This window comes from Komarekiella delphini-convector SJRDD-AB1 (assembly GCF_014831675.1).
Taxonomy (GTDB): domain Bacteria; phylum Cyanobacteriota; class Cyanobacteriia; order Cyanobacteriales; family Nostocaceae; genus Komarekiella.
In genome coordinates, this window is the sequence record NZ_VJXY01000018.1 from 1 (window position 1) to 57,671 (window position 57,671).

At 42.6% G+C, this 57,671-nt stretch carries 53 protein-coding genes (1 of these 53 running past the window's edge); 28 read left to right on the forward strand and 25 right to left on the reverse strand.

Features of this window, described 5'->3' with window-relative positions; genetic code table 11:
• Positions 1 to 1,023 precede the first annotated feature (1,023 nt).
• The gene (locus FNW02_RS17240; RefSeq protein ID WP_191758745.1) at positions 1,024 to 1,434 is read left to right on the forward strand and encodes an amino acid-binding protein; all 411 of its coding nucleotides are present in this window, start codon (positions 1,024 to 1,026) and stop codon (positions 1,432 to 1,434) included.
• A gap of 3 nt (positions 1,435 to 1,437) precedes the next feature.
• Positions 1,438 to 2,601 (forward strand): hypothetical protein, encoded by a 1,164-nt coding sequence (locus tag FNW02_RS17245; protein ID WP_191758746.1) that lies wholly within the window; start codon positions 1,438 to 1,440, stop codon positions 2,599 to 2,601.
• A gap of 107 nt (positions 2,602 to 2,708) precedes the next feature.
• Here FNW02_RS17245 and FNW02_RS17250 read toward each other — a convergent pair whose 3' ends face one another.
• The 3 genes from FNW02_RS17250 to FNW02_RS17260 form a co-directional block, all read right to left on the reverse strand.
• On the reverse strand, positions 2,709 to 4,295 hold the full coding sequence (locus FNW02_RS17250) for a glucose-6-phosphate isomerase (protein ID WP_191758747.1): 1,587 nt from the start codon (positions 4,293 to 4,295) through the stop codon (positions 2,709 to 2,711).
• Positions 4,296 to 4,407: 112 nt separating this feature from the next.
• On the reverse strand, positions 4,408 to 4,665 hold the full coding sequence (locus FNW02_RS17255) for a cytotoxic translational repressor of toxin-antitoxin stability system (protein ID WP_191758748.1): 258 nt from the start codon (positions 4,663 to 4,665) through the stop codon (positions 4,408 to 4,410).
• A gap of 45 nt (positions 4,666 to 4,710) precedes the next feature.
• The gene (locus FNW02_RS17260; RefSeq protein WP_162396960.1) at positions 4,711 to 4,908 is read right to left on the reverse strand and encodes a hypothetical protein; all 198 of its coding nucleotides are present in this window, start codon (positions 4,906 to 4,908) and stop codon (positions 4,711 to 4,713) included.
• Between the two features lie 227 nt (positions 4,909 to 5,135).
• On the opposite strand from FNW02_RS17260, the gene FNW02_RS17265 reads away from it, so the two are divergent.
• From FNW02_RS17265 to FNW02_RS17280, 4 genes are all read left to right on the forward strand, one after another.
• A complete protein-coding gene (locus tag FNW02_RS17265; RefSeq protein WP_191758749.1) occupies positions 5,136 to 6,269 on the forward strand; it encodes a branched-chain amino acid ABC transporter permease in 1,134 nt (377 codons plus the stop codon).
• Entirely contained in the window at positions 6,259 to 7,041 is a 783-nt protein-coding gene (locus FNW02_RS17270; protein ID WP_191758750.1) for an ABC transporter ATP-binding protein, read from the forward strand. The genes FNW02_RS17265 and FNW02_RS17270 overlap by 11 nt, the downstream gene beginning before the upstream one ends.
• 163 nt (positions 7,042 to 7,204) lie before the next feature.
• A complete protein-coding gene (locus tag FNW02_RS17275) occupies positions 7,205 to 8,074 on the forward strand; it encodes a substrate-binding domain-containing protein (protein WP_191758751.1) in 870 nt (289 codons plus the stop codon).
• Positions 8,075 to 8,086: 12 nt separating this feature from the next.
• On the forward strand, positions 8,087 to 10,123 hold the full coding sequence (locus tag FNW02_RS17280; RefSeq protein WP_191758752.1) for a sensor histidine kinase: 2,037 nt from the start codon (positions 8,087 to 8,089) through the stop codon (positions 10,121 to 10,123).
• A 34-nt stretch (positions 10,124 to 10,157) separates the two neighbouring features.
• On the opposite strand, the gene FNW02_RS17285 is transcribed toward FNW02_RS17280, so the two are convergent.
• Positions 10,158 to 10,748: a DUF2087 domain-containing protein gene (locus tag FNW02_RS17285; protein ID WP_191758753.1), complete on the reverse strand. Its 591-nt coding sequence runs from the start codon at positions 10,746 to 10,748 to the stop codon at positions 10,158 to 10,160.
• Positions 10,749 to 10,920: 172 nt separating this feature from the next.
• Here FNW02_RS17285 and FNW02_RS17290 point away from each other — a divergent pair, with 172 nt between their 5' ends.
• Positions 10,921 to 11,136: a helix-turn-helix domain-containing protein gene (locus FNW02_RS17290; protein ID WP_191758754.1), complete on the forward strand. Its 216-nt coding sequence runs from the start codon at positions 10,921 to 10,923 to the stop codon at positions 11,134 to 11,136.
• A 556-nt stretch (positions 11,137 to 11,692) separates the two neighbouring features.
• On the opposite strand, the gene FNW02_RS17295 is transcribed toward FNW02_RS17290, so the two are convergent.
• Entirely contained in the window at positions 11,693 to 12,979 is a 1,287-nt protein-coding gene (locus FNW02_RS17295; protein ID WP_191758755.1) for a glutamyl-tRNA reductase, read from the reverse strand.
• A gap of 253 nt (positions 12,980 to 13,232) precedes the next feature.
• On the reverse strand, positions 13,233 to 14,270 hold the full coding sequence (gene glpX / locus FNW02_RS17300) for a class II fructose-bisphosphatase (protein ID WP_191758756.1): 1,038 nt from the start codon (positions 14,268 to 14,270) through the stop codon (positions 13,233 to 13,235).
• Positions 14,271 to 14,620: 350 nt separating this feature from the next.
• Here glpX and FNW02_RS17305 point away from each other — a divergent pair, with 350 nt between their 5' ends.
• The 4 genes from FNW02_RS17305 (at position 14,621) to FNW02_RS17320 (ending at position 17,172) form a co-directional block, all read left to right on the forward strand.
• Complete coding sequence (locus FNW02_RS17305) at positions 14,621 to 15,193, forward strand: DUF981 family protein (RefSeq protein WP_191758757.1); 573 nt, start codon at positions 14,621 to 14,623, stop codon at positions 15,191 to 15,193.
• Positions 15,194 to 15,248: 55 nt separating this feature from the next.
• Positions 15,249 to 15,563, forward strand: a complete 315-nt coding sequence (gene grxC / locus FNW02_RS17310) for a glutaredoxin 3 (RefSeq protein ID WP_191758758.1) — start codon at positions 15,249 to 15,251, stop codon at positions 15,561 to 15,563.
• A 244-nt stretch (positions 15,564 to 15,807) separates the two neighbouring features.
• Positions 15,808 to 16,293, forward strand: a complete 486-nt coding sequence (tadA, locus tag FNW02_RS17315) for a tRNA adenosine(34) deaminase TadA (protein ID WP_191758759.1) — start codon at positions 15,808 to 15,810, stop codon at positions 16,291 to 16,293.
• 114 nt (positions 16,294 to 16,407) lie between these two features.
• Positions 16,408 to 17,172 carry a lysophospholipid acyltransferase family protein gene (locus FNW02_RS17320; protein ID WP_191758760.1) on the forward strand — a complete coding sequence of 255 codons (765 nt, stop codon included), beginning with the start codon at positions 16,408 to 16,410 and terminating at the stop codon, positions 17,170 to 17,172.
• 155 nt (positions 17,173 to 17,327) lie between these two features.
• Here the strand turns inward: FNW02_RS17320 and FNW02_RS17325 are convergent, their stop codons facing one another.
• Positions 17,328 to 19,430: a S8 family serine peptidase gene (locus FNW02_RS17325; RefSeq protein ID WP_191758761.1), complete on the reverse strand. Its 2,103-nt coding sequence runs from the start codon at positions 19,428 to 19,430 to the stop codon at positions 17,328 to 17,330.
• A 173-nt stretch (positions 19,431 to 19,603) separates the two neighbouring features.
• Between FNW02_RS17325 and FNW02_RS17330 the strand changes: the two genes are divergently transcribed.
• From FNW02_RS17330 to FNW02_RS17345, 4 genes are all read left to right on the forward strand, one after another.
• Positions 19,604 to 20,218 carry a hypothetical protein gene (locus FNW02_RS17330; RefSeq protein ID WP_191758858.1) on the forward strand — a complete coding sequence of 205 codons (615 nt, stop codon included), beginning with the start codon at positions 19,604 to 19,606 and terminating at the stop codon, positions 20,216 to 20,218.
• A 220-nt stretch (positions 20,219 to 20,438) separates the two neighbouring features.
• Complete coding sequence (locus FNW02_RS17335; protein ID WP_162396946.1) at positions 20,439 to 20,696, forward strand: BolA family protein; 258 nt, start codon at positions 20,439 to 20,441, stop codon at positions 20,694 to 20,696.
• Between the two features lie 96 nt (positions 20,697 to 20,792).
• The gene (gene grxD / locus FNW02_RS17340) at positions 20,793 to 21,116 is read left to right on the forward strand and encodes a Grx4 family monothiol glutaredoxin (protein ID WP_191758762.1); all 324 of its coding nucleotides are present in this window, start codon (positions 20,793 to 20,795) and stop codon (positions 21,114 to 21,116) included.
• Between the two features lie 732 nt (positions 21,117 to 21,848).
• Positions 21,849 to 22,502 (forward strand): PEP-CTERM sorting domain-containing protein, encoded by a 654-nt coding sequence (locus FNW02_RS17345; RefSeq protein WP_191758763.1) that lies wholly within the window; start codon positions 21,849 to 21,851, stop codon positions 22,500 to 22,502.
• Positions 22,503 to 22,918: 416 nt separating this feature from the next.
• On the opposite strand, the gene FNW02_RS17350 is transcribed toward FNW02_RS17345, so the two are convergent.
• Positions 22,919 to 23,167 carry a DUF6761 family protein gene (locus FNW02_RS17350; protein WP_191758764.1) on the reverse strand — a complete coding sequence of 83 codons (249 nt, stop codon included), beginning with the start codon at positions 23,165 to 23,167 and terminating at the stop codon, positions 22,919 to 22,921.
• A gap of 555 nt (positions 23,168 to 23,722) precedes the next feature.
• Between FNW02_RS17350 and FNW02_RS17355 the strand changes: the two genes are divergently transcribed.
• Positions 23,723 to 24,499: a response regulator gene (locus FNW02_RS17355; RefSeq protein WP_191758765.1), complete on the forward strand. Its 777-nt coding sequence runs from the start codon at positions 23,723 to 23,725 to the stop codon at positions 24,497 to 24,499.
• Positions 24,500 to 24,893: 394 nt separating this feature from the next.
• Here the strand turns inward: FNW02_RS17355 and FNW02_RS17360 are convergent, their stop codons facing one another.
• The 4 genes from FNW02_RS17360 to FNW02_RS17375 form a co-directional block, all read right to left on the reverse strand.
• A complete protein-coding gene (locus tag FNW02_RS17360; protein WP_191758859.1) occupies positions 24,894 to 25,670 on the reverse strand; it encodes an ABC transporter ATP-binding protein in 777 nt (258 codons plus the stop codon).
• Between the two features lie 90 nt (positions 25,671 to 25,760).
• Positions 25,761 to 26,327, reverse strand: coding sequence for a hypothetical protein (locus FNW02_RS17365; RefSeq protein WP_191758766.1), 567 nt, complete (start codon positions 26,325 to 26,327; stop codon positions 25,761 to 25,763).
• 157 nt (positions 26,328 to 26,484) lie between these two features.
• On the reverse strand, positions 26,485 to 26,946 hold the full coding sequence (locus FNW02_RS17370) for a DUF4079 domain-containing protein (RefSeq protein WP_191758860.1): 462 nt from the start codon (positions 26,944 to 26,946) through the stop codon (positions 26,485 to 26,487).
• A gap of 196 nt (positions 26,947 to 27,142) precedes the next feature.
• Positions 27,143 to 27,535 (reverse strand): DUF1830 domain-containing protein, encoded by a 393-nt coding sequence (locus FNW02_RS17375; RefSeq protein ID WP_191758767.1) that lies wholly within the window; start codon positions 27,533 to 27,535, stop codon positions 27,143 to 27,145.
• A gap of 562 nt (positions 27,536 to 28,097) precedes the next feature.
• Here FNW02_RS17375 and FNW02_RS17380 point away from each other — a divergent pair.
• The 4 genes from FNW02_RS17380 (at position 28,098) to FNW02_RS17400 (ending at position 32,372) form a co-directional block, all read left to right on the forward strand.
• Positions 28,098 to 29,687 (forward strand): photosystem II high light acclimation radical SAM protein, encoded by a 1,590-nt coding sequence (locus FNW02_RS17380; protein WP_191758768.1) that lies wholly within the window; start codon positions 28,098 to 28,100, stop codon positions 29,685 to 29,687.
• A gap of 91 nt (positions 29,688 to 29,778) precedes the next feature.
• Complete coding sequence (locus tag FNW02_RS17385; protein WP_191758769.1) at positions 29,779 to 31,176, forward strand: DICT sensory domain-containing protein; 1,398 nt, start codon at positions 29,779 to 29,781, stop codon at positions 31,174 to 31,176.
• Positions 31,173 to 31,811, forward strand: a complete 639-nt coding sequence (locus FNW02_RS17390; RefSeq protein ID WP_191758770.1) for a pentapeptide repeat-containing protein — start codon at positions 31,173 to 31,175, stop codon at positions 31,809 to 31,811. Before FNW02_RS17385 ends, FNW02_RS17390 begins: the two co-directional genes overlap by 4 nt.
• Positions 31,812 to 32,129: 318 nt before the next feature.
• The gene (locus FNW02_RS17400; protein WP_191758771.1) at positions 32,130 to 32,372 is read left to right on the forward strand and encodes a hypothetical protein; all 243 of its coding nucleotides are present in this window, start codon (positions 32,130 to 32,132) and stop codon (positions 32,370 to 32,372) included.
• A gap of 167 nt (positions 32,373 to 32,539) precedes the next feature.
• On the opposite strand, the gene FNW02_RS17405 is transcribed toward FNW02_RS17400, so the two are convergent.
• Together FNW02_RS17405 and clpS are read right to left on the reverse strand one after the other, a co-directional pair.
• Entirely contained in the window at positions 32,540 to 33,364 is an 825-nt protein-coding gene (locus FNW02_RS17405) for a CPBP family intramembrane glutamic endopeptidase (RefSeq protein ID WP_191758772.1), read from the reverse strand.
• 64 nt (positions 33,365 to 33,428) lie between these two features.
• Positions 33,429 to 33,710 (reverse strand): ATP-dependent Clp protease adapter ClpS, encoded by a 282-nt coding sequence (gene clpS, locus FNW02_RS17410; protein WP_162396933.1) that lies wholly within the window; start codon positions 33,708 to 33,710, stop codon positions 33,429 to 33,431.
• Between the two features lie 294 nt (positions 33,711 to 34,004).
• Here clpS and FNW02_RS17415 point away from each other — a divergent pair, with 294 nt between their 5' ends.
• Positions 34,005 to 34,361 carry a hypothetical protein gene (locus tag FNW02_RS17415; RefSeq protein ID WP_191758861.1) on the forward strand — a complete coding sequence of 119 codons (357 nt, stop codon included), beginning with the start codon at positions 34,005 to 34,007 and terminating at the stop codon, positions 34,359 to 34,361.
• Positions 34,362 to 34,959: 598 nt separating this feature from the next.
• Here the strand turns inward: FNW02_RS17415 and FNW02_RS17420 are convergent.
• A complete protein-coding gene (locus FNW02_RS17420; protein WP_162396932.1) occupies positions 34,960 to 35,157 on the reverse strand; it encodes a hypothetical protein in 198 nt (65 codons plus the stop codon).
• Positions 35,158 to 35,625: 468 nt separating this feature from the next.
• On the opposite strand from FNW02_RS17420, the gene FNW02_RS17425 reads away from it, so the two are divergent.
• The 4 genes from FNW02_RS17425 to FNW02_RS17440 all read left to right on the forward strand — a co-directional run bounded on the left by FNW02_RS17425 (position 35,626) and on the right by FNW02_RS17440 (position 42,671).
• Positions 35,626 to 35,961: an STAS domain-containing protein gene (locus FNW02_RS17425; protein WP_191758773.1), complete on the forward strand. Its 336-nt coding sequence runs from the start codon at positions 35,626 to 35,628 to the stop codon at positions 35,959 to 35,961.
• 322 nt (positions 35,962 to 36,283) lie between these two features.
• Positions 36,284 to 39,049: a TIGR03960 family B12-binding radical SAM protein gene (locus tag FNW02_RS17430; protein WP_191758774.1), complete on the forward strand. Its 2,766-nt coding sequence runs from the start codon at positions 36,284 to 36,286 to the stop codon at positions 39,047 to 39,049.
• Between the two features lie 802 nt (positions 39,050 to 39,851).
• Entirely contained in the window at positions 39,852 to 41,984 is a 2,133-nt protein-coding gene (gene rne / locus FNW02_RS17435) for a ribonuclease E (RefSeq protein WP_191758775.1), read from the forward strand.
• Between the two features lie 9 nt (positions 41,985 to 41,993).
• The gene (locus tag FNW02_RS17440) at positions 41,994 to 42,671 is read left to right on the forward strand and encodes a ribonuclease HII (RefSeq protein WP_191758776.1); all 678 of its coding nucleotides are present in this window, start codon (positions 41,994 to 41,996) and stop codon (positions 42,669 to 42,671) included.
• A gap of 4 nt (positions 42,672 to 42,675) precedes the next feature.
• Here the strand turns inward: FNW02_RS17440 and FNW02_RS17445 are convergent, their stop codons facing one another.
• Positions 42,676 to 43,263, reverse strand: a complete 588-nt coding sequence (locus FNW02_RS17445; protein WP_191758777.1) for a DUF1997 domain-containing protein — start codon at positions 43,261 to 43,263, stop codon at positions 42,676 to 42,678.
• Between the two features lie 203 nt (positions 43,264 to 43,466).
• Here FNW02_RS17445 and FNW02_RS17450 point away from each other — a divergent pair, with 203 nt between their 5' ends.
• Both FNW02_RS17450 and pheA read left to right on the forward strand, forming a co-directional pair.
• Entirely contained in the window at positions 43,467 to 45,182 is a 1,716-nt protein-coding gene (locus tag FNW02_RS17450; RefSeq protein WP_191758778.1) for a glycosyltransferase family 39 protein, read from the forward strand.
• A gap of 242 nt (positions 45,183 to 45,424) precedes the next feature.
• Entirely contained in the window at positions 45,425 to 46,303 is an 879-nt protein-coding gene (gene pheA / locus FNW02_RS17455; RefSeq protein WP_191758779.1) for a prephenate dehydratase, read from the forward strand.
• A gap of 7 nt (positions 46,304 to 46,310) precedes the next feature.
• Here the strand turns inward: pheA and FNW02_RS17460 are convergent, their stop codons facing one another.
• The 9 genes from FNW02_RS17460 to FNW02_RS17500 form a co-directional block, all read right to left on the reverse strand.
• Positions 46,311 to 46,958: an LON peptidase substrate-binding domain-containing protein gene (locus FNW02_RS17460; protein WP_191758780.1), complete on the reverse strand. Its 648-nt coding sequence runs from the start codon at positions 46,956 to 46,958 to the stop codon at positions 46,311 to 46,313.
• A 213-nt stretch (positions 46,959 to 47,171) separates the two neighbouring features.
• The gene (gene rpsJ, locus FNW02_RS17465; RefSeq protein WP_008232935.1) at positions 47,172 to 47,489 is read right to left on the reverse strand and encodes a 30S ribosomal protein S10; all 318 of its coding nucleotides are present in this window, start codon (positions 47,487 to 47,489) and stop codon (positions 47,172 to 47,174) included.
• A 174-nt stretch (positions 47,490 to 47,663) separates the two neighbouring features.
• Positions 47,664 to 48,893 carry an elongation factor Tu gene (tuf, locus tag FNW02_RS17470; protein ID WP_191758781.1) on the reverse strand — a complete coding sequence of 410 codons (1,230 nt, stop codon included), beginning with the start codon at positions 48,891 to 48,893 and terminating at the stop codon, positions 47,664 to 47,666.
• A 23-nt stretch (positions 48,894 to 48,916) separates the two neighbouring features.
• Entirely contained in the window at positions 48,917 to 50,995 is a 2,079-nt protein-coding gene (fusA, locus tag FNW02_RS17475) for an elongation factor G (protein ID WP_191758782.1), read from the reverse strand.
• A gap of 138 nt (positions 50,996 to 51,133) precedes the next feature.
• Positions 51,134 to 51,604: a 30S ribosomal protein S7 gene (gene rpsG, locus FNW02_RS17480; RefSeq protein ID WP_191758783.1), complete on the reverse strand. Its 471-nt coding sequence runs from the start codon at positions 51,602 to 51,604 to the stop codon at positions 51,134 to 51,136.
• A gap of 398 nt (positions 51,605 to 52,002) precedes the next feature.
• Positions 52,003 to 52,386 carry a 30S ribosomal protein S12 gene (gene rpsL, locus FNW02_RS17485; RefSeq protein ID WP_086687982.1) on the reverse strand — a complete coding sequence of 128 codons (384 nt, stop codon included), beginning with the start codon at positions 52,384 to 52,386 and terminating at the stop codon, positions 52,003 to 52,005.
• A gap of 327 nt (positions 52,387 to 52,713) precedes the next feature.
• Positions 52,714 to 53,040, reverse strand: a complete 327-nt coding sequence (locus tag FNW02_RS17490; RefSeq protein WP_191758784.1) for a HesB/IscA family protein — start codon at positions 53,038 to 53,040, stop codon at positions 52,714 to 52,716.
• Positions 53,041 to 53,423: 383 nt separating this feature from the next.
• Positions 53,424 to 53,843 carry a phosphomannose isomerase type II C-terminal cupin domain gene (locus FNW02_RS17495; protein WP_191758785.1) on the reverse strand — a complete coding sequence of 140 codons (420 nt, stop codon included), beginning with the start codon at positions 53,841 to 53,843 and terminating at the stop codon, positions 53,424 to 53,426.
• Positions 53,844 to 54,082: 239 nt separating this feature from the next.
• On the reverse strand, positions 54,083 to 56,131 hold the full coding sequence (locus tag FNW02_RS17500; protein WP_225225720.1) for a phosphodiester glycosidase family protein: 2,049 nt from the start codon (positions 56,129 to 56,131) through the stop codon (positions 54,083 to 54,085).
• 788 nt (positions 56,132 to 56,919) lie between these two features.
• Here FNW02_RS17500 and gltB point away from each other — a divergent pair.
• Positions 56,920 to 57,671, forward strand: the start of a protein-coding gene (gltB, locus tag FNW02_RS17505; RefSeq protein WP_191758787.1) for a glutamate synthase large subunit. 4,036 nt of this gene lie beyond the right edge of the window; 752 of the gene's 4,788 nt are visible here — the first part of the coding sequence; it begins with the start codon at positions 56,920 to 56,922; its stop codon lies beyond the right edge, outside the window.

A 57,671-nucleotide genomic window follows, 5' to 3' on the forward strand; every position in this document is an offset into this window, starting at 1 on the left:
CAGCCTCAAAGTAGAGAAGCCATGCCGTAAAGCCTGCGGCATGGCTTCGCTTAAGGCGAAGCCTCTCGTTCACGAAGTGTCTCCGATAGGAGAAGAGAAGGCTTTACGCTGCGCTATCCGTTGTGGGCAGTGGCGTGGAAACCCCCTTGGCGCTAGCCTCTCCCTTTGGGAGAAGACCGCGCTGGTTCCCCTTCAAAAGGGGGGAATTTATAAAGCCCCCTTTTGAAGGGGGTTGGGGGATCTGAGTGCGTAAGTTCTGGATTTTTATCGCTGTTAACACTCAATATCCAGAAAACTTGGTTTCCAATAATAGAAAACTGGTTAATTGAAAATTTTCTGGATAATCAAAGAATTTATTTGGTAATTGACAGGACTAAATGGCAGCGAAAAAATTTGATGATTAGTTTAATTTATGAGCAAAGAGCTATACCAGTATATTGGGAATTTATATCCAGATTGGGAAATAGTAATTTTGAGGAGCAATCAAAATTATTTTCTCAAGTACTAGCCATTATTCAATAAATATCAGACTGTTGTATTAGGAGATAGAGAATTTTGCTCTGTGATGTGAAATTGGCTAATTGCCTCAAGGAGCAAAAAGTACAGTTTTGTTTGAGATTAAAAAAAATGAATTTATTCAAAATAAAGACGAAATTTGGCACTCGCTTGATAGTTTAGGTTTAAAATCGGGTGTCTCTTGATTTTTACAAAACAATCTGGGCGAATGACGAGAAGACATAGTAGTTTTTATATTGGTTTATATAGTCAAACTTGGGTAAGTTTTATGGATAACTGTTGGTGTATTGTTCAAAAAATCATGAAATTAAATCGCAATAAGTTAGAGTATTATTTACGAGGTATAAGGGCTACGGAGCTTATTTTGTCTACGTTTTAGCTTTCATGTCGCCCCCGCAGTCTTTAGCCTTATTTTACAGGAAGGTAAAGGCGATCGCTGCCTCTAACTAAGATCACAGCAAAATGAGATAATTAAACAAGACCATAGGTCAAAGCCTTCTTTTATGTATGCACTTTAAAATTCAACGTCAACTGACAGTAGCACTGGAAAACTACCCTGGTCGCCTAGCTGCCGTCAGCACTACGATTGCCAAAGAGCGAATTAATATTGAAGCAATTTCTCTACTCGACAGCATAGACCAGGGTGTTATTCGCTTGGTAGCTAGCGATCCTACTAACTGTAAAGCCCTTTTGGTAAAAGAGGGATTCTACGTAATTGAGGCAGATGTTTTAGCCATTGAATTAACAGATAATCCAGGTCAACTAGCTTTATTGAGTCATGCTCTTGCGGCTGCCAAAATTAATATTGAATACATTTACGGGAGTAATGTCCAACCTGGTGAAAATATGCGCCTAATAATCAAAGTTTCCGATTTAAGCAAGGCTTGTCAAGTGCTTGCCGATCTAGCAGAGAATTGAGGTATGAGTTCCTTAATTTCAAATAGTATAGGAATTTTACCAACTGGAGCGTTAGGAGTTAGTTTTTTCTATCATTTAACAAAACAGCTAACGCAATTAGATGATCACGTCTATTTTATAGAGCGGCGAGGGTCTGTTAGTGCTGACTCATTAAAGCAGAGTGGTAAAATTGCGATCGCCACACCTCAAGGAATCCAATCTATCCCCACAGATACAATCCTCAAACCAGACTTGCTCACCTGCTATCGGTCTGGTTTTTTACCAGAAGTGGTTCTTGTCTGTCCCAACCCTGACCAACTCTTAAACGTAATTACCACCCTTGTAGAATTATTAGTGCTGATTGAAGAACAAGAAAAGCTATTGCAGCCAGCCACATCGTTTCCCTTATTTGTTTTCTGTTCTAATGGCATTTATTTTCAGCGGTTCCGACAAATTTTTATTGAAAAAATCGAAGAAGCAACACTTTTTGGACGTCTTCCAGACCTTTGGCCCTCTACAATGCCTCAAATAGTCTGTCGATTTCTGCGTGGGGTAACAATTCAAACTGGACTACGGGAAGGAAGCGGGTCTGAAACCATTTATCGACCAGGAGTGTCGAGAGGACGAACTCAAATTGCTGGGGGAGATGCTAGCACTAGGGAACGCTGCTGTCAGGTTTTGGCTGGAAGAGGAGGCTGGTTTGAAGAGGCTTCCTCTAGTTCCGCTACTCGCCTAGAATTTGATAAGGCATTGGTAAATCTCGTCTGCAATTTGCTGGGACAGATTTGGGCAATTGATTCTGGAGGGAATTTTAAAGCCTTAACAGTCAAAGACATTCTGGAATCTTCTCATGAAATCCGAATGCGCGAATTAGTCTATCAAGTATTTCGGGTTGGGCAAATGGTAAAAGTCTATGATTTGCAAGAAGATTTTGAGGTAATTTTCACTCAAGTTATAGAAACCTGTCGAGAACATGCTGACCATATTCCTTCTAGTTTGCAATGGCTGGATTTGAATTTGCGCCTCGGTACACTAAAACCTCAAATGACTCCTACAGAAGCTTGGTTAATAGAACCTTTGATTCGCTATGCCAAAGCTTCAGGTCTGAAAGATGCTGCCAATTACTTTCAAAAACTCAAGGCTGAACTGGTTGAGAAATTAACCTTGGCGACAGACCGAAACAGTTAAGCATCCCGATACCAAAGTTCGCACTTCAATACAAGGATGCTTAACCATACAAAATTGTTGCATTAACAACAATACTAAAACTCACTGCAATGTAAAATTTATGCCTATCAGCTAGCCGAAACTGTCAAGTTACTGGGTTGTCCCAAATGGCCTTGCAAAACTACACCCCGTTGATTGGCGTGCAGATGACGCAAAATCTTGTAAATTGCCTCAACTTGGTCAGATGCGCCAGCTTTGTCTGCGAGGTCGGCGATAGAAAGAGCAGTTTTTTCTTTTTGCAGCACTTTCACCACTCGTGTTTGCAAGTCAAGAATAGTGGCGGCAGCTTTTTTGCCAGCTTCTACCCCTGGTTGATGGTAGGCGTTGACGTTGACTAAGCTAGCATAGAAACCTACAGCACGCTCATACAAAGCAATTAGTGCCCCTACAGTTCGGGGGTTAACTTGGGGAATGGTGACTGTAATTGAATCACGATGATTTTCAAAAAGTGCTTGTCGGGTTCCTTGAAGAAAACCGGAAAGATAATCGCCTGACGTAACTCCCGGATCTATTTCAGGGGATGGGCCTTTATGATCTTCTAAAACTTCAACAAAGGTAGCAAAGAAATTCGCCACACCCTCACGCAACTGCTGCACGTAAGCGTGTTGATCTGTTGAGCCTTTGTTACCATAAACGGCGATGCCTTGATGGACTACGTTACCGTCTAAGTCTTTTTCTTTACCCAAGGATTCCATCACCAGCTGTTGCAAATAGCGACTGAATAAAAATAAGCTGTCCTTGTAAGGTAGGACAACCATATCTTTTTCACCTTTTCCATTGCCGGCAAAATACCAAGATAAAGCTAACAAGGCCGCTGGGTTATTTTTCACATCTGGGATGCGGGTAGCATCATCCATTTCTTTTGCGCCATCTAGCATGGCACGAACATCAATTCCCTGTAGTGCCGCTGGTACTAACCCTACAGCAGACATTTCTGAGGTGCGTCCTCCTACCCAGTCATACATGGGAAACCTGGCTAGCCAACCTTCAGCTTTGGCTATCTTATCTAGGTTGCTATCAACGCTGGTAATAGCTACCGCATAGTGAGAAAAGTCCAAATTTTGTCCCGCGTAGGCTTTTTTAACTTCAATCATGCCGATGCGGGGTTCCGGCGTCCCTCCAGATTTGGAAATTACCAATACCAAAGTGCTGGAGAGGTTATTTCGCAAATGAGTCAGAACGCGATCAATACCTGCGGGATCAGCATTGTCGATAAAGTGAATTTTCAGGGGCGGGAAATCAGGGGCGAGGGCTTCAGCGACGAATTGGGGGCCAAGAGCAGAACCACCAATGCCAATAGAAATAATATCGGTGAAGCGGCTTGCCCTGGGAGGATGAATAGCACCTGTTTGAACTTTTTCAGCAAAGGCTTCGATTTGTTCTAAGGTTTGGACAATTTCTTGTGTAAGCTCTGGAGTTGGCGCTAAATCAGGGTTTCGCAGCCAATAATGTCCAACCATGCGGTTCTCGTCGGGATTTGCGATCGCACCCTTCTCAAGTTCCGCCATATCCGCAAACGCCTTGTCAAACTTCGGCCGCAACGACTCCACGAAGGTATCATCGAACCGCATCCGACTTACATCTAAATACAGTCCCAATCCCTCGTGGAAATATAACCAATTTTGGTATCGTTGCCAAAGTGCCCTAGCATCCATAGGGAAATCTCAAGTAAAGTGTTTTCCAAAAACCAGTTTAATGTAAGGTTATAGCGATCCCTGCCTAGCCTTATACAGTTTACAGTTTTAAGTGTTCGCTTAACTCTCTAACCTAAACATCTGGCATAGGGATGACACGCAGAAATTTCACAATTTCGCCTCTAATTTCTATACCAATCAAATAATTATCTAGAGTAAAGCGGTGAAAAATCCGCTCACTATCAAGCTGTCGCAGTTCTTTGAGGCAATGCAGTTGACAGTTTTGAGCAAACTCGACAAATACAAAATCATACACCCGCTCGTAGGCAGCAGGTTCTAAATTTTTTAGGTCTAGCAAAAAAGACCTGGCATAGCGCACTTCCAGACTCACTAGGCGTTACCTTAAAAAATAGTGCTGACTAAAAGCGCTTCTTATTTAGAAAAACATTAACAGTCGGATCGCTTCATCATGGGTTAAGATGTCCCACGGTTGCTGCGATCGCTTGACTTGTTGTATGGCTTTCAGCATATAAAAGTCACAATGTAAAGCTTCGAGAACACTCCAAATGGTTTGCAAATCCTCATCGGCTAACTGCTCGATTAAATGATGCATCCTAAGTCGCAGCAAATTCATATGCAAATTATTACTTACAACCCAACACCAACAATAAATAGTATTCCCATAAAATCAGCAAGGTTTAACGGCGATACAGTACTATCCTGAAGCTAAGCTAAAATTTATTCGCCCAGGAGTGAGCAGGGGAGCAGGGGAGCAGAGGAGCAGGGGGGCAATAAATACTGACTCTTGACCCTTGACCAATAACAAATGACTAATGACTAATGACAAATAACTAAATTTATATGGTTGAATATCTCATTTTCTTAGCAATTTCTACAGCAATTTTTGCTTTATTCGGTCTGGGACTTAACTTGCAGTGGGGCTTTACAGGGTTAATTAACTTTGGTCATATCGCTTTTATGACGCTCGGTGCATATACAACCGTGTTATTAAGCTTAAAGGGCGTACCCCTACTAATATCGGCTGTGGTGGGGGCAATTGTCGCAGCTTTGTTGGGCTTGATAATTGGCTTCGCTACTCTGCGTTTACGAGAAGATTATCTAGCAATTGTCACTATTGGTGTTGGGGAACTAATTCGTTTGGTGGTGAATAATCAGGATTTACCTGTAGGTGACACCTGGACATCTGGGGCATTTGGCGTGCAAAGTTATCCCATACCGTTATCCACAGAACCAAATTTGTTTTTCAGATTTGTGATGATTGGACTTTTGACGCTACTAACTGGTGTAACTTTCTTTACCTTGTGGCGGTGGATTCGGACTGCTCAAATATCCAGAGTTGCTGATTCAACCAAAAAGACAGCTAGCAGGCAAGAATTATTATCACGCTTGGTAGTAGGAATTTTGTTCGCGCTTTTGGTAGCAGCGATTTATATTTCTGGGGTAATCTCACTATATAATTACACCCCAAAAGCGGGTTTAATGCTACTGTTGCTGTTAGTTTTAGCATTTGTATTTTGGCGATTAGAAATTTTGGTACGATCGCCTTGGGGTCGAGTTCTCAAAGCTATCCGCGAAGATGAAGAAATTCCCAAAGCATTGGGCAAAAACGTCTTTTGGTATAAATTACAATCTCTCATGCTTGGGGGTGCGATCGCAGGTATCGCTGGTGCTTTCTTTGCTTGGCAACTCAGCGCTATCTACCCGGATAATTTTCAACCGCAGCTCACCTTTGATACTTGGATTATGGTGATTTTAGGCGGTTCTGGTAATAATGTCGGCACTATCTTAGGCGCGGTGATTTACTTTGCTTACGATGCCATCACACGGGAAGTCTTGCCAAGATTTATTCCCCTTGATGAAGCACGTTTGGGTGCATTTCGCATCATGGTTATCGGTTTAATTTTGATGGTACTGATGATTTGGCGTCCTCAAGGTATCTTAGGGAAAAAGGAGGAACTTACCCTTGGTAAATAACCAGTCATCTCAACTTCCCCTGTTGGTAGCCACTGGACTTTGTAAAAGCTTTGGTGGTATCAAAGCAGTTAATGACGCAAAGATTGAAGTTACGAAAGGCAGTATCACGGGTTTGATTGGCCCTAATGGTGCTGGCAAAACTACTTTATTTAACTTACTCTCGAACTTCATTCGCCCAGATAAGGGACGAGTAATTTTTGACGGCGAACCTATTCACAACTTGCAAACATACCAAATCGCTCAGCAGGGTGTAGTACGTACCTTTCAGGTAGCCCGGACGCTCTCGCGGTTGTCGGTGTTAGAAAATATGCTGCTGGCGGCGCAAAAACAAACAGGTGAAAACTTTTGGCAAATGCAGTTGCAACCGCACATTGTTGCTAGAGAAGAAAAGCAGCTACAAGAGCGGGCTATGTTTTTGTTGGAATCAGTAGGATTGGCAAAAAAGGCACAGGACTATGCTGGTAGTTTGTCTGGCGGACAACGCAAGCTACTGGAAATAGGACGGGCGTTGATGACTAATCCTAAGTTAATTTTGTTGGATGAACCAGCAGCCGGCGTGAATCCAAGATTAATTGATGATATATGCGATCGCATTATCGCTTGGAACCGGATTGACGGTATGACTTTTCTGATTATTGAACACAATATGGATGTAATTATGTCTTTGTGCGATCGCGTTTGGGTACTTGCGGAAGGGCAAAATTTGGCTGACGGAACGCCAGCAGAAATTCAGACAAATCCGAAAGTTCTAGAGGCATATTTGGGAAAATAATTTGTGAGCTAAAAATATCTTTAAGAATAAAAACCATAGATACCCGACTTCTTTGAAAAGTCGGGTATCTTGTTTTTCATAGTTACATTTTATGATTATTCGGGAATATTAAGCTATGAAAGCTTAGACCGATTTCGGGTTTTAGATATTTGGAGATTTATTTATGAAGAAGATTCCTGAGTCAATGATCATTGGCATCATCATCTTTGGGCTTTGTAGTTGTAACTCAGTTAAATCGACTGAACTGAAAGATTCTAGTTCAGTTACCAGCCAAGCTGATTCTCAAGCCCAAACGATCATCAAAATTGGTGGTTCTAGTTCAACAGTAACAGTTTTAAAACTTTTAGCACAAGCGTATCAATCCCAACACAAAACTGTCACAATTGAGTTTATCTCCACTAGTCAATCTGAAGGAGCGATCGCAGCCCTGAAAAACGATATTATTGATATCGCTAGCAGCAGCCACAAACTCAAATCAGAAGAAGAGAACGTTAAAATTCAATATCGTGAACTGGCACAAGATTTATTACTTGTCGCCACCCACAACAGTGTTAAAGGTGTTACCAACTTATCAACCAAGCAATTAAAATCAATTTACAAAGGTGACATCACAAATTGGCGAGAATTAGGCGGTGCTAATGCAGACATTATAGTCTTGGATAGACCCGAAGACGAGTCTGCGAAAAAGTTATTGCGAAAATATTATTTGGGAGAAGAAAAGACTACAACTAAAGCTGTGATTTTGAACAAAGAGGGAGAATTGATCGAAACCTTACAAAGTACTCCTAATTCTATCGGCGCTTTTTCTTTGGCATCTTCCATCATCAATCAATCAACTGTTAATCGTCTTAGTCTCAATGGTGTTGCTCCTAAAGTGCAAAACTTTACCAATGGTCAATACAAAATGGTGCGTCATATAGGTATCCTCTGGGACAAAGCACCTTCAGCAGCTACTCAGGGTTTTATTGATTTTATCTTTGGCTCTGAAGGTGAAAAACTACTACAAAAATATAGCTTTGTTCCTGCTAAATAAATTGAGTCTGTCATGAAAAAATTTTTCAGGGGGCTGAGACTTAGCCAAAAGATTGTTCTACCGATGCTTGCAGTTTGTCTGAGCGTCTTCATGCTGGGCTTAATAGTGCTAGGAAATTGGTTTACCGATAGTTTGCAGCAGAATTTTCGTCAAGAAATTGGAAGTTTTGCTGAACGAGTTTATCAGGATTTTCAATATGAACAGCAAACCTTAGAAACTGAAATCGAACTTATTGCTAATCGAGATCTGCTGAATCAGGCTGTTAAACAACGTGATCAAGGTTTGCTTTTGCAAATATTGCTACCACTCAAATCTATTTTGAAATTGGATTGGATTAAGGTAATTGATACTCAGGGTAATATTCTCGTAGATTTACGAAACAACTCTTTGAGTCAAGCCAAGTTCTTAGACGCAGTAATTACCACCACTGCTAGTAGAGGAGCGCATTTAGTTGATTTAGTAGATGTAGAAGGTGGGGAACAGGTTCTCGAAGTAGTAACAAATGGGATTAAATCATCAGCAGGACTCTTAGGAGGAATCATCATCGGTCGTTTAATAGACGATACTCTACTGCAAAAAATTGCTGCTGGTTCCTCCAAATACTTGATTGTCCACAGACAAAATCGTGTAGTTGCAACAACCTTTTTGGCAGCAATCAAGGGGAAAAATTGGCAATTTCCTCCTCCTAATCTATCAGCTACACGAATCACTATTGACAACAAAAACTATTTAGCCAAAAGTATTGTTTTTACAGGGGCAAGTCAGTCTTTAACAACCACAGTTCTGTATCCTATCTCGCTGTTAGAGATTGCTCAATCTAATTTATGGAAGCATTTAGGACTGTTGTTTTTATTGGGAAGCAGTATTGTGGTAATTATTGGGTTTTTAATTGCACAAAATATTACTTGTTATTTACAAGCTGTTACACAAGTGGCACAACGAGTCACCCAAGAATCTAATTTTGATCTCCAAGCTCCGGTAACAACTGAAGACGAGATTGGAATTTTAGCCATTTCTTTTAACCAGTTAATTCAACAGGTAAAGCAACTGTTAGCAGAACAATATGAAGCGAATCAAAAGCTAGAGATTTACAGCCAAACTTTAGAAGAAAAAATAGAAGAACGCACGCAAGCACTGCGACAAAAAAATCTTGATCTCAAGTACACTTTACAAGAACTTAGGCGTACTCAGTCCCAATTAATCCAGAACGAAAAAATGTCTTCTTTGGGACAGTTGGTTGCTGGTATTGCTCATGAAATTAACAATCCAGTTAATTTCATCTACGGCAATCTCAAGCATACTGACGATTACACTCAACAGTTATTGTGGCTACTTCAACTTTATCAAAAGTATTACCCCTACCCAGAACCAGAAATTCAAAATGCTAAACAAGAAGCTGATATTGAATATTTAACAGAAGATTTGCCTAAAATTTTGAGTTCCATGAAGATTGGAGCCAATCGTATCCGGGAAATTGTCCTCAGTTTACGAATCTTCTCTCGTTTGGATGAAGCCGAATTTAAAACAGCTGATTTGCATGAAGGGATTGACAGTACTTTGTTAATTTTACAACACCGTCTCAAATCAGAAGGCAACCGCCCTAAAATTACCGTGATTAAAGAATATGGTGAAATCCCTAAAATCCAGTGCTTTGCAGGACAATTGAATCAGGTATTTATGAACATCTTGGCAAATGCCATCGATGCTTTGGAAGAGGCTTTTCAAAAGGGGCTATGTCCAGAACCTATAATTCGTATTTCTTCAGCCCAGGTAAATGAAAATGCCGTTATTCATATTGCTGATAATGGAATAGGGATTCCAGAAGCAATCCAGTCACATCTATTTGACCCCTTTTTCACGACTAAACCTGTTGGAAAAGGTACTGGTATGGGATTATCAATTAGCTACCAAATTATTACTGAAAAACATGGTGGCTCATTACGGTGCATTTCATCACCTGGACAGGGTACAGAGTTTGTAATTGCAATCCCGATTCGAGAAGTCGGAACTGCCGCTTTTGAAAACTCTCAGCGGAGACTTCCGACCTAAACGTTTGCCAAAAGGCTTGCGTTCGCCCTTGGCGTCACACCTCTGTCATCCGCCAATAAACCCCATTCTCTCGCTGGATTAACTGATAGCCAATCAACTCCCGTCGTAGGGTAGCGTAGTCAGGATGATAGCGCTTGAGAATGTCATTCACCGTACGTTCTGGATACTGAATCCCAATTTCAAATTTATTTGCTAACCACCTGAGAATTACTAAGCGTTTTTTGCGACTAGCGGGAATTTCTTTGAGGCGTTGGATGGAGTCCTTGTCGGAAACATCGCCCTCGAAATAGTTTTTCAAGACTTTGCTTTCCCAGGCTTCAGTATCTACATCTTCAATCAAAGATGCAATTTGCTCTGGCGTGAAAATTTCTTTGCTGATGCTTTGTAAAGCATCACTGTCTAATTGGTAGAGGCGGCTATTACCTTCAGGGCGCATAGTTACTAAATTCAGCTCTTTGAGTCTCGCCAGATGATGAGATACCGTCGGTTCCTTGAGTTGTAGTAGCACCGCCAATTCTTCGACGCTGCATTCCTGATTTGCCAGGATACCTACAATCTTCAATCTGCTCTCGTCTGCCAAAGCTTTGAAAAATCGCAGCAGGGTCTGAAATTGTTCCTTCTTCATAATTTGTTATAATTAGATTTGATCCCAATCTAATTAGAAAGAAATCAAATTAGTGCTGCTGTCCTCCTCTGACACAGCATTAAGTTATCTTAGACAAATTTGAGTTAATGATAATTTTTAGGTTTTTTTCGTAAAAGATTGAGATTTCTTAAGTTGTTCTTTACATTTCGCCATGATATATCCCTCATCAGTTAGTAGAAGAAGAGGGAGTACCCTCAGACAGGGGACTTCACTTGTAGAAGCAGCCAGATTCTTGGGTGTAGACCAAAGCACCTTGTACATGGCTGTACAAAAAGGACAAATTCCCACTAGTAGAAGTAATGGACGGACTGTAATTAGTCAAGGCGCTTTAATGGACTATCAAGCTAGAACAAGACCATTGTTATAAGCGATTGAAATTTCACTGATTAAAAATTCAAAATTTCATCATTGCTGAGTAGATAAGATGTGGGATGTCTATCTTGAAAAGTGACGCCCCTTTCTTACAAAGTTCAGATGTCTCTGACAAGCTGCCCTCCGGGCGTATACGGCAGAAACCGCTGCTCTGCTTTTGCACAGCGTCGCTCTAAGCGTACCCGTACGGGGAACTGAGCTACCGCGCAGCCTCTCGTAGAGAAGGCTTTACGTTTCGCTAACAGATGCCTACGGCGGAAAACGACGTGATACACTTTTCGCTAAGACGGGCTACGCCTACGTACTCACTACTGTTATCTTTAACTTGAAGATATCAGCAAAATTTGTCCTCCTCTATTACTTTGTATTCGACCACTGAGGAGGTTTCAGTAGTGCTGAGCAATGATTGCTCAGCACTTTTCAGTAAATATCTAACTTTCGCAAACTACAAAATTTCTACTGTTAGGTGCAAAGTTAAATTAAAAACACACACTTATAACAGCAGCAAAACTCAATTTTAAATTTTGAATTTATCCGAATCTCAAATTGATTTAACTAAACTGTTCCCCTGCATCTAAGTTAAATAACATTTGCAAGGTTTGCATACAGCGCCGTCTTGCCTCTACATCTTGCTGCGATCGCAACTGTACCATCGGATCATGTAAAATTTTATTCACAATTCCCCTGGTTAATGCTTCGATCACCTCTTGATGTTTGTCAGCAAATTCTGAACCCAATCTTGACAAAGCTTTTTCTAATTCTTGTTCGCGGATAGTTTCAATTTTGTTCCGCAGACAGCTGATAGTAGTGACCGTTTCTAGACTGCGCCACCAAATATCAAAGGCTTCCACCTCTTCATCTAAAAGTCTTTCTGCTTCTTGAGCCATTTTCCGGCGGCTTTCGTAGTTTTGCGCCACTACCGCCTTCAAATCATCCACATTGAACGCCTGTACATTTACCAGTTCATTCACATCTCCATGAACATTACGAGGTACAGAAATATCAAATAACATTAGAGAACGCTGAGGTTCTAATACCATTTCCAACTTGGCACGGTCAAGTATTGGTTCTGTAGCAGAAGTACTTGTAAATACTAAGTCACTATCGGCAATCACTGTCATCATTTCCGATAGCAAATGAGTTTGGATAGGTTGTTCGGGGAAATGCTTTGTTAACTCCTGGGCACGTTCACGAGAGCGATTTACAATACTAATTTGCACAGCACCTTTAGAAAGCAAGTGTTGCACTAACAAGCGTGACATTTTACCAGCACCCAGGATTGCCACTCGACAAGCTGCTAAATTTGCTACTTTTATCTGCGCCAACTCTACAGCTGCCGAACTAATAGAGACTGCGCCAGTGCCAATACTGGTTTCGGTACGAACCCGCTTGCCAGCTGTCAGCGCTTGTTTAAATAATCGATTCAAAATGGTTTTTATACCGTTATATTGCTGTCCCAGTTTGTGAGTATTTTTTACCTGAGCCAGAATTTGACCTTCTCCGAGTACCAAACTATCTAAGCCAGCTGCTACCCGCATGATATGCATCACTGCATCATCATGTAGCAACATAAACAAATGTTGTCGTAGAGCAAGCACAGGTAATTTGCTGTGTTCTGAAAGAAACTGGGTAACTTCTCTGATACCTTGATCTGTTTCACTAGTAACAATGTAAATTTCCAGCCGATTACAAGTACTAAGGATTGCGACTTCTTCAATATGAGGATAGCTGGTTAGATGAGCGATCGCGCTTTCAGTTTGTGGTTCTGGAATGCTCAGCTTTTCCCGGACTTCAACTGGGGCTGTTTTATGGCTTAACCCCACCACTGCTATATTCATTTGCTAAATCGTAGTTACTAATTGGTAGTTGGGAATAAAGAATGGGGAACTCAGGGGGCCCCTCTAGGGATAAGGGGTAATGGGGAAATTATTGTTTGTTGCTTGTAACAACCAACAAACAACAATTAATTACTAACTAATAACTACTAACTACTGTAGGGGTGAAGTATTTGGGTGACTATTTTTCGGTTTGATCGAAAGAATTTTTTCCAAATGCTTCGTCCCTACTTTTACCATTCCCCATCCCCAAAAATTAGTTCAGTTGGAGAGTCTTTGGTTCGTTAAACATATGGATTGTATCGACAAAGCGAGCAGTTTTAGATTGGTTGGAAATTACCAAGCTTTCAGTTCTTGCTCCGCCCTTGAAGAAACGCACACCTTGCATTAGATTACCAGTAGTAATTCCGCTAGCAGCGAACAAAATAGTTTCGCCAGATGCCAATTCATGAGCATCATAGACCTTATCGGGGTCATTGATATTCATAGACTTTAAACGGTCAATGTTAGCTTGTTTGCTTTCTCCAATCAGACCTGTTTTTACGACTTCTGGATCGTAAATCAGTTGACCTTGGAAGTGTCCACCCAAAGCACGCATTGCTGCTGCGGAGATTACACCTTCAGGAGCAGCACCGATACCCATCAACCCGTGGATATTAGTTCCGGCAAAACCGCAGGATATAGCTGCACCCACATCACCATCGGAAATCAGTTGTACTCTTGCTCCAGCCTCACGGATTTCTTTAATTAAATCATTATGGCGATCGCGCTTCATTACCACGATCACAAGTTCTTCAATAGAGCGCTCTAGACACTCGGAAAGAATCTTGAGGTTTTCGGTAGCTGACTTGTTGATGTCTACCTTGCCTTTAGCTGCTGGAGGTGCTGCTAACTTCTTCATGTAAAAGTCTGGAGCAGCAAATAATCCACCCTTTTCAGAAATTGCTAAGACAGCCATCGAACCAGGTTGTCCATAAGCTACTAAGTTAGTACCTTCACAGGGGTCAACAGCAATGTCAATCTCGATTAATTCATCGGGATTACAATAGTTTTTGGCATCTGGTTGAGTACATATACCGACTTCTTCCCCAATGTAAAGCATAGGGGCGTCATCGCGTTCGCCTTCTCCAATGACAATGCGACCGCGCATATAGATTTTATTCATCCGCTCCCGCATGGCTTCCACTGCTACTTGGTCAGCAGTGTTTTTTTCGCCTTTACCCATCCACTTTGCGGATGCGATCGCTGCTTGCTCTACGACTTCAATAATCTCTAACCCAAGTGTATTTTCCACAGAGTCTGCCCCCTTAACTGCTTGTCTTCGCGTCTTTTTATCTGGCTATTTCAGTTTTCAAGTCTACCAAAGGGCGGATACACGTGGAGGAAAGTTAAGTTTTACTGCTAACTGGTTAAAAAAGTGCCAGTTGCAACTTCATTATTTCCGCTCATCTTATTCCAGCATATAGCATGGTCAGTGCTGAGTGCTGAGTGCTGAATATATTTAGCGCTTAGTGCTGTTTCGGTTAAAAATATCACTTTGTTTTAGCATTAAGTTTATTTGTGGTTCTAAATAATAGAGCCAAGAAAGCTGGTAAGTTCAGTCAAAACATTAGACCAACTTAGAAAAATATCAAGAAGTTAATCATGTTTATTGACTACATCACACTAATGTTGATCAATATGGTAGCCGGGTTAGTTTTATTGGCTGACTATGTGAATCGTGGAATAGATAGCCCTAATCAAAAACAATGGATTCCTGGATTTGGGATAACAGGCGCGCTCGCATTGACAACTGGTTTACACATGATCTTCACCTGGCCAGTTACCGGTAGCTTTAATATTACTTTTGGGGAAACGAGTGTTCTCTTTGGGATTTTATTTGTTGCAGCGGCGATCGCTCTCTCCCAAAGTTGGGATTTGCTGACAATAGCAATTTACGCCTTCTTTGCTGGTTTAGTTGCGATCGTGCTAGGTATACGTATCATCAACTTGAACTTAACAAGGCAACCACTTTTGTCAGGAATCGGGTTTATTCTCACTGGGTTAGGTGGTGTCTGTGCTGCACCAACTCTCTATTGGAAAACGAACCGAACTTGGCGACTAATTGGTGCAGCCGTGCTGATAGTAGCCGCTCTCATTTGGGCATTCACTGGATATTTGGCTTACTGGAATCATCTAGAGAGTTTTGGGAAGTGGGTTCCAGCCCCAATGCGTTAACCAATGCCAGCAATGATCTAGGCTAGAGATAGTTAAAATCTCTTTTAAGATAAATATGCTGGACTTTCTTAATCCCCTCTTAAATCGCCATCCAGAGCGCGTTAAAGCCAATGTCGAAATTTATACTTGGCAAACTTGCCCTTACTGTATCCGCGCTAAACTACTGCTGTGGTGGAAAGGTGCAAACTTCACCGAATACAAAATTGACGGCGACGAAGCAGCCAGAGCTAAAATGGCAGAACGTGCTAACGGACGCCGTACTGTACCACAAATTTTCATCAATCAGCAGCATATTGGTGGCTGTGATGATCTCTATCAGCTAGATACACAAGGACAACTCGATTTCATGTTAGCCCAAGCCATTATTTAGACAATTAGCTCACTTTTACAGGCTTGGTAATATTAGCCCCAGACTTTCAGTCTGCGGGCTATTTGGTTGCAAAAATTCAGTTTTACCCAAAATTTATCGTAGTTCTTAATTTATTGCGATACACTCTCGCAAGGTAAATTGAAAATTCGGATACAACTCAGATATTTAGAATATCTTTGTCTCCTATCTCCTGTCTCCTATCTTCTTTGCCAGTGTATTTTACTCATCTAATAGCTATAAAAATATGTTAACAAAATACACAGAATATCTTATACATAAAAAATGGATGAGTCGTGCCCTAGAATTGGCACAAGCAGCAGGTAATGCAGGTGAAGTTCCTGTTGGTGCTGTTATTATTGATTCAACTGGATATTTGCTAGCTGAAGGAGAAAACAGAAAAGAACGTGACAAAGACCCTACAGCTCATGCTGAAATTCTTGCTATTAAGACAGCTGCTACAACTTTACAAAATTGGCGTCTTAATGAATGCACCCTCTATGTAACTCTAGAACCTTGTCCAATGTGTGCAGGCGCTATCGTACAGGCGCGTCTAGGATTGCTTGTATATGGAGTGGACGATCCAAAAACTGGTTCAATTCGTACAGTTACTAATATTCCTGACAGCGCCGCTTCTAATCACCGCCTACAGGTAATTGGAGGCATTCTAGAGTCAGCTTGTCGTCGGCAATTGCAAGCCTGGTTTGCTACTAGGAGACATAAAAGAAGTTAAGGACAGCAGTAAAACTGTCCAGCTGGTACGACACAATTCATGCAAGAAAATCTACGGTGTAACTAATCAGGCTTTTCGTTAAATCTTACCCGTCAATCAGCTGCCACCGTCATCATGGATCACTCTTCATCCGATATTTGTCAGTACACACCAGCGAAGACTCCAGAAAATTCTCAGGTGGCTCCTACTACCTCAAGGGTTTCTCCTTGGTTAAGTCCTCTGGCGTATTTACTGGGGCGTCACTGCCTACTACCATTATTCTTTGGCCGAATTAGCATAACCGGACAAAAAAATATTCCCACGACTGGCCCTGTTATTCTCGCTCCTACACATCGGGCGCGTTGGGATGCATTGCTCGTACCTTATGCTGCTACTGATTGTGTGAGAGGAAAAGACTTGCGGTTCATGGTAACTATTACTGAATGCCAAGGATTGCAAGGCTGGTTTGTCCGACGTTTGGGGGGGTTTCCTGTAGATATTCAACATCCGTCAATCCGCACCCTGCGACACGGAGTTGAGCTACTTCAGCAGAAAAAAGCCTTAGTGATTTTTCCAGAAGGCGGGATTTATCGTGATGGTAAAGTTCACCCTTTGAAGTCGGGAATTGCTCGTCTTGCTTTAAGTGCTGAGTCTAGTCACTCAGGATTAGGAGTAAAAATTATACCCATTAGCATCAACTACAGCCAGCCATATCCTAGTTGGGGTACAAGTGTGAACATTCATATTGGCTCGGCAATAGAAGTAGGAGATTACATCAATGGCTCCATCAAACAAAATGCTAAACATCTCACGGCTGATTTAGCAAAGGCGCTGCAACAATTAAGTCATCAAGAATCAGAAATTACCAGTCATCAAACAGTGCTGAGTAATGAGTGCTGAGTACTGAGTAATCAGCAACTAAAGGAAAACGGCTTTTTACTATGAAGCTATCGAATTTATTTGTGGATAAAAAAAGTATTTGTAGAAATGCTTAATTCTTGACTTGTCCTTTGCTAATAACAAAGGACAAATGACCAATGACCAATGACCATTGACTAAATACCCAAAGTTAATTCCCAAGTATTTAGTTTCCCGACATCTTGTGGTACGTAGTCAATTACCCACAATTGCCAGTTTCCTTGAGATGATAAGGATAACATCTGCTTGAGGGCTGGGTGCGATCGCACTGTATAAGTTGTTTGTAAACTAGTACGGCGTCCTAAAATACGACTTTGCAACAAGACTCGTCCATTATTGGGGGCAATTAAATAAATTTCTAAATCACCTAAAAAATCGTGAGTAAGGTTAATTTTTACCTGAATATCCCTAACTGAACCAGTATCAGAAATTGCGATCGCACTTTTTACCCCTTGTCGGTCATTATCTGGAATCGCTACTTGGTTATAATTAGCTCCCTGTACTTGTTTAGTAGCATTTGATGTGGCTGCACGCTGCTGCTGCGCTGCTTGTACTGCTCTAGCTGCATTCGCTTTGCCATAACCAAACCACTGGCAATGACCATTACCATCGTAAGTACCTTCACGCAAACCCAGTTGCGGGTCAGGGTCAGGATCAACAATTTTATCAGCGGTGTCTTGGAGGATACGTTTAACTTGTTGGGCAGTTAAGTCAGAGTTTACTGACAAAACCAGGGCTGCTACGCCCGCAACTACAGGAGTAGCACTGGAAGTACCGCCGAAGTTGTCGGTAAAGTTGCTTGGGTCGTAGCCAGCGGCTCCTAGTTGGTCAGTAGTGAACACACCTAGCCCAGAAAGGAAAGTGGCGATCGCGGGTTGTGTATAAACAAAACCTGTTTCCTGAAACGATATACCTGGTGGAGCATTGTTACTAGGAGCACATACCGAAATATTAGTTCCCCAATTGCTGTAAGCAGCTTTCTTATTCAAGCTGGTTGAGGCAGCAATAGCAATCACATCAGGATGTACCGTAAAACCACTTAACCAATTCGTATTACCTTGTAAAATATTTTTTGGCCAATTCCGTTCATTCACAGTACCGTTAACTGGGCGGTTGGCATTTCCCGCAGCAAATAAAATCACACAACCTTTGCCATTGCGCCCTTTGGTGGCGGCGCGGGTGATAGCAGCGCGTTGACGCAAAGACAGGGGAAAATAAACAGCAGATGCTCCCCAACTGCAAGAAATGACACTGGCTCCCTTTTCGATTGCCCAGTTGAATATATCCTCAACTGACTGATCATCCAAAAACCCCGTGCTGCGAATCGGCATCAACGCACAACCAGGAGCAACTCCTACAATTCCCGTACCATTTTCTTCAGCAAGTGCTATTCCCGCACAGGCTGTACCGTGACTAGCTTCCTCTTCATCAGGTAAGGGTAAAAAGTCATTTTCCTTCAAGTCTCTAGGGGCGACTATTTTCCCATTACCTTGAAAATCTGGATGATTCAAATCAAAAGAATCATCTACCACAGCCACAATGACAGAACGTATACCGCGAGTGATATCCCAAGCTTTTTCTATAGAAATATGGGAACCCGTGGCTAACTGTTTCCCGCCGTTGTGGTTGAGATACCATTGCTGAGGATAGAGTGAATCGCGGGGTTGGTAATGGGTTTCACTTTGCACCAAAATATTAGGCTCAGCAGCTAAAACCTCTGGGAGTCCTTGCAACTGGTTGGTGATTTTGATCGGGTTTTCTGTCGCTTGTTTGCTGACGAGAAACACGAAAGCATTAGGAAGGCCTAGAATTGGTCTTTCTTGGACTAAGCTAAATGTGCTAGCTATGGCATTAATGCTGTCAGCATCCACTGATGAGGCAAATTGAATTGTAATTTGGTCATTTAGATAAACGAAAGTCCCAGGATTATCCTTGATTTTGTAAACATGACTAGCAAAGGCAACATTTTCGGCAGCGCGTGCTTGAGACATCGCCACCTCTAACTGGTTTGGTGCAACTGTGAATAGTTCTAGCCGTGCTTGGGGAATACTGCGCTGCCAAATACCCCAACTAACCTGAGATAATTGTTGGGGAGGAAAATCGGTAGCCGGACGGACGGTGAAGCGGTCTAAGACCTTTTCTAAAATCAACTCTTCACCACCACGTTGTAAAACTACACCCAAGCTGCTTGCTGGTATACCTATGGTTGGAAAATCGGAGGAATTAATGCGATCGCTCATAGGGACGATTTTAGTTAATTAGTATACACAGGCAATGGGAACTCTATAAAACCGATTTTCAGTCTAAATCAAAGAAACTTAGGATGTGGCTTTGCTTTGTTCAAGACGAAAACAAAGGTAAGATACCCGAAGTTTCCATACCTTTCTATATAGTTGTCACACTAATTGACCCCATGAACTTTGCTGCCATTCCCTTGATGCGCTCCACTGCCTTATCAGTCATCGCAATCCTCAGCCTACTATCATCTGTCAGTGCTCAGGTAACACAGCTACCAGGTACTACCGGACAACCACAACCCATTGACCCCAACGCTCCCAATAATCTGCGTCCCGTAACCCAAAATAACAGCCTTTTGAGCATTGAAGGAGGCGATCGCCTGATGAAAGATGCCGAACAAGCTGTTTCTACCCAAAACTATCCTCTAGCGGCCAAGAAACTTCAAGAAGCACGTCAGGTTTATAATCAGCTATCTAATTTTTATCAAGAGCTAAACTCCAGTTTTTCTGGAATTGACAATAGAGTTTCCGATTCCCAACGTCAAAAAGCGCTGTCAACTGCCCAAAAGCGAGATGAAGCCACTTATCAGCTAGCATTGGTACATCGGGCGCAAAATCAACCGGAATTAGCCGTACCGTTACTGATTCAAATTGTTAAGAGTCAAAACCCAACGCGGGATTTAGGCAAGAAAGCCTACCAGCAATTATTAGAGTTAGGTTTTGTAGATGCTCCCTACCCCAGACAAGGCGGTAGTTCATCTTCCTCAACCCCAACAAAAAAAGCAAATTAAATTTCTGTTGGTTCTTTCTCCTCTCCCCCATCTTCCTAAACGTAGCTTTGGACTAACCCAATGCTAGGATGAGATTATCTCCTACAAGGTCAACCCAGCGTTCTCAAAATATACGCGTTAAAAGCGCGTTTCTCCTCAGCCTTGCCAAAACCTGAAGTTGGCAAAGGCATCTGCTCTATATCTGTTAATAATAGAAAAGTAAGTTTTTTCAGGAATTGCGATGATTAGTCCGCAACAGGTTGAAGCAATGATCAAGGCGGAACTGCCAGACGCGCAAGTTCAGGTACAAGACTTGACTGGTGGTGGTGATCACTATCAGGTGACAGTAGTTTCATCGCACTTTGCAGGTAAAGGGCTAGTGCAACAGCACCAATTAGTTTATGGTGCGTTGGGGCAAGCTATGTCAACCGAAGCGATACATGCTTTGGCCGTAAAAACATATACACCTGAAGCTTGGCAGGCAACAGCCGCTTCGTAAAATTAAGAGTTAAGAGTTATGAATTGTTAACTCCTCACTCCGCAACGCAGTGGCTCCACCTCACTCTATTAATGCAGAACAGGAAACAGAAAAATCATGACACCAGAACTCAAAGAAAAAATTGACAACTTATTAGAACAAAATAAGATCATGGTCTTCATGAAGGGAAATAAGTTGATGCCCCAGTGTGGATTCTCCAACAATGTTGTGCAGATTCTCAATACTTTGGGAGTCCCCTTCGAGACGGTTGACGTTCTATCTGACTCTGAAATTCGTCAGGGGATTAAAGAGTATTCCAACTGGCCGACAATTCCCCAAGTGTATATTGATGGTCAATTCGTTGGCGGTTCAGATATCCTGATTGAACTATATCAAAAAGGCGAATTGCAGCAATTAGTAGAAGTAGCACTAGCTTCGTAACCCTCTTTTTTGTAGCAAACTAGAGCTTATACTACCGATTTTGTTCTAGTTCCAGTTGCGTAAAATATAGTTTTTTCGTAGGGGCGCAACAATGTTCCCCACTGCATATTATTGTCGTTCCCAGTCTTCGACTGGGAATGCTCATTTAAAGGCTCCCGCCTTTAGCTCAAATGCCTGTTATGATGTGTATCTAGCATTTCCAGGTTTTTCTCCGAAAACGATATTTAGCTTAAATGATGTGGCTTTAAATTGGGATGTGAGCATACGCTTACTTAGAAAATAATGGCATTGTTTATGTAAGAAACAAAGAAATGAATGCTACGCCAGTATTATATAGAAAACTTTGCTCCATACACGCTTTGACTTCGCAACTATGATGAGCGATCGCAACATTAACCAATATCTCGCTTGAAGCCGACGTTAAAACAATCTAAAAGACTCATCAAACTTCATATAAATTTTTATTTTTATATATTTATTTATAAATTAAATTAAACCTAATCAAGCCAGCAGTAATTATAAAATTTATCCTATTATTTTGTCATTAAAAATATTTATGATTTTACTAATAAATTTAGTAAAAAATCTTGATATAGCTGTTTTTGCAAATATATTCTTCAACAATTACCTACAAAGCAACAATATAATTTTTTCATAAATAACACCTTTTTTTATTGCCTTTTGTTGTAGATACTGACAGTATTTATCTTGAAAAAGTACTTTCGTAATCTAATGTTAACCAAACAATTCTGGCGCAAGTTATCTCATGCTACTGCCATCGCAGCATTAAGTGTTACTATGCTTAGTGCTTTAGAAACTGCCCCTGTTAGAGCTGTTCAACTAAGAACATTCAATGTTTCTGGCAAATTTGTTTCTCAAGCTTCACCAGAAGCAACAGGATTGCCTGTAAATCTAGCTAATGGTTCTTTTGATGGAACATACGTATTGGATTTAGATCAAACGCGAGAAGATCTTGCAATTCCCTTGCTTGTTAATAAATGGAATATAAATTTACGTAATTCTTCTAATACTATTTTAGAGACTTTATCTAATTCTGTACCTAACTCTACCGCTTGGTGGGGGCCGCTCTATGATCAAATTGATTATTCTTTCTCACAAGAAGGAATTGACTTCTCTTTAACATATTTATTGACCATAGGATTTCCTAATGGAGAGAGAGAACTTGTACAAACAGACCAGTTTGCAGTACTCAACTACGTTGGAGAAGACGGTTCTGGAAGCATCGCTGCTCAACCGCAAAGCTTTTACCCATACCCATATCCCGACGCAGTTCCCGAACCTTTTACCCTTGGTGGTACAGTAGTCGCTAGTGCTATGGGTTTGTGGCTGAAGCGTAAAAAGCAAACAAGTTCCCAATCAATTTAGTTTTGTTTTTGTACACTGTTCTAGAATGTTCTAAAACCATTTCTCTATGAAGATGTACTAAATCTGACCTCCCTTTAGTCCCTTTAATTGCGAGGAGCGGCAATAGTCGTTACAAAGAATTGGTATAACTCATAAAAATATTGCAATGCCATTAACTAAAAAGTGATGGCATTATTTTATGTACAGACAAGAATAGCCTTGGCATTAGTGCAAGTGCATATTAGCCGTCACGCCCTAACATTTAGATCAAAAATCCCCTCAGTCACCTTGGCAAGACCAAGATGTGGCTGAGGGAAAGCGTTTTATCAATACAACTCCAAAAATTTCACACCATTAAGTCTGTTGCTTACTACAGATAATATGTTATGATCATCTGCGGCAATCTACGGTTAGTATAAACTACAGAAGCAAGGGCATTAGTAGTAATCAGGTTGTGGCTGTGGTTGCGGCACTGCAAAATTTGAGCCATCGTACAAGTAGCGGCTTGCCTCCTCTTCTAGACGATGAATCAAAAAAGGTTCAATAGTGTTACCATGTCGCAGTGCGGCTAAATACCCATCCAAATACATCCGCATGTCATCCGTGCGATAACCGCGATTCCATAACTCGGCGAAGGCGTCGGTGAGTCTTTGGTAATAGCGGATGGTTTGTGTGTCTTGGAGCATAACTGCTGTATTAATCTCTCTGGAATGAGAATTGTAAATGATTCACGCCAAAATGTGAAGTCTCACTTTTAGTTTGGCATTAATTCAAAGTTAAGAAATCTACTTTGGGCAATACCCCCAGCAGCTACAATCTAACTAGATCCTATTCCAGAAAAAATCGGAATATGATTATTTAGTAAGCTATTTTTATGATTTTCTCTATTAACAGCCAGATTAGATTGGTAAGCATGGGGATCAATCTTGGTTAAGATAGAATCCGATTTTACCATAAGGCTGAAAGATGGTTTTGGTAATTTTTAGCTAGTTTGATTACAGTTTTTCTGGACATTACAACCTGCTATTTAACACGCTATTTAGCCAAAAGAACTTTCGATAAGTCTAACAAAAATTTAAGAATATTACTAATCGGCTCTCGGCAAGGCACAAATTAAAGATATTGCTACTCTTCCTATGAGGAAATGTAAAGATAATAGCAATTGAAGTAACAAAGGCTACAAAACCTTGGGCATGGGCTTGTTACTTTGAAAGTCATCGACGCTAAGGGGTCTTGCCGCCGTGGGTTCGGTTTGTATTGAAATCGTTGAGGGAAATCCCCATCTGAGGTCGTTGCTGGGTTGGCACTTGCAACAACTAGAATACCGCGTGCATCAAGCCGCCAGTATTTATCAAGCAAGGGAAGTATTTTTAAGCCATCAACCAACATTGGTTATTCTAGATGCTGACCTGCCTGATGGCGATGGAATTGAGTTTTGTCGTTGGTTGCATCGCCAGCAGCAGCCTCTCATTCTCATGCTATCTGCTCGGAGTAATGAAGCTGATATCGTGGCAGGTTTAAAGGCGGGTGCAGATGACTACTTGAGCAAACCTTTTGGAATGCAAGAGTTTCTGGCAAGGGTAGAGGCATTAATTCGCCGCAAGCGCACACCCACTGCACCAGCTTATTTGGATTATGGCACTTTGCAAATCGATTTAGTACAGCGCCGCGTTCGCTTCCAAGGGGAATTTATCGACTTAACACCCCAAGAATTCAGTTTGCTATATGTTTTGGCGCAAGCTGGGGGTGTGCCTTTAAGTAGGTCGGAATTGCTGCGTCGTGCGTGGCCTGACGCCATCGATAACCCGCGTACTATTGATACTCATGTTTTATCGCTGCGGAAAAAGGTTGAACTTGATCCTCGCCAACCCAGTTTGATTCAAACTATCCGCAATGTAGGATACCGTTTTAACATGGAAATTTTAAATGCTAATGTTTCACAATCACAAACAAAGTTAGCTAAAGAAAGATTTAGCAATCAACGTTCAACGCTTAGTGGTCAATTAACACAGTCCTGAGTCCTGAGTAATGATTTTTAAGTTAGTAAGTTATTAATTTTGAGAGAAGTCTGAGGGTCGGTTTCCTGAATCAGAACCTCGGTAATTTTGAACTCCTCACTTTTGAGTTCTCACACTCACTCAGTGACAACTCTGTAGATGCTTCTGCGGTGAGATAGCGCGGCGTTCGCCTTGGTCTCCGGCAGGAGAAGAGAAGTTGGAGCGGAGGCTTCCTCCGTTGGTGTAGCCCGCCGCAGGCATCCAAACTTCGGGGAGGGTTAGCCCGACCTAGGCGACTGCGAACCCGTTGGCGCAGCCTCTCGTAGAGAAAGGCCACTCTTGCGAGAACGCCTAAAGGCGAACCCGCAGGTTGCAGTGGAAGCCACCGCTCAGAAGTTCGGTGACTCAGGACTATTTAACTCCATTCCTCAGCTGCTTGGGCTTCTGCTTGCATCAAGTCTCGTAAGTTAACCCAATTTATTTCAGAGGCACTTTGATTTGCCAATAAATGGCCTTGTTTTAGGTGTAATAACCGTGTACAAAACATCTGGGCTAGCTCTAGTTGATGATTTACCATCAAGATTGTAGTTAGATGAGTTTGACTTAGCTGGATTAAGACTTGCATCACATGAGAAGCTGTACCAGCATCTAGAGCAGAGGTTGGCTCATCTAATAGTAAAATTTTCGGTTGGGTGACTAAGGCACGAGCAAGAGCTACTAGCTGTCGCTCTCCAGCAGAAAGTTGTACCTCAGTCCGCCCTAACCATTCACTGGGAATGTGTAGTTGTTCTATCCAGTCAGTGACTCGTTGCTGAATTATCTGTTTGGGTAAACCACGCAAAACCAGCGGATAAGCCAAGGCTTGCTGAACCGTCATCCCCAACAGCTTCGATTCTTGTAATACGAGTGTCACCTCTTGGCGTAACTGGATAACAGGAATTTGGCGGTACTCTTGATTTTCCAGATAGATTTTGCCGTTTGTGGGTTCAATCAAGCGGTTCAGGAGGCGTAATAACGAAGTTTTACCAGCACCAGATGAACCTACAATCGCTAGGCGATCGCCCGGAAATACCTCTAAGGAAATATCCTGCAATATGGGGTATCCTTGCTGATTGCCTGGAAGTTGGGTTTTTAGTTTCGCAAACAGATTAACTTGCTCTAGCCTGAGTGTGGTTGCTGTCACATTATCCAAGCTCAATGGGGGATTGGGGAACTCGGGGCCCCCTCTGGGGATAAGGGGCAATGGGGACTGGAGATAATTACCAATACCCCGTGCCTAACTCTAAGTTAATTGTCGAGTGGCTAAGGCTGTGGCGATCGCCCAGCCATCGACTAATAGTAGCAGTAGAGTAAATCCAAGTAAAATCAGGTACATCCACGGCTGTGCCAAAGGGCGAACATCTGTAGTATCAATGCCCGTTTTTGCTTGCACAATTTGCACCAAACGGGCAAATCCGGCTACACGCATCGGGAGTAAATAAGCTTTCTCCTCCTGACTGAGAAAATAATAAACCAGTCCTCCTTGACCAGTTGTGCGGGGCTTTAACTCTTTCACCTGCGACCAAGGTAAAATCCAGCCTTTACGAAAGAAACGGGGAACCCAGGCGGGGTAAGTAACTTGAATTCCCTGGTCATCTACTATTACTTGTTCAGTCAATACGGCATATAGGGCAATTAAACCGACGCTAATCCCTGCCCATAATAATGCTGGTGATACAGGTGCAGCCGTTACCTGTGATAAGAAAGGCAATGGTACTGTGAGCGCTATATATAGACTCAACAGCGTAATCCGAATCAACGGAGACAGACGAAAAATTGAAGCTGAGGTATTGGCTGAGTTTACTGTCACGGCTCAATCACGATTATTGGCTTTAAGTTCATACTAACTGGGAACCTGGCAACCATTCAGGCAAACAAACACGAAACTTGTTGATGATGCTTTTATTTTCTTCATGCTAGTAGAGCTTCCAGAGACACACTTTCTGAAAATTTTCTTGACGGTTTAATTAAGGTAAATACTTTTGCACTACACTCCAACCAGTCAAAGACACCCAAGCAAATCCTATAAATAGGATAATATTCACGCCAACGTGTAAAGGTCTAGCCCAAGCTCGCCTAGCATGAATTTGCGTAGCACTGAAAGCAGACAGTAAAACTAACACTACTACTATCAGCCCAGCCACCAAGTGTGATGAGTGTCCCAAGGAACCGAAATGTCCCAAAGTTCCAACAATACCAATTACCAGCAGTAGCATTACTAAACCTACCATGCTGATACCGATTATGTAGTGGAGCGATCGCACTCCCCGATTTCCGCCCATAAATGGGTTAATAAAAGGGAACTCCCGCAAAGTTCTCGCCCGAAACATCAAAATGCCGGTGACAGCTAACATCAAATATGCTAATAGAGACAACCCCATCGACCAAGCGGCTATTTTCCACAGCCAAATAAAAGAAGGCAGATTCATCAGTTCATGCGCTACAAAAAAGCACATTTTCTCGTGAGTGCAGTCAACAGTCAACAGTCCAAAGTCACAGTATCTAATTATTCTTAACAACACTCAGTGATCTTCATCTTTCACTTTTAACCCTTGACCAATAAACAAAAAGGGCTACTGAATTCAGTAACCCTCAAATTGAGCAAACTTGAGCAAAATTTTTTTCTTAATCAACAGATGCTAAACCAGCGACTTGTAAAGGTTTTATAGTATCTCCGGTTTTTGTTTTAAGTTGCACTATTTGTTTGGTATTAAGAGGGTCTTTTTCTTCTGACGAGTTTGTATCAAATTCATAACTGCTTGGTTCGTTGAGCATCAAGCGATCGCACGGAATCTTATCGGATAAAATTGCACTTGCCATCATACCCGTATGAATCTCCATTTGAGCTTTCCGTGGAGCTTCAAACACGAGGCGTTGTCCAGGAAAAACAACCCGTTCAAAGTACCAGTTAGGAATATTGGAGATGCGAGCCACTTGTATTTTGCTCGTGGCATTAACGTAGCAGCAGAGAATTTTTACTGATTGCTCAGGTGGTAGAGGATCTAATATTTGAGCCATAACTGCTGAGGAGCTTTACGCCACAATTTTACATTACACTAGCCCAGCCTAGCATCCGCTGATCCCCACTGCTGTAACTCCGAATACCAACTGAATCTTTGGAGATTATTTCTATCTAAAGAAATACCTATAAGTTATGAAATTTTTGTAAATATCTATTGCTTTTTGAAAATTATACAATATGCGTAAAAGTTTTTAATATTTTTTTCTTAGCAAAAAACTTGAACTCGTCTCAATAGATAATTAGAGTACAGGCATAACGACGATTCCGTTGCTTCTTGCCTAAGTAACAAGTAAGTTTTTCTGTTTCATCTGTCCCAAGACTAATAAGCTACGATCATCGCTTAATGAATAAGCTCAATGTTATCGTAAAGCTATATGAAAAATATATTCATAAAGTCTGTCGCTAAATGTCATGCATTTGGCACAACAATTTTATTGATTCTGACAATTGGCAACGCAAAGTTTGCGAATATCAAAAATCAGCTTAGATGTCAAGCAAGATTTTGATAGATACAGTTAAAACCAAATTTTCTCTCATTTTCCCCGAAAGATTGGCAAGATGGAAGCTAAAACACCCATGACGGAAAATCGAATTCTCTACGTTCGCCTTCCCTGTAACCCCATCTTTCCTATTGGGGTTATCTACCTTGGCGATCACGTCCATAAGCAGTTTCCCAATATCGCACAGCGTATCTTTGATTTAGGAACAGTACCACCTTTAGATTATCCTGCTGCTTTGGATCGCTGTATCGATGAATTCAAACCGACACTACTAGTCTTTTCTTGGCGAGATATCCAAATATATGCTCCAGTAGGAGGACGCGGTGGCAATCCTCTACAAAATGCCTTTGAATTTTACTACGCCAAGAATCCTCTATTGAAACTACGCGGGGGATTAGGCGGTTTACGAATCTTCATCGCTTACTACGTGGAATTGTGGCGCAACCTGGGATTAATCAAACGCGGTTTAAAACGTGCCCAGAAGTATAATCTTAATGCCCGTGCAGTTGTGGGCGGTGGTGCAGTCAGCGTATTTTACGAACAGTTGGGTAAAAGTTTACCCAAGGGGACAATTATTTCTGTGGGTGAAGGGGAAACCTTGTTAGAAAAACTTTTAAGTGGTAGAGAGTTTCAAGATGAACGTTGTTATGTAGTAGGAGAAACTCAACCTCGGGAACGGCTAATTCACGAACAACCCACCCCACTAGAGAAGACTGCCTGTAACTACGATTATATTGAAAGCATTTGGCCTGAATTTAACTATTACCTACAAGAACAAGATTTTTACATCGGTGTTCAAACTAAGCGTGGTTGTCCCCATAACTGTTGCTATTGCGTCTACACCGTAGTCGAAGGTAAACAAGTACGCATCAACCCAGCTGATGAGGTAGTTGCCGAGATGCAGCAATTATATGATCGCGGCATTCGCAATTTCTGGTTTACCGACGCCCAATTTATCCCAGCGCGGAAATTTATCGACGATGCTGTAGAACTATTACAAAAAATCGTCGATTCTGGTATGACAGACATCCACTGGGCAGCATACATCAGAGCCGACAACCTAACACCAGAGTTGTGTGAGTTGATGGCAAAAACCGGGATGAACTACTTTGAAATTGGTATTACCAGTGGTTCTCAAGAACTCGTGCGGAAAATGCGGATGGGGTACAATCTGCGAACCGTCTTGCAAAACTGCCGTGATTTAAAAGCAGCTGGATTTAATGACTTAGTTTCCGTCAATTATTCCTTTAACGTCATTGACGAACGCCCCGAAACCATTCGCCAAACCATCGCCTACCACCGCGAACTAGAACGGATTTTTGGCGCGGATAAAGTCGAACCTGCTATCTTTTTTATTGGACTGCAACCCCATACCCATTTAGAAGAATATGCCTTCAAAGAGGGCATCCTTAAACCAGGATATGATCCAATGAGCTTAATGCCTTGGACAGCTAAAAAACTCCTTTGGAATCCTGAACCCCTTGGTTCATTCTTTGGCGAAGTCTGCTTGCAAGCTTGGCAACAAAACCCCAATGACTTCGGACGCGAAGTCATGAAAATCTTAGAAGAAAAGCTTGGTTGCGCTGACTTAGAAACAGCACTTTCCGCACCAATGGAGACGAAAGAAAAACAGTTAGTAACTCTTTAATAGAAGACGCAGAATCAAAGCTCAGGCAAAATCCCGTCTCTCACTCTCCCACTCTTACACTCCCACTCTGCGATTATTTTCACCAAATCCCATGTTAGAAGGTTCAATCCTACAACAGCTGGAAACAGCTCATCGTCAAAGTACCAGACCAATTCGATTCGGGGTGTACTACAAAAATACCTTAGTCTCCCTTTGCCATGCCCTAGAAGACCAAATCTTAGCCGAAGAAGGTACACCCTTAGTCATCACAGCCTTCCAACAGGGGAAATGGTATCTGCAAGAAGCCCAACGATATGCAGACATCGCCCAGCGCAGCCGCGAAATTGCCATCATGGCTGCTCCTGATACTGGTTTTGCTGAACATCCCACAAGTCAATTATCCAATGTAGACTTAGTAGAATTAGATCCAGTCGATCCAGTAGCGCAAGAATGGCACTTGATTATTCTGTCGCCTGGATACACGGCAATGGTAATTTGTCAAGAATTATCAGAGGCAGATTATGGTAATGCTGGAGTACCTACATCAGACTTAGAGCGCAAATTCTATGGCTTGTGGACATTTGAGCCAGAGTTAGTCCAAGAGACAGCAGAAATAGCGATCGCTCACATCCAACAATACAACTCAGCACTGGCGGAAAAACTTACAGATCACAAACAGGCAATCATACCATTAATTGCCAGATCCCAAAATTTGGGTGCAGTTGTCTCCCGTGTAGTCGATTACCTCCAGACTGGACAAGATAATTTATCCATCCCCACAGCACTTCGGCAACAAGCACTAGATCGCAACTTGGTTTCTAACGAAATCCAGGCATTTTTGCGGATGGCGCAACTAATGGACATGGCAGATGTTAACAATCCAATGGCAGCGGCAGAAGTAGTAGTACTTGCCGAAGCCATGGGACAACTTTTAGATCTCCCCGCATGGCAGATTAAGAGATTGCGACTAGCGAGTTTGCTGCACCGCATAGATCCACTACAGAAAGCTGAAAGTGTTCTCACTGGTGGGATATCCACACGTTACCAGGAAGATGCCCCCAGTTCTCCCTTAACTTGTCCCTTAGTACCAGGAGCGCAAGTACTGCGAACAATGCCACGATTGCGTGCAGTTGCCCAAATTATCACTCACCAAACCGAGTGGTGGAATGGTACAGGAGAACCAGCAGGCTTAGCTGGGGATGAGATTCCTCTAGAGTCGAGAATTTTGACATTATTGGCAGACTTTCAGTGGCGAGTCAATCAGCGAAAATTGTCAAATCAGAGTCGCCAAGAGATATTTACTCAAGCTTTAGATGAGTGCAGACAGCAACAATCCACCCGTTTTGACCCTAAACTTGTAGATACCCTAGCTTTGTTAGTCATGGGTTTACAACAGGGACTCGACTTACCTATGATGACACCTAAAGTCAGTGCCGGCATCTGGATACTTGATTCCCACTGGGATAGTCACAGCAAGACTAATGAGGAAATTGGTAGTTACCCTAAATGAATATTGAAGCCATTAAATCAGGAAAACTCAAACAGCTACCAGGGGCAAATTTAGAAGACGAGGAACTCTCCCAACTCGATTTAAGCCGCATTAATCTTGCTGGCGCTACCCTTGTTGGCACCAATTTCGCTGCTTCTAAACTTGAAGGTGGGCATTTGGAAGGGGCGAATTTGATGGGGGCGAATCTTCAAGAAACTGACTTGCGGGCGAACCTGATGGGAGCAAACTTGATGCAAGCAGATTTAACGGGGGCTGACTTGCGAGGTAGCAATTTGCGTGGTGCTAACTTGATGGGAGCGAGACTTAGTGATGTATCTTTAGCGGGTGCTTTCGTAAGTGGTGCTAATTTGATGAACGTGAACTTGCAAGGCGTTGACTTGCGGGGTGCTGACTTGCGAGGTGCAAACCTGACTGGGGCGAATCTCAAAGGTGCAGATTTGAGTCGTGCCGATTTGCAAGGGGCGTTATTGAGTGAGGCAAACCTCGAAGAAGCTGACTTGCGAGGGGCGAATTTGGCAGGGGCGAATTTAACAGGGGCGAATTTGCTCTGTGCCGAATTAGAAAGTGCAAATTTGAGCGGCGTTAATTTGGATAAAGCGTGTTTAGTGGGTACAGTGGTTGAGACGCTAGCGTAAATGATTGCACCAAAAAGCCCAGTATCCTTAGCTATTGTTAAAGTTTTGGCAAGTGAAGCAGGTGAAAATTTGTGAGCCTAACTACTACACCCAGTAGCAGTCATTATTAATGAATCAAAGCATGACCGATGAAAGCCAATCAAATAACTCAGATGAAGAGAAGTTTGACCCGGTAACAGTTCTAAGGGATTGGTCAGCAGCAGAAACATAGTTAGCCTGTTTTGCACTTGCTAGAAGCAAAGGTAAACGGTTGGTTAAAACCATCAACACCAAAAAACCATTTATGCCGATTATTTGTATTTTTGAGGACTACCCAGAATGATACCCGTCGCCGCACAAGTTTCAATCACCGCAATCATTCCCATATTGACCGCTATCGAAAATCGGCAATGGGAACAGTTCAAAGAACTAGAGGCAGATTTTGTATCTCAGTATGGAGTAGAGGTCTGGCAAGAGGTTTTTAATTTTCGTCTCAAGCCAGCACTGGATAAAGATTCTGACAGATGGCTACTGACCCAGTGGTGTAGTGAAGGAATTAGCTCAATCAAAAATGTGGCGTAGATACGACCGCGCAAGATGAATTATGGCGATCATTTAACTAAAGACTTTTCCTAAGTGCGCTCTTAATGCATCGATACTGTCCTACTGAGACATCAACTTTGGACTAGACAACAATTTAGCTTCTTTTTAGCCGATATTTTATTTTTCCACAAGTTTATTACTCATTTTTAATTTTTAAGACTCCGCCCTCGTATCCACAAAGCCAGTACACTCATCAACAGCACCCCCATCAATCCTTGTAGGGGATTATTATTCACACCAGTCACCCAATCAGGAACTTTACCAGAATATTTCGTTAATTCCCCAACATTAATAATGTAGTAACCCCAAACGAAACCACCATGTAAACCGATTGGTAAACCCAAGCGTCCCCGACGCCAGCGCTTTCCCCATACCTGCGTTAACCCCAGCACTACTAAAGCTGGAAATTGTGGCAGTGTATTAATAATTGCCTCTAGCGGCTTAATAAAGTGCAACGCAGCAAATGCAAGGGCATCTGTCCATAACGCCACAGGCGGACTGTAGTCTTGCTCTAACTCATTTAGCAACCAGCCTCGGAATAATAATTCCTCAGCAAACCCGATACCTAAGCCGACAATTAAACCTTCTAAAATCACTTTTAGCAAAAAAACTTTTGGTTGTTGCCACACTAGCCAACCTAAAAAACCTTGTATCCCAAAGAGTATCAGAATATTAATTAACCCCATAGCCAAACCACGCAGCAAATCCACACCATTTATCCGTGTGAATTCTAAGCCGTAATGTCGCAGTATTTGCGGTTGCTTATAGATATATCTGCTCCATAGCTTGAGGAGAACAATAAACTGTACATATAGCAAGACTATTGTCAATATACTTACTAAGTTAGAATCACGCACTAGTAAGTAAATTGGTGCAGCTAAGGGCAACCATAGTAGCAATAAAATAACAATAAAACAACCCAGCCTAATAGGGGCAGGGCTTTGGGTTAAACGGACAAGGTTTATTTTCATACAAAATAAGTCAATAATCACCAGTCAAAACTTCAGATTTCGACAAATGACGAATGACTAATGACTATTCATCAGGTTCAATTGTGCTACTTAAACCATGACTTTTCAATGTTTCGCAATAGAACTCAGCATGTTCTTGAGCGCAAGTAATAACCAAAGCTAGCCCGTTTGTATGGGCTTCCATCATGATGCTAACAGCTTGGGGTTGGGTGAGGCTCGGCACAGTGGTTATTAGTGCCTGCACCACGTACTCCATAGAGTTGTGATCGTCGTTATGAAGCAAAACGCGATATCGAGGCGCGAGCTTGCGGGATGTGGAACGCTTTTCAATGGTTTCAACTGACACGGCTCTTTGCTCTTTTCTCGTTGATTCACTACAACAAATTCTCTGTCGGGCGATCGCTTAACAGTTATTTACCTATTCTATAGTATTTCTGTTTAGATACTATGCCAGCAAGATCTTTTCATCCCAGGGGTAATCACGACAGTATTTCGTGACTACCTATCAGACCTATGTTTAAGGCTGCCGTGAGGGCGCTATCCTAATGTTTCAGGACTTTCACCTAAGCATAGCGCATTGTGGCTCTTAAAATGAAGGAAGCGATAAAACAATCCTTGCCACTGCCCAAATTACGTAATGATGGACATGAGCCTAGACTTTCAACCGGGACAAATTGTGGCTTTAGAGCATGGCAACAGAAATCTGTATGCAGAAGTCATTCAAGTCGTAGTTTCCCGCCAGTTGTGTTGGGTGCGTCCTTTGCTGCTTGTCACTTTCATCGAAAAATCATCTGTAATTATTGACTTACGAGATGCATCGGACTTACTTTGGCATCTTAATTTATTTCGACCAGCTCTAGACACAGAAGTAATTACCTTGTTGAGTCAGGTTTTAGCAAAAGAGCCAAAAACTGAGCCTGATTTTGTTGCTAAGCAGCAACTCCATGAGTTTATTCATCAACTTTGGCAAGCATACCAAAATAGTGCTGAGTCATGAGTGAGTGTTCGGTTGCACCATAATCGCTCTCTAGAATACAAAAATGCCAGATTTGTCAAGTACGTAATGACACAAATTCTGCTGAGGAATATCCTGGAGAAACAATTGTTCAGACGTAAAGGGTAGCTTTAGCAGACTGAATCGGCCAACTAGCCCTTTCAAAGTGGGTCAAAAGCCAAAAAAAATTTCCCGTTTTTTGGGCTTTTCATCTTTAGTGTCTTTACACCTTAAAAGGTCTAATTGGCCAACCTAAAGATTGCAATCTATTGATGATTATGTCGCAGCGATTTGTTTGGGTAAACTGACATCACAATTTGGAGATCTGTTTCAATGGCAATGGAGTAAGCAGCGATCGCACATGCTTAAATTGCCTTAAATACCCCAAAATCTATATGGATGCTCATTAGCACAGTTTATGCCACGTTAGGTATTTAAATAGTCATCCTTGTAGAAAAGTACAACTGATGATATTACACCTATTATCTGCGCTGCTTGTACTAAAAATTGTTTTACCTATTTTAAAATTTGATTGCTTTAGTCTTTTTCAAATTAACTTGATATTAAGAAATAAGCATTAATAACAAATCAATTAGGATTACTATCCCAAGTTGGGAACCAACTGAATTCGACCTGCATCCATCTCTGCCATTAATAATTCCAAAGCTTCGTAGTCAACGTCAGATATATAACCTAATTCCGTCAGTTCTGAGTTGATTTCATTTTCTATTTCTGGAGTTAATTTTTTAATGTCAAGAGCTTTTTCTACTAATCGACGAATAGCGTACTTAGTTCTCATAAATCATAAACCAACTGTATATAATACAAAATTATCCAAGATAAACTTAAGTATAAATTGTGATCTTAAACCTTGCTTTTTGTGATCTATATCACAATTTAATTAGATAGATAATTGTCAGCAACCCTATAATATGCCATTAGTAATCATGAAAGTGAAAGTATTTAACCTACTACTGAGCCTTGACTAAATTGGCTTTAGTTATATACCAAGCAAGCTTTATCAGCATCGTTACGGATGACTTGTTTGGTCTACGGCTGTCTATGTTGATTGTTTTTGAACTGAGATAAAAAAAAAGTATATATAAATACATTTTACTATGCATTTATGACAATCTTTAAACAGAGATACTAAAGCAATAAAGATTCAGCAAAGAGACTTAAGACGTATGGTCGATGCAACAGAAAAGAGTTTATGTTCAAATAAACCTCAGCTTGACGCTTCAATAACTCTTAATAGGATGTAATTATGCAAGCAGTACTTAAATATCCCAAGATTGCAGTTATTCGTCCCCAAGGCTGCCTGAATGCTGCAAACGCTTTAGAATTTGAACGAGATCTGACCACAGCGTTAGCACAAGATGGTATATCCATCTTGGTAGTGGATCTAGCAGCAGTAGAATCTTTAGACAGTGCAGGCTTGATGGCATTGGTATCTGCACTCAAGCTGGCTGGAACTTTAGGAAAGAGTTTCCGGCTTTGTTCTGTTTCTCCATCCATTAGAATTATTTTTGAAATGACACAACTCGATAGAGTTTTTGAGATATGGAGAAGCGAAGCCGAGTTGGCACAAATAACTCTGTAAACGCTTTTATGGGGAGAGGTTGGAGTAGAGAGTTTCGCTACGGACACACGTGTCATCAGACATCTGAACTTCAAAGAGGGTTCTCTTTCCTCCACTGGCGACTGCTTTAGTGCCAGATTTCGCTAGATACAGCGGTTTTGCTGATCAGAAAGTTCAGTTACATAACTTTATGTCATCAGAGCAATGCTGGAGCAAAGCTTGGGTTGAGAGCATGGTTTATGTAAAGGAATTGTAAGTTGTAATATTCAAGTTTGTAGAAAACTCAATCAATGCTAAAGTTAAAAATGAGTAGCTGTAATTAAGGTAGCTAGAAGATAGCACAGTGGCTGTTGCAGTTGAACAATTAATAACATCGGATATTTTAAAACCAGCGCGTTACTTAGGTAATGAGCGCCTAGCAGTACACAAGCCTTGGGATACGTCAGCAATACGTTGGGTTTTAACCTACCCAGAAGTGTATGAAGTTGGTGCATCCAATTTAGGGCACATCATCCTCTATAACGTCTTGAATGCCCAGCCGCGCCAATTATGCGATCGCGCTTATCTGCCAGGCCCAGATCTGGCAGCTAAACTACGCCAAACCAATACACCCTTATTTGCGGTAGAGTCAAAGCGATCGCTCACAGAATTCGATATTTTAGGCTTTAGCCTCAGTTACGAACTGGGAGCAACCAACATTCTAGAAATGTTGGATTTGGCTGGAATTCCCCTGACGTGGCGCGAGAGACAAAAAAGGAGAGTAACAGGGGAAGCAGGGAGAGAATCTTTTAATTCCCAGTCTCCATTTCCGTTGATTTTTGCAGGAGGACAGACGGCAACATCAAATCCTGAACCATACGCCGACTTCTTCGACTTTTTTGCTCTCGGCGATGGAGAGGAATTGTTACCAGAAATTGGCTTGGTCTTGGAAGAAGGCAAACAAGTAGGATTGAACCGAGAACAACTACTATTGGATTTGGCACAGATACCAGGTGTATATGTTCCCCAATTTTACAACATGGCAAAGGATGGCTCAGTTCATCCCAATCGCCCAAATGTTCCAAAACGAATTCTGCGACGGGTTGCAACTCCAATACCAGCTTATTCTATTGGGTTAGTTCCCTATGTAGAGACGGTACATGACCGTTTAACAATTGAAATTCGACGCGGATGTACTCGTGGTTGTCGCTTTTGTCAACCAGGAATGCTTACGCGACCAGCACGGGATGTAGAACCAGATCAAGTAGTAGAAGCAATTGAACAGGGAATGCGAGCGACTGGTTACAATGAGTTTTCACTGCTATCCCTGAGTTGTTCTGATTATTTATCCCTGCCGGCGGTGGGGATGGAGATTAAAAATAGGTTAAAAAATGAAAATATTTCTCTGTCTTTACCTAGCCAACGGGTAGATAGATTTGATGAAAATATTGCTAATATTCTGGGTGGTACGCGGCAAGGTGGACTGACTTTTGCTCCTGAAGCTGGAACCCAACGGATGCGGGACATAGTCAATAAAGGTTTGACGAATGAAGAACTGTTACGGGGTGTGAAAACCGCTTGCGAGAAAGGCTGGGATAAAATCAAGTTGTATTTCATGATTGGCTTGCCGGGTGAGACGGATGACGATGTTTTGGGGATTTCAGAAACAGTAAGCTGGTTACAAAGAGAATGTTGGGTTAAAAACAGAAAACGGCTCAACTTTAACTTGACGATTTCTAACTTTACGCCCAAGCCGCATACGCCGTTTCAGTGGCACTCTGTTTCTACGGTTGAGTTTAAACGTAAGCAAAATCTGCTGCGGCAAGAATTTCGCCGAATGAAGGGAGTAAAAGTGAATTTCACCGATGTTCGCATTTCGGCAATGGAGGACTTCATTGGACGAGGCGATCGCACTCTTGGTAAAGTATTACATCGTGCCTGGGAATTGGGCGCGGGTATGGATTCCTGGTATGACAACGTAGATCAAGCATTCACAGCTTGGGGGTCGGCGATCGCACAAGCCGATTTAGACTGGAAATACCGTCAAGTGGAAAACGGTGAATGGAATTTGTTTCATCAAGAGGAGTACAGAAGTACGGAAGTAAAAGAAATTACCCAAGAACCTGATCATAACTTTGCACGGGCTAAAGGCCTCGCTACCGCTCTAAGCGCAGCCATGTCCGCAGAGCTTTACAGCGCTCCTCTGCCCTGGGAACACATTGATACGGGTATTGACAAAAAATGGCTCAAAGAAGATTTACAACGTGCTCTAGAAGCTGCAACTGTTCCTGATTGCTCGTTTGAAGGTTGTTCACACTGTGGCGTTTGCGGCACTGACTTCGGACACAATGTCGTCATCAACCCGCCTGCTATCCCAGAATTCGCTGGTGATTTTGTCCCCAATACCACCAAGGCACAACGACTACGCGTTTGGTTTGGCAAACAAGGTGATATGGCTTTGGTGAGTCACTTAGATTTGATGCGTCTGTTTGACCGAGTAATGCGGCGAGCAAGTTTACCAGTTGCTTTCACGGGTGGGTTTCATCCAAATCCGCGAATTTCTTTAGCAACTGCTTTGGCACTGGGAGCTACTAGTAGTGGTGAGATTGTCGATTTTGAGTTAACTATGCCAGTGGAAGTTGATACTTTTTGGGAAAAACTAGCTAGCGAACTACCCACAGGCATACCCATATATCATGTGGCACAGCTAGATTTAAAAGCTAGTGCAGCTACCCAACTGCTGGAAGCAGCAGAGTATTTGATTACTGTAGCAGCAGATAAACAAACAACACCTGCACAATGGCAAGACTGGATTGATACAATTAAAGCCAAAGCTCCTCTTTGGTACGAGCAAACGACTAAATCAGGTAAGAGCCAGTTAATAAATCTGCGCGATCGCTTATTTGAACTAGAATTAGTCGAAACCTACCAAAGTATTGCAGAGTCCATATGTGTTATGCGTTATGTGGGTAGTTATCGCCAAGATGGTGTGCTGTTGCGTCCAGAACAAATTCTGTCTATGCTTGAAATAGTGGCTGGTGAAATTCAAAGCCCTGGCTTGAGAGCCTCGAACTTCGCAGAATTTCAACTCTTACACATCCATCGCAATCGGCTAGTTTTAGGGGTATAATCCCTGAAGGGCAACTTGCTAGTAGTTGTCTTGATAGGGCATATCATGAGAATTGATTTTTAGCAAGGTTGCGTTAGAATGTGATGAAGAGAAATTTTCTGGCGCTGCATTGAATTAACTGGTTCACTACCCTCGTAATTAGAGGGCGAAAGCAAAGATATTTAGAGTGCAACTTCTAGGATTTTATCCCAGACAAACTGAGGCAGATTAAAGAACACTCTCTGTATAGCTAACTTGTGAATCAGTAACTAACAGCAGGCTCCGTCGGCAACTCTTTCTCTATGCTTTTAAAACAACTGCTGAATGCCTAGTCTACAGTAGTGCTGAGTAGTGAGGAGCCAGCCGTGTGCGAGGGTTCTCTCCGTTGAGCGGACTGGCGTTGCTGAGTGTAACCCTAAAGATGACTATGGGGAATAGAAAACAGAAATAGTTTCTTTTTCTTAAGAACTCAGTCGGATGCTTTCAAATCAAGCGTCCTGACTCAAAAGCTCACTCAGCAAAAACTCTGAGCGGCGGCTTCCGCTCCTCAGAACGGGGACTCAGAACTTTCAGCTCAGGACTTCCTTTGGTGAAGGTATTGCATCAAAAATCAACCACGGACGGTTGATTTAATTACTTAAACAATATGCAGCCGTTCTGGATTAATCAGGCGTGTAAACGCAATTACAGCGTCAACAAATCTTTGACTTTGAGCCGAGATTCGCAATTTTTATTATCAGTAGCGCTTTTGGGGCTGGCAGGGGCGAAAGGCGTAACAAACCTCCAGAGCTACATTGGTGCTGCCAATTTTTGAGGAAATTGAATGCCAAAACAAATTATTATCGCAGAGCAGCATCAAATTGCTGCCGTCTTTTCTGAAGACCAAATACAAGAACTTGTTGTTGCCACAGGTCATCACCAAATAGGTGATATTTACTTAGGCGTCGTGGAAAATGTATTACCTGGGATAGATGCCGCTTTTGTTAATATCGGAGATCCAGAGCGCAACGGTTTTATTCATGTAACTGACTTGGGCCCATTGAAGCTAAAGCGTACCGCTGCGGCAATTACAGAATTATTAGCACCACAGCAAAAAGTTTTGGTGCAAGTAATGAAAGAGCCAACAGGGACAAAAGGGCCGCGGCTCACTGGTAACATCACCTTGCCCGGACGCTATGTAGTACTGATGCCCTACGGCAGAGGTGTAAATTTATCCCGGCGGATTAAGAGTGAAAGCGAGCGCAACCGCTTACGGGCACTGGCGATTTTGATCAAGCCTGCGGGCATGGGTTTGCTAGTGCGTACGGAAGCAGAAGGCAAACCCGAAGAAGCAATTATGGAAGATTTGGAAGTGCTGCAAAAGCAATGGGAGTCTATCCAGCAAGAAGCACACTCAACCCGTGCCCCAGCGCTACTCAACCGAGACGATGACTTTATCCAGCGTGTATTGCGAGATATGTACGGCGCCGATGTGAATCGGATTGTAGTGGATTCCAGTACTGGCTTGAAGCGGGTGAAGCAGTATTTGCAGAACTGGAGTGGAGGTCAGACACCGCAAGGATTGTTGATAGACCATCACCGCGATCGCTCTCCAATTTTAGAGTACTTCCGCATCAGCGCTGCAATTCGAGAAGCCTTAAAACCCAGAGTAGACCTACCTTCTGGAGGCTACATCATCATTGAGCCGACTGAAGCATTAACAGTAATTGATGTCAACTCCGGTTCCTTCACGCGATCAGCGACAGCCAGAGAAACAGTTCTGTGGACAAACTGCGAAGCTGCAACAGAAATTGCTCGCCAGCTGCGTCTGCGGAATATTGCTGGGGTGATCGTCGTTGACTTCATTGATATGGAATCGCGGCGCGACCAACTGCAAGTTCTAGAACATTTTAACAAATCACTCAAAGCAGACAAAGCTCGTCCCCAAATTGCTCAACTAACTGAGCTAGGTTTGGTAGAACTGACCCGCAAGCGTCAGGGTCAAAATATTTACGAATTGTTTGGTGAAACTTGCCCCACTTGTGGCGGTTTAGGGCATACTGTGCGTTTGCCTGGAGAAGGCGAAAATCGAATGCCAACGCCAGTAGAAATACCAGAACGTTTTGTATCACCACCTCATAGAGAACCACGTCAGCCAGTTGCCCGCCTCACAGAACCACGAGAAACCTACGATGGGTTTGGGGAAGCATTCGATGCTGACTCGGAATTGGGTGCTCTGAATCTGATTAATCATCCTAGCTATCAAGAATTAGGCGATAACAACAAGCGTCGTACCCGTACCCGCCGTCATCGGATAGGTATCAATGGGGTAAATGGAAAAGATGAAACGCGGGTTGTTGCCAACCCACTGTCTTTTGTTAATGAGCCAGACTTAGACCTGGATGCTGATGAAGAACTAGGAGCAACATCTGAGATACCTGCGCCTAGCCTCGGTAAACCCGGTTGGAGTGAAAGAACAGAAAGGACTAAAGTTACAGTTACCAAGGCAGAACCAGTTAAACCAGTTGTAGAACCGCCAGAGATTGTTTCTGTGGAAATGACACGAGACGAACAAGATGTCTTCGCCTTGATGGGAGTCTCTCCATTGGTGCGTTTGAATCGGGAGGTTAAAAATCCTAAATCTGTAATTATTAACGTTACCCTTCCTGGACAACTTCCAACTACACCAACAGAATCAACCTCAGACTCAACTGTTGCCCAAAGAACAACTTCTGAAGTAAGCGCACCTATCTTGCCTACACCACGAGTTGAGTTAGAACAGAAATCTTTGCCACAAGAGACAATTACAATAGAGGAATCAGGGTTTACCGCGAATCCTTCGGGACGCTTTTCTGCCAGAGGCTCCGCTGCCAACGCAGATGAAAGTGAAGCTAATAGCGCCTCCACTGCCAACCGTCGCCGTCGTCGTCGTTCTTCTGCGGTAGATGAAGGCACATCCACCCTTGATGAAAGTTAACTTAACTCTATGGTAAAAACAGAGCAAACTGCCACTGCTCTTTGTACGTCAGCACCCTTGGGCGAATCAAGTTGGCTGGAGTTTTCCACCTTTTCAGGTATTCAAGGGTTGCTTGCAGGGGTGGATGAAGTAGGCCGAGGCTCTCTATTTGGGCCTGTGGTTGCGGCAGCAGTCATATTACCAGATCACGCTTTGCCAGAACTGATAGCAGCTGGAATTAAAGACAGTAAAAAGTTGTCTAGTTCTCGTAGAACTCAGTTAGCGCAGCAAATTTGTGGGCTGGCCATAGATTGGAAAATCGGCTTTGCTTCAACTGCTGAAATTGACCAAATGAATATTTTGCAGGCAACATTGCTAGCCATGAAGCGGGCTGTGCTGAAGCTGAAGGCACAGCCTGTACTCTGCTTAATTGATGGCAATCAGTCAGTGAAAAACTTGCTAATACCACAACAAACAATAGTCAAAGGGGATGAGCGATCGCTGACTATTGCTTCTGCTAGCATTGTTGCTAAAGTTTGGCGCGACAATTTGGTGCTGCGTCTGGCAGCAAAATACCCCATGTACGACTTAGCGCGTAACAAAGGTTATGGCAGCCAGCGCCATTTGCTGGCTCTGCAACAATACGGTTCCTCACCCCTGCATCGTAAGTCTTTTCGCCCTTGCCAAATAAAAGTACTGAGTAATTAAATAACTATTCAGGATTCAGCATTGGTAATTCAGTACTGTCATCGTCAAGCCCTTTGTCTTTAGTTTGTGATATCATCCAGTGGCGATAATCGGCTAGAAGTTGATGTAACAAACGTTGCTTAACGCTCAACAGCACACTCTTGAGCAAACCATTGCCGGTTGCTTCTAAAATCGGCTTGGGAGTGAAGGAAAATGGCGGTGGCAGATCTACCTGCACTTCTAAATCGGCTCTCCCTTGTAGGCGAGTGCCAGTGTTTAGCTCTTTGGGACATAAATATCCGTCTAAATTTAGAGTAAAGCGCTGATTAACATACTCGAAACCAACAATTTCACAACCTACCGATCGCAAATAAATTATTCCATTTGATTCTGCCCAGACCCTCATGTCTACGGTGGGTTGAATACTCAATGACATAAAAGTCATAGGACGCATTTTCAAGCGAAATACTTCTTCGGAAAGCTGCTGAATACGACTGTTATCAACTAAAGCTCTAACCAAACGTGGAGGCTGACGCAAGTAGTGCTGAATAGGAATAGGCTGCTGTGGAACAGCAATTTCCACCGATTGCGAAGCAGTAAACTTGGTAGCCATGAGTTGAAGGAAGTAATTGTTTGATACTTCTATTATTAATTAATTTATTATGTTTATTTTTTTAATTCAATCAAAGAAATATTTATTAGGACTGATTTTTTTTAAACCTATATTTGCTTATGGTTATCCTTCATTAATTTAGATACTTTGAGAAATTATGATTAGTCTCTTCAGAGAGATAAACTTAAGTCCACATAGCGTTAATGAAAAACCGCTCTCACTTACTATTACTGCTGCTATGGTTAGCCATTGGTACTGGTCTACGCTTTTTGCGTCTAGCATCTCTACCACCTTGGACTGATGAGTGTGCAACATTAGTTTTTAGCTTAGGCAATAGTTTCCACACTGTTCCACTCAATCAGATTATCAGTTCAGATGTTTTGTTGCAGCCATTGCAACCTATCCCTGTGGCTGGAATCAGCGCAGTTATTGAGCATTTGTTTAATGAGAGTAATCATCCACCGATCTATTTTGTGCTGGCACATTTCTGGATGAAAATGTTTTCGCCCACAGGGGAACTAGCCTCAATTTGGGTGGCGCGATCGCTCAGTGCTTTGTTTGGTGTTGCATCAATTCCTGCCATGTTTGGCTTTGGCTATTTAGCTTTTCGCTCCAAGTTGGTAGGTCAGATGGCAGCAGCGATGATGGCAGTTTCACCCTACACTGTTTTCCTGGCTAGAGAAGCACGACATTATACTTTAGCGATTTTGCTAGTGATTGCTTCTCTGTGTTGCTTTGTTAAAGCAATTCAGACTATCCATCGACGACAATCTTTGTCTATCTGGATAGTTTTAGCCTGGGTAGCTATCAACAGTTTAGGGGTAGCAACTCACTTTTTTTTCACCCTGACTCTTTGCGCTGAAGGCTTTGTATTGCTGAGGCAAATTTGGTTAAAAATGCAGCAAAGTAACCCGATGCAACCTAATTGGTGGCGTATTTGGATAGTTGCTATGGGTACTTTCATCGGATGCTTGGTCTGGGTTCCTACCCTGCAAAATATTCCTGGTAGTGATCTAACAAACTGGGTTGCAGGTAGCAATGCTCAGGTTAGATGGTTGGAACCGATAGGGAGACTACTACTTTGGATTATTAGTATGCTGTTGCTGTTGCCTTCCGCACTCACAAACTTGTCGGTAGTAATTGTGGTTGTTTCTGGTGTAGTAACTTTGCTGTTTTTGTTTTGGAGCCTGCCTAATCTCACTCATGGGTTTAAAATCCAGCAGCAACATCCTGATACTCATTTAGCCATTCAAATATTGAGTGAGTATGTCCTTGGGGCGATCGCCTTGTGCTTGTGTTTCACATACGGTTTAGGGATGGACTTAACTTTGGCAGCTCGGTTCCAATTTTTCTATGCTCCAGCAGTAATTTTACTTTTGAGTGCTGCATTGGCAGGCTGTTGGAACCGAGTACAAAATTTAAACCACCACAGTCAGAGATTCTGGCTTTTGGTGAATGGGAAAGTTGCGGTGAGCATAATTTGGCTGATGGCAGTACTTGGGGGAGCGACAGCAAACTGGAATCTGGGCTACCTGCAAAACCAACGCCCTGATGTTCTTGCCTCGGTAATCCAAAAAGCCTCTCAAGGTAATGTATTAATTGCTACGACTCACTTACACCACGGGCAGACTGGCAGAATGATGGGATTAGCTTGGGAATTTCAACATCAACCCAATCAAAATTTGCAGTTTTACCTGGCTAGCAAAGATCCACAGACTAAAACTTATACCCACGCCCTGCAAATATTTCAGGAAAAACTAATTGAAATCCCACGACCTCTAGATCTGTGGTTAGTTGAATTCCGTACTCAAGTTGATTTGGAATCTCAAAACTGTGTCCCTGACAACCAATACGGGAAATCTGCTGGTGAATACAGCTATAAACTTTATCATTGTGCTACCCAAAAGAGCAGCACATAGTTATCGCTTTTAGAGCCTTGGAATTTTATTTTTGTGATAATGGAACTGATTGCCAAATATTTAAGCACAGTTTGATAGATAATTGGCATAAAACATTATAAATATTTCTTTTTTAACTCAGTATCAGCCTTTTCTTGCTTTTTCAACGAATTGAAGTCAAGGTTAAACCAATATTTCAAGTTAATAAAGGCCGGGTTTGCCCACATATAGTCTATAAATTTAACAGATAACTAACAAACACGATGACTATATCTATTGCCCATTTAGGGCCTCCTGGCACTTACGCAGAACAAGCAGCAGTTTTTTATGCCAACTGGCTGGTCAAAAAGACGGGAATAGAAGGTATTTTATGCCCCTATCCCAGCATTGCTCAATCGCTCCAAGCTGTTGCTTCTGGACAAACCCAGTTGGCTGTTGTCCCAGTGGAAAATTCTATTGAAGGCAGTGTAACCATGACAATGGATACACTGTGGCAGTTGGACAGCTTACGTATTCAGTTGGCTTTAGTCATGCCCATCGCTCATACGTTAATTTCCTGCGCGACTAGTTTGGATAAGATTAAAACTGTTTATTCTCATCCGCAAGCTTTGGCACAATGTCAACAGTGGTTAGAGATGTTTCTCCCAACTGTGCAGTTGATTCCTACTAATTCCACAACTGAGCCGTTACAGCACCTAGAGAATGATATAACGGTAGGGGCGATCGCATCTAGTAGAGCCGCTCAACTCTACAATTTGCCAATACTTGCCAATGGTATTAACGACTATCCAGAAAACTGTACTCGCTTTTGGGTGGTAAGTGAGGGTGAAGTAGAGGCTAATTACCGTATGTCTTCAATAAGTCCTAGTCACACGTCACTGGCCTTCAGTACGCCTGCCAATGTACCCGGAGCACTACTTAAACCCCTACAAGTATTTGCTCAATTAGGGATTAACCTCAGCCGGATTGAATCTCGCCCGACGAAGCGATCACTAGGGGAATATTTATTTTTCGTTGATCTAGAAACAGATCGTAGCTCAGTACAGATGAAATCTGCTTTAGCAGATTTATCTATCCATACAGAAATTTTGAAAATCTTTGGCGCTTACAATGTCTTACCAATCAGTAAAGACTTAATATAACTTGCTTCTATTTCTGATTAAAGGTGTCTTTAAGTACAGCGCGAGCCGCCAAATGATTACGAGTAGAAGTTAAAATTTCTGCTTCCCGTTCTAGACGAGCCACAGTATCCTGCATTTCTAGCAATGACTGCTGTTCTGCGGCAACACCATAGAGATTGCTCGCTACCCAATAAGATAACTCTGTTGGTAAATCGGGCAAGTCTTCTGGTAGTTCAATGTTTTGTTCAGTTAACTTGGCTGATAGACGCACAACATCTCGTAGCAGTTGTTCTACTTCAGAAGACAAAGGTCGCAAATCCTTGGTTGGTGGATGGTCTTCAATCCACTCTACTAAGCCAACGCGGTAAGGCTTCTCACGAACATATTCTAATACACGAAATCTTTGCTGTCCCAAAGTCAACATCTTCATACGATCATCTGGCATTCGCTGATGATGAATGATTTCCGCACAGCAGCCAACGTTTGCAATCCCACCTTTAACTGGATCAACCATTAAGACCCCGAACCTGCGATCGCTCTCCAAAATCGTGTTCATCATGATTCGGTAGCGAAATTCAAATATGTGCAGGGGTAATGGTCTAGTGGGAAATAGAACTACTTCAGGTAACGGGAACAGAGGTAGTTCGCGAACTGCAATTTTAGAAGAGGATGTCATTGTTATCTCAGTATAAACTTAATCTTTAAAATTTATTCTTCTCTGCTTTTCCCGTACTTTGTTTACATTCTATCATTTGTTTCGTAGCTAAATAAAAGCCCTGAGATATATTTCTTCAGGGCCAGATAAATATTCATACTAATGTCATTTGTTCTTCGTCATTGATCATTTGTCGCAGTACTAATGACTAATGACTAATGACTAATGACTAATTTAAAGTTTTACTTCTATATCCACACCTGATGGTAGATCCAGTTTCATCAAGGCATCAATAGTTTTAGAAGAAGGCTGATAAATGTCAATAATCCGACGATGGGTACGGGTTTCAAAGTGTTCTCGTGAATCCTTATCTACGTGAGGCGATCGCAGCACACAATAGATCCGCCGTTTGGTTGGTAAAGGAATTGGGCCTATGGCTGTAGCATTAGTACGGTTAGCTGTATCTACAATCTTCTCGCAAGATGTATCCAATAAGCGTCGGTCAAAAGCCTGTAAACGAATTCTAATTTTCTGCTGCTGTAGAGTTGCCATCTTTAATTGTCCAGGTTCTGAGTAATTGTGGGACTGGTGACTGGGGACTAGGGATTGGGGGCTAGGAAATAAAATTTCAGTCCCCGATCCCCAATCCTTTAAATAAAAGGAAGAGAAAGGAGCAGAGAGGTACTAATACCATCTCTGCTCCTTTGTTGTGAGAGCAAAAAGGTGTTACTTCAAGATTTTGGAGACGACACCAGCACCAATGGTACGACCACCTTCGCGAATAGCGAAGCGCATTCCTTGCTCAATAGCGATCGGGTTGATCAATTCTACGGTCATCTTAATGCGATCGCCTGGCATCACCATTTCTGCCTCACTGCCATCATCGGAAGTAAAGGCTTTAATAGTACCAGTTACATCGGTTGTCCGTACGTAAAACTGAGGACGGTAGCCTGCGAAAAATGGAGTTTTACGACCGCCTTCTTTATCTGTTAAAACGTACACTTCACCTTCAAATTGAGTATGAGGCGTAATTGAACCAGGTTTAGCTAACACCATACCCCGCTCAATATCAGCCTTTTGGATCCCGCGCAGTAGTACACCTGCGTTATCTCCAGCCATACCTTCATCGAGACTTTTCTTGAACATCTCGATCCCAGTTACAGTTGTGTTGCGAGTATCTCTAATACCCACTAGTTCAACCGTATCGCCGACTTTGACTTTACCACGTTCAATCCGACCAGTAGCGACAGTACCACGACCTGTGATCGAGAACACGTCTTCTACAGCCATCAAGAAGGGCTTATCTATGTCCCGCTCAGGAGTGGGGATAAAGGAATCTACAGCATCCATCAGCTCATAGATTTTATCTACCCAAGGATCTTCACCCCGTTGAGTTTTGGGGTTAGAGGTCATTTTTTCTAAAGCCTGTAGACCAGAGCCTTTGATAATGGGAATGTCATCACCAGGGAAATCATAGCTGGAAAGCAATTCCCGAAGTTCTAGTTCCACTAGTTCCAAGAGTTCTGGGTCATCCATCAAGTCTTCCTTGTTTAAGAAGACAACCAGACTAGGAACACCGACCTGTTTTGCGAGTAGGATATGTTCGCGGGTTTGGGGCATAGGGCCATCTGTAGCAGCAACTACGAGGATAGCTCCATCCATCTGAGCAGCACCGGTGATCATGTTCTTCACATAGTCAGCGTGTCCAGGACAGTCTACGTGAGCATAGTGCCGATTTTCGGTTTCATACTCAACGTGGGCTGTATTAATAGTAATACCCCGTGCCTTTTCTTCTGGCGCATTATCAATTTGATCATAGCCCTTAGCTATAGCTTGACCCATAGCTGCCAAGGTCATAGTGATGGCTGCCGTTAACGTGGTTTTGCCGTGGTCAACGTGGCCAATCGTACCGATATTGATGTGGGGTTTATTCCTTTCAAACTTTGCGCGTGCCATGAATGCTCATTTCCTTATTCTAATTAAGCGTTCCCTTTGCTTTTAGCAATGATTGCCTCAGCCACGTTGCGAGGCACTTCTTCGTAGTGGCTAAACTCCATTGAGAAGATGCCCCGACCTTGGGTTTTCGACCGGATATCAGTGGCATAGCCAAACATTTCTGCCAACGGGACTTTAGCAGTCACTTTGGCAATGCTCTGTTCAGATCCCATTCCCTCAATTTGCCCACGACGGGAATTAAGGTCGCCCATGACATCCCCAAGGAAGTTTTCGGGAACTTCAACCTCAACTTTCATCATAGGCTCTAAGAGGACGGGTGAAGCTTTCAGCACAGCCTCTTTCATCGCCATTGATCCAGCGATTTTAAAAGCCATTTCCGAAGAGTCTACATCGTGGTATGACCCATCAATTAGCGTCGCTTTGACGTCAATCAACGGATATCCAGCCAGAACACCGGATTCGCAGCTTTCTTTCATTCCTTGTTCTGCTGGGCCGATATATTCTTTGGGTACTGTACCACCAACGATTTTAGAGACGAATTCAAAGCCAGTACCGGGTTCTCCTGGTTCCAAATCGATCACAACGTGACCGTATTGACCTTTACCACCACTTTGACGGATGAACTTGCCTTCCACTTTAGAGACACGTTTGCGAATCGTTTCACGGTAAGCTACTTGCGGCGCACCGACATTCGCTTCCACTTTGAATTCTCGTAACATGCGGTCTACTAGAATTTCTAAGTGGAGTTCTCCCATCCCTGCGATCACGGTTTGGTTTGTTTCCGGATCGACGTGGACACGGAAGGTGGGGTCTTCTTCTGAGAGAGATTGCAAAGCTTTGGACAGTTTGTCCATGTCATTTTTGGTTTTGGGTTCAACCGCCACCGAGATCACAGGCTCAGGAATGAATAGGGATTCCAGAATTACTGGCGCTCCTTCGTCACAGATTGTGTCACCTGTCAAGGTGTCTTTCAATCCCAGGGCTGCTCCTAAATCACCCGCTCGCAGTTCATCGACATCTTGTCGGTCATCTGCCTTCATAAGAACTAAGCGGGAAATTCGTTCTTTTTTATTCTTACTAGCGTTGAGGACGTAGCTGCCCTTTTTCAGGACACCAGAATAAACGCGAACAAATGTGAGGCGACCGTAGGGGTCAGCCATAATCTTGAACGCCAAAGCCGCTAGAGGTTCATTGTCATCAGCCCGCCGCTCGACAGTATCGCCATTTGGCAGTATGCCTTGGATTGGTGGTACTTCACTGGGCGCTGGCAGGTAATCTACAACGGCATCCAGCATCAACTGCACACCTTTGTTTTTGAATGCAGAGCCACAAAGTACTGGTACAATTGTCCCGGCAATTGTGCCTTTACGCAGGGCAGTACGGACTTCATCTTCTGTAAGTTCTTCGCCCTCGAAGTACTTAGCCATCAAAGTATCATCGGTTTCTGCCGCCGCTTCTATTAACTTGGTGCGGTACTCTTCTACCTGCTCTTGCAATTCTGCCGGGATATCCGTTTCTTGGATATCGGTTCCTTGGTCGTTAGCGTAAATATATGCACGCTGCCGCACTAGATCAACGATCCCTTGGAATTCGTTTTCGCTACCAATTGGTAGTTGAATGGCAATGGCGTTAGCTCGCAGGCGATCGCGCATCTGATCATGAACTTTATAAAAGTTCGCGCCTGTACGATCCATTTTGTTGATGAAGGCTATTCTAGGTACTTTGTAGCGGTCTGCTTGTCGCCACACTGTCTCGGACTGTGGTTGCACACCACCTACTGAACAAAATACTGCGATTACACCATCCAACACACGCATGGAACGCTCAACTTCAATCGTGAAGTCTACGTGACCTGGGGTATCGATAATGTTAATTTGATGATCTTTCCAACTGGTAGTAATAGCAGCAGCAGTAATGGTAATTCCCCGCTCCCGCTCCTGATCCATCCAGTCTGTTACAGCAGTTCCTTCGTGAACTTCGCCAATTTTATGAATTATTCCAGAGTAAAACAATATTCTCTCTGTTGTCGTTGTTTTGCCCGCATCTATATGCGCCGCAATACCGATATTGCGTACTCTCTCTAGCGGGATCGTACGTGCCACAGCTACCTCCTATAGTTTTTGCCTCATGATATCTTGTATATTACTCTTTGTTAAGATTCTATACTTTTACGGAAAACCGTCTTTTTGAAAAAATCGACGATATACCGCTGATAAAATTGCGATATATCGATTTTCTACTTAGTAACGATAGTGTGCAAATGCTTTGTTTGCTTCCGCCATGCGGTGCGTTTCTTCCCGCTTGCGAATGGCATTTCCAGTTTCGTTAGCAGCATCCATTAACTCATTTGCCAGTTTGCTGGCCATTGTGCGCCCTGGTCTGGATCTTGAAAATTGCACTAGCCAACGTAGTGCTAGGGTAGTACCCCGGTCTGAACGCACTTCCATTGGTACTTGATAGGTTGCTCCGCCAACTCGCCGAGCTTTTACTTCTACTAAAGGCGTTGCATTTCGCACTGCTCTTTCAAAGGTTTCCAAGGCACCGCTACCAGTACGTTCCTCAATAGTTTTCAAGGCATCATAAACAATCCGTGCGGCAAGTGATTTCTTGCCATGACGCATAATCCGTCTGATAATCATGCTCACAAGGCGACTGTTATATACGGAGTCAGACGGAACTGGGCGCTTTTGAACAACACCACGACGAGACATACTTCACCTTTAATTCGGATTTGGCAACGAAATTATATGCTATCAGGCTATCAGACACCGGAAACTAAAAGCGGTGGAACCCGCCGCTTAAAATTCCTCATATTTTCCTCTACAGTTGCAGCGAGGCTGACCTACTTGACTTGCTGCCTGCAACTAGACACACAAGGCGACAACATTATAAACCTTAATATCTAAATAAATATTAATGCTGCTGTCACTTACAGGATTCTGCTTAAAACTTTCTACACTTGCTCGCTTAGTGTAGGTGTAGCTTCTCTTGAAACAGATACAACAGCGATAATCACTATTGTTTCAAAGCAAGCGCTGCTTGTTTTTCTGTTCTTGACGCTTTTAAGAGAGACGATTAATCGTAATTTGATGCGATTAATCGCCTAATCCTACTTTTTCGCTTCTTTCGGGCGCTTAGTTCCATACTTGGAACGACCTTGCTTGCGGTCTTTAACTCCGGCTGTATCTAAGGTGCCACGGATAATGTGGTATCTCACACCTGGTAAGTCCTTAACCCGACCGCCACGAATCATTACAACTGAGTGTTCCTGCAAGTTATGACCAATTCCTGGAATGTAAGCTGTGACTTCAAATCCAGAAGTAAGTCGTACCCTTGCTACTTTGCGTAGAGCTGAGTTAGGCTTTTTAGGCGTAGTTGTGTATACTCTGGTACAAACACCCCGACGTTGAGGGCATTGCTTCAGAGCTGGGGACTTGGTTTTCTGACGCGCTTTTTCGCGCTCATTACGTATTAGCTGCTGTATGGTTGGCATGAGTTACAGCGCGTAAAGCTGCATTAGGGTCTAAGTTTTAACAAATCCTAATTATATCGTTTTCGATTGTTTTCTGTCAATTGTTATTTGTACTCGAAGTTTTGAGCAAAGGAAGTCTCTGTTACCAAGTTTAGATGTCTTTTCTATCAGAGGTTGCGCCGACGGCAGCATGGCTTCTCTACGAGACGCTTCGACGCTAGCTTGTTTCCTCGTAGGGGTACGCTTATAGCGATGTAGGAGCGTCGGAAGCCTCTGCTCTGACTTTGCGCTGCGTCCAGACTTCTCTGTTTGTCATTTGCTCAAAGACTAATGATTTATGACTTATGACTAAGGACTAATAGAGAAAGAATTGCCACAGCCACAGGTAGCGATCGCCTGTGGGTTGTGGAAGCGAAAACCACCGCCCATCAAATCTTCTGAATAATCAAGTGTTAATCCGTTGATGTAATTTAAGCTTTCAGCATCTACTACTACTTGAATACCATTCAAGTCAAAAACCTGATCACTAACTTTTACTGCTTCATCAAAAAACATATCGTAAAACCACCCGGAACAGCCACCGGGTTTAACTGTCAATCGAAATAAACCTTTTGGCTGTTGTTTGGACTTTATTCGTCCGATCTCACTGGCGGCTGCTTGACTCAGATGAATCATGGAATTCGTTTTTTGCCATTGAAAACCCTATCTTAATCTTACAGATGGGTTGACACTTGCACTCTTTATTGTTGTTCTCCTGCTACATCCAAAGCTATAAAGTCAGGAACATTCTCATTCGTTTCAGATATTTGCCTTCAGTTATTAATGCCCAATAAATTATGTTTTCCAGTATTAAGAGCGTCTGGTGTGTTTGCTCTTTATCTGTATGGGTGTTCTTAATTCTGGCTACATGTTGGCGTAGGAGAGCGATCGCTATTATCACTTTAACATTGACTGAAACGCCAGGAGTTCCTGCCTTTTGGAGGTGGTAACTTCTGGCGTGTGTGCAAACAAAAGCAGCGCAATGGCTCCTGAATAACATCAGAGCCAGTCATCTAGTTTTAATCTTTGGTACGTGCATAGTCATCTTGGTAGCGAATAATATCATCTTCTCCTAAGTATTCGCCATTTTGTACTTCAATCAACACTAAGGGGATCACGCCAGGATTTTCTAGACGATGAGCCGTACATTGGGGTACATAGGTTGACTGATTATTGCTCAGTAGGACTTCTTGCTCTCCACAAACTACCCTAGCTGTACCCGAAACGACAATCCAGTGTTCGCTGCGGTGGTGGTGCATTTGCAGACTGAGGCGGTGTCCAGGTTTAACTTCGATGCGCTTGATTTTATATCCGCGCCCTTCTTCCAAAACTGTAAAAGCACCCCAAGGACGCAGCTCAGTTGCAGCAACGCCTCTGGAAGTGATGGCTGGGGGTAGGGGCAGAGTGTTAGTTTGTACCATTTCTTGATATTGAGCCATAGTTACCTCATTTGAAGACATAACAAACCGTTAATACTCTTAACCATTGATGAAAAATCTAGGGCGATCTTGCAACCGTGAAAATCAGCAATCTTAATCTAACTTTGCTAAAGATAGCAAAATCAAACGTTATGGTGTAAACCATCACTACTAAAATTTTTGTGTCTACACCAAGTCTTCATCAAGTAAAATTGCAGCTTATTCCAAACTTTAAAAAATACCCAATGCTCCATCTCTCATTACCGTGGTTGCAGGAAAATACCAATTCCGTTGTGAACACGAGCCGCAGTACTAGGAGAACGGTCGAGTAATTGACCTCCTAAGTAAAGACTGGTAGAACTACCGCCATCTAAATTCAGGGCATTTACACACCCCAGAAGTTTCATTAGTTGTGCGTGTTCTGCCAAGCTAGGGCCATATCCGCCAGCACGATTATGCACGGCAGTTATCATCAGTGCGCCTGTTGCCGTTGTACAAATGCCACTGCGAATTGCTTTTTCTGCAATAAAGGCATCGCTAAATTTTTCACCTTTGGCATCAAGGACAATTTGACGATCTTGCACCAATAGCGGCCCTGCTCCCACAATATGAGGATAACGATTAAAATCGGCCGGAGCAGTAGCGCTAGTAATGCGGACTGTAGTGCCTATAGGTAGCTGCAATGAGGTAGTAGCAACGTTACCGCGTAAAGTGAGTAAGTATCCATCTTGAGGAATGGGAAACATGGTATTTCCTGCCTTACCACCTGGTAACTGATTGGTAACTTGGTCTTTCTGGACAACAACGATGATTTCGTTATCTGTCAAGGGGGTATAAGTTGTTCCCCAAACTGATGTGTAACGAGCAATACCACTCTGAACGTAGCCACTGTTAAGAAAAAGAATTGGTAAGCGCAGGTTATTTGCAGTAGTTAAAGTTTCTACCAAAGTGAGACGACCAAAGTAGAATTGTCCAGAATCGTTCCAAGCGATCGCTCCCCGGTTAAGAATAGGCCCTGATAACCATTGACCATCACGACGAATCGCACCCAAGGGCAATCTGTTATTCCGGTTAAAATAACCACCATTGATTGCTGCTACTGCTAAGTACCGCTGTGCCGTTTGAATTAGAGGTGCAGTACCCGCAAGAGTATCTGGGTTTGTCCACACGGGTTTCAATATTAGCCCAAATTGGTGGGGATTAACTTCTAACGAAACTACAGGAAAGCGGTCTGTGCCTAACTTAATAAAACGCTGTTGCCAGCGTAATCCCGGTGCCCAATTGATATCTCTCTCTTCTAAAGCGTCGGGTCGGATATCGATAACAAGGCGATTGGGGTTAGCTATAGTACTAATCTGAGGAGATAGACCAAAGGGAACGCTCAAGCGAATAATTGTTTGATTCTTGACCATCTCCACTTGTTGAATTAGTGGATCTGGAACTGGCGCTGGTAGTGTTGGTGGTGTTGGTGTAACTGGTAATATTTGTTTGAGCAGGTTTGGCAGTAATATAGGTGGTGGCGCAGGTTGCAGAGGGGTATAGCGTTCTATCAAGACGGGATTAGCTATTCCATCCAGGGTAATTGTCCACTCTCGATTTGGCGGTGCACTCGGCTTGGGTATAGGTATGTCTGGGTCTGAAAGTGGAGTTAAGGGTTTTTTGATTGCCAAGCCTTGTGTAATTTGCCAAGGAGTTGGACGATCTAAATCAACCAAAATACGAGCCTGCCCCAATGGTGCAACAGTTGGGACTGAAGATTGCTTACTCTCAATAATATTGGTCACTTGTGCCTTTGGAGTAAAAATCACCAAGGTGTTGCCATTGGTTTGTATCTGCCATCCTGCTGTTTTAGCAAAATTAGTAATATCTAGATAGCGATATGCTCCCAACAGCCTGGTAGTTAAAACTAGTGGCTTTGTAACGGATGAAAACCACTGTACTGGTTGTTTAGCTGGACTACTACTGTTTAAGAAATTTACACCAATTAATTGCCTAAATACCCCATCACTGACATAAGTTGTCGCTTGACTAGCTCCAGATTGCTGCAACCAAGTTCCTGGCAATGTGCGACCATTGAGAGAAATTTGATTGCCAGAAGATGACACCCCTGGAAAAGGTGATGTAGAGGACTGTGAGATCAACCTCGGTATTAATTGGGCATTTGTCAAGGACTCTTGGGCACTAGTAGCATAGTTAGTAGTTAAGTACAGTGTTATCAACACCATCGGTGACATAGTTGACCAAAAAAACCTACTAGTGTCGTGATTGGTAATAGTACTAAGGTGTTCTTGTCTGTAACAATTTGGCATTTTTACCATAGTTTACTAGGTACTTGTGAAAACTATTACCCAACAAAAAACTAAAGACTAAGTTGTTGGGAAATATTAAAAAATCATGAGTTTATTCTGGAAAAATTATGATAATATATATATTGGCTTGTTATCACTTTTAAACGAAAGAAGCATTTTTTCGCTAGAACCACCACAACTAAGTGTTTGAACTGGCACTAGTTCTAACCAGACTATACACGGTAGTTTTAGTTAGCAAACTGGATTAAGATATTCGATCCTTACCGATCGCTGCTACTGTTGCTACTTCAGTGAGGTCTAGTCAGTAGTAAAGCAAGTGACAGTTGTTAAGTAGCAAAACTCTAGACAGCAACAGAAATATTTGGGAATTGTCAAATGGGTATATATTGTAATACGCTGATTTTATTGCTGGGACAAGATAGTGTTAGCTTGAAAACGCAGTGCAGCGTTCAATGTTAGTTTTATTTTAGGTAGACCGAGATATGCTCTACCTGACAACTAGGGTGCATCTGGAAAAAAGAATTGATAAAATACTTAGCTTCAAACTATAGAAAACACTCTGTCAGGGCGAGAATAATGTCCAGGCAGAAGTATCTTGTTTAACACCGCATAAACACATACAAAAATAACGCAATCATTTTAACACAGGTTAACTAAAAAGTAAAACCGAAGTTAAAATTTTTTTTCCTTAAATTTCGGTACTTAATCTGTATTTGGCCATAAATTAAAAAATTTTTCCCAGTCAAGTAGTCGCAAAATTTATTAACTCAACACTTCAGGAACAGGGTATGAATAAGAAACCGATGAATCAAGACCAGAGAATCACAGCAAATATTGTCTTAGGAAACAACCACCAAGAACCAAGGTGGTTGGTAGAGGAACGAGATGCTTGTGGTGTAGGTTTTATTGCTCATCGCCAGAATCATGCCAGCCACGAAGTTGTGGCAAAAGCCTTAAATGCTTTGACCTGCTTAGAACACCGGGGAGGTTGTAGCGCAGACCAAGACTCTGGTGATGGTGCAGGAATATTGACAGCGATCCCTTGGGAGCTGTTCCAGCAAGATTATGGCCAAAAAATGAAGGAATTGTCATCCCTCAGCAATATGGCTGTGGGGATGATATTTTTACCGCCAGACCAAGAAGCAGCACAAAGAGCTAGGGCAACAGTTGAGCAAGTAGCGGCTGAGGAAAAACTGATTGTACTGGGATGGCGAGTAGTACCAGTACAATCTGATTTCCTGGGAATACAAGCTAGAGAAAATCAACCCCAGATTGAACAAGTTTTACTAGCTGCCGTTGACAAAAGTGGTGATGAACTAGAGCGGCAACTGTATATTACCCGCCGCCGAATTAGTAAGGCTGCAACCAATATTTCAGAAGATTTTTATGTCTGCTCTTTATCAAGCCGCACAATTGTCTACAAAGGCATGGTGCGTTCCGCTGTGTTAGGAGAATTTTATAACGATTTAAAAAATCCAGCTTACAAGAGCGCCTTTGCTGTTTATCACCGCCGCTTTAGTACCAACACAATGCCTAAATG

Excerpts from the sequence above, each read along its gene's own strand:
- FNW02_RS17240 (WP_191758745.1), top strand. The coding sequence starts at position 1,024 with ATGCACTTTAAAATTCAACGTCAACTGACAGTAGCACTGGAAAACTAC.
- FNW02_RS17245 (WP_191758746.1), top strand. The coding sequence starts at position 1,438 with ATGAGTTCCTTAATTTCAAATAGTATAGGAATTTTACCAACTGGAGCG.
- FNW02_RS17250 (WP_191758747.1), bottom strand. The coding sequence starts at position 4,295 with ATGGATGCTAGGGCACTTTGGCAACGATACCAAAATTGGTTATATTTC.
- FNW02_RS17260 (WP_162396960.1), bottom strand. The coding sequence starts at position 4,908 with ATGAATTTGCTGCGACTTAGGATGCATCATTTAATCGAGCAGTTAGCC.
- FNW02_RS17265 (WP_191758749.1), top strand. The coding sequence starts at position 5,136 with ATGGTTGAATATCTCATTTTCTTAGCAATTTCTACAGCAATTTTTGCT.
- FNW02_RS17275 (WP_191758751.1), top strand. The coding sequence starts at position 7,205 with ATGAAGAAGATTCCTGAGTCAATGATCATTGGCATCATCATCTTTGGG.
- FNW02_RS17280 (WP_191758752.1), top strand. The coding sequence starts at position 8,087 with ATGAAAAAATTTTTCAGGGGGCTGAGACTTAGCCAAAAGATTGTTCTA.
- FNW02_RS17285 (WP_191758753.1), bottom strand. The coding sequence starts at position 10,748 with ATGAAGAAGGAACAATTTCAGACCCTGCTGCGATTTTTCAAAGCTTTG.
- FNW02_RS17290 (WP_191758754.1), top strand. The coding sequence starts at position 10,921 with ATGATATATCCCTCATCAGTTAGTAGAAGAAGAGGGAGTACCCTCAGA.
- FNW02_RS17295 (WP_191758755.1), bottom strand. The coding sequence starts at position 12,979 with ATGAATATAGCAGTGGTGGGGTTAAGCCATAAAACAGCCCCAGTTGAA.
- FNW02_RS17305 (WP_191758757.1), top strand. The coding sequence starts at position 14,621 with ATGTTTATTGACTACATCACACTAATGTTGATCAATATGGTAGCCGGG.
- grxC (WP_191758758.1), top strand. The coding sequence starts at position 15,249 with ATGCTGGACTTTCTTAATCCCCTCTTAAATCGCCATCCAGAGCGCGTT.
- tadA (WP_191758759.1), top strand. The coding sequence starts at position 15,808 with ATGTTAACAAAATACACAGAATATCTTATACATAAAAAATGGATGAGT.
- FNW02_RS17320 (WP_191758760.1), top strand. The coding sequence starts at position 16,408 with ATGGATCACTCTTCATCCGATATTTGTCAGTACACACCAGCGAAGACT.
- FNW02_RS17325 (WP_191758761.1), bottom strand. The coding sequence starts at position 19,430 with ATGAGCGATCGCATTAATTCCTCCGATTTTCCAACCATAGGTATACCA.
- FNW02_RS17330 (WP_191758858.1), top strand. The coding sequence starts at position 19,604 with ATGAACTTTGCTGCCATTCCCTTGATGCGCTCCACTGCCTTATCAGTC.
- FNW02_RS17335 (WP_162396946.1), top strand. The coding sequence starts at position 20,439 with ATGATTAGTCCGCAACAGGTTGAAGCAATGATCAAGGCGGAACTGCCA.
- grxD (WP_191758762.1), top strand. The coding sequence starts at position 20,793 with ATGACACCAGAACTCAAAGAAAAAATTGACAACTTATTAGAACAAAAT.
- FNW02_RS17345 (WP_191758763.1), top strand. The coding sequence starts at position 21,849 with ATGTTAACCAAACAATTCTGGCGCAAGTTATCTCATGCTACTGCCATC.
- FNW02_RS17350 (WP_191758764.1), bottom strand. The coding sequence starts at position 23,167 with ATGCTCCAAGACACACAAACCATCCGCTATTACCAAAGACTCACCGAC.
- FNW02_RS17370 (WP_191758860.1), bottom strand. The coding sequence starts at position 26,946 with ATGAATCTGCCTTCTTTTATTTGGCTGTGGAAAATAGCCGCTTGGTCG.
- FNW02_RS17375 (WP_191758767.1), bottom strand. The coding sequence starts at position 27,535 with ATGGCTCAAATATTAGATCCTCTACCACCTGAGCAATCAGTAAAAATT.
- FNW02_RS17380 (WP_191758768.1), top strand. The coding sequence starts at position 28,098 with ATGGAAGCTAAAACACCCATGACGGAAAATCGAATTCTCTACGTTCGC.
- FNW02_RS17385 (WP_191758769.1), top strand. The coding sequence starts at position 29,779 with ATGTTAGAAGGTTCAATCCTACAACAGCTGGAAACAGCTCATCGTCAA.
- FNW02_RS17390 (WP_191758770.1), top strand. The coding sequence starts at position 31,173 with ATGAATATTGAAGCCATTAAATCAGGAAAACTCAAACAGCTACCAGGG.
- FNW02_RS17400 (WP_191758771.1), top strand. The coding sequence starts at position 32,130 with ATGATACCCGTCGCCGCACAAGTTTCAATCACCGCAATCATTCCCATA.
- FNW02_RS17405 (WP_191758772.1), bottom strand. The coding sequence starts at position 33,364 with ATGAAAATAAACCTTGTCCGTTTAACCCAAAGCCCTGCCCCTATTAGG.
- FNW02_RS17415 (WP_191758861.1), top strand. The coding sequence starts at position 34,005 with ATGGACATGAGCCTAGACTTTCAACCGGGACAAATTGTGGCTTTAGAG.
- FNW02_RS17420 (WP_162396932.1), bottom strand. The coding sequence starts at position 35,157 with ATGAGAACTAAGTACGCTATTCGTCGATTAGTAGAAAAAGCTCTTGAC.
- FNW02_RS17425 (WP_191758773.1), top strand. The coding sequence starts at position 35,626 with ATGCAAGCAGTACTTAAATATCCCAAGATTGCAGTTATTCGTCCCCAA.
- rne (WP_191758775.1), top strand. The coding sequence starts at position 39,852 with ATGCCAAAACAAATTATTATCGCAGAGCAGCATCAAATTGCTGCCGTC.
- FNW02_RS17440 (WP_191758776.1), top strand. The coding sequence starts at position 41,994 with ATGGTAAAAACAGAGCAAACTGCCACTGCTCTTTGTACGTCAGCACCC.
- FNW02_RS17445 (WP_191758777.1), bottom strand. The coding sequence starts at position 43,263 with ATGGCTACCAAGTTTACTGCTTCGCAATCGGTGGAAATTGCTGTTCCA.
- FNW02_RS17450 (WP_191758778.1), top strand. The coding sequence starts at position 43,467 with ATGAAAAACCGCTCTCACTTACTATTACTGCTGCTATGGTTAGCCATT.
- pheA (WP_191758779.1), top strand. The coding sequence starts at position 45,425 with ATGACTATATCTATTGCCCATTTAGGGCCTCCTGGCACTTACGCAGAA.
- FNW02_RS17460 (WP_191758780.1), bottom strand. The coding sequence starts at position 46,958 with ATGACATCCTCTTCTAAAATTGCAGTTCGCGAACTACCTCTGTTCCCG.
- rpsJ (WP_008232935.1), bottom strand. The coding sequence starts at position 47,489 with ATGGCAACTCTACAGCAGCAGAAAATTAGAATTCGTTTACAGGCTTTT.
- tuf (WP_191758781.1), bottom strand. The coding sequence starts at position 48,893 with ATGGCACGCGCAAAGTTTGAAAGGAATAAACCCCACATCAATATCGGT.
- rpsG (WP_191758783.1), bottom strand. The coding sequence starts at position 51,604 with ATGTCTCGTCGTGGTGTTGTTCAAAAGCGCCCAGTTCCGTCTGACTCC.
- rpsL (WP_086687982.1), bottom strand. The coding sequence starts at position 52,386 with ATGCCAACCATACAGCAGCTAATACGTAATGAGCGCGAAAAAGCGCGT.
- FNW02_RS17490 (WP_191758784.1), bottom strand. The coding sequence starts at position 53,040 with ATGATTCATCTGAGTCAAGCAGCCGCCAGTGAGATCGGACGAATAAAG.
- FNW02_RS17495 (WP_191758785.1), bottom strand. The coding sequence starts at position 53,843 with ATGGCTCAATATCAAGAAATGGTACAAACTAACACTCTGCCCCTACCC.
- FNW02_RS17500 (WP_225225720.1), bottom strand. The coding sequence starts at position 56,131 with ATGCCAAATTGTTACAGACAAGAACACCTTAGTACTATTACCAATCAC.